Raw genomic sequence first — 57,671 nt, forward strand, 5'->3', positions numbered from 1 at the left:
ACGCTGTTTCATTTTCCGCTGCCGCTGGTGGTGGCCATGGTGTCTTCGGCCGATATCCTGAAAGCGATCATCTGCTGGTACCGCTACAAGCAGAAAAAGTGGATCTGCGTGCTGGTGGACACCCGGGAGGATGAGCCGGAGAAGGGGGAAATAACGCCGTAAAAGTATCTTTCGACAAAATGTGCAAGACATCTTGTAAAGGGGCCGGGATAGACGTATAATAATCTGAAGTTTAAAATGTACCGGCAGAATGAGACGAACATTCTGCCGGTATTTATGTAAAAATGTTCAAGGTATTGACAGGAGGAAACGATGCATCTGGAAGAACAAATGAAAAAGATCTCGCGGCGCATGGACGTTGCTCGAAAGAGGGGGAAGGCGGATCTGACCATCCGCAACGCGAGGCTCGTCAACGTATTTCTGCGGACGGAGGAGCTCAGCGACGTAGCCGTGTGCGACGGGATCGTGGCCGGCACCTATCCTGCGGGGGAAGGTCCGGAGGCGGAGAGAGAGATCGACGCGGCGGGTCTGTACATGATCCCCGGTCTGATCGACGCTCACACCCACGTGGAGATGGCCTACGTCTCGGCGGTACCCTTTGCGGAGGGGGTGCTTCCCTGGGGAACGACTACGGTGGTCATGGACCCCCACGACACGGTGAACGTGATGGGCAACGAGGGCATGGCCCTGCTGGCGGATGAGTTCTGCAAAACGCCGCTGAAAGTAGTGCTGATGACGCCTCCCTGCGTGCCGTCAGCGCCCGCGCTGGAGGACGCCGGATTTGAGGTGACGCTGGATTCTCTGAAGGAGAGCCGGAACATCCCGCTGGTGAAGGGGATTGCGGAGACCATGGATTTCGGCCGGGTGCTGGCCGCTGAACCGGAACTGCTCTCCATTCTGGCATACGGAAGGGAAAATGAGCTGCTCTTTGACGGACACGCTCCCGGAGTCACCGGCTGCGACGCCATGGCGTATTTCGGCACCGGTCCCATCCGCACCGATCACGAATCTGTGACTGTGGACGAGATGTATGAGAAGTACGGCATGGGCGTGTACGTGGTCATTCGCCGGGGCTCTCTGGCGGAACCGGCTTCAGCAGGCGAACTGGTAAAGCGCCTGACCGACACGTCCCGTCTGCTGCTGTCCACCGACGGCTGTATCAATGTGACGGATATGGTACATAGAGGTCACCTGAATTACGCGCTGCGCCAGATCGTGGCGGAGGGAGTGGATCCCATGACGGCGGTCCAGATGGCCACCATCAACGTGGCCAGAGCGCACCGCATCGACCACCGCGTGGGAGCGGTGGCGCCGGGATATGAGGCTGATCTGGTGCTGGTGGAGGACCTGAAAGACTTCAACACAAAGATGGTATTTGTGGACGGGAAAGAGATCCCCAGAGATCTGAAGCTGCCCAGAGTCACGTATCCCCAGAAGGCGCTGAACTCCATCAGTCTGCCGGAACTGACCCCGGCAGATCTGAAGGTGAGCGCTCCGGAGGGGAAGGACCGGGTCAAAGTCCGCGTCCTCACCGCCATCGACCAGACCGTAGCCACCACGCTGGATGAACTGGTCCTGCCGGTGAAAGACGGCTGTGTGGAATCCGATACGCAGCAGGACGCCCTCAAGGCTGTCACGCTGGAGCGCTACGGCAGAGGCAAAGGCAGCAGCGTGGGCTTCGTTCGGGGCTACGATCTGAAGAAAGGCGCCATCGCCGGTTCCATCGGTCAGGATACGCAGAATATGATCGCGGTGGGCGTCAGCGATGAAGATATCTGCGCCGCCGTCAACGCGGTGACGGAGATGCAGGGCGGAGTCGTACTGGTATCGGAAGGCAAAGTGATCGCAAAGATCGCCATGCCCATCTTCGGCATCATGTCAGACAAGTCCTTCGCAGATCTGGAAGAGGATTTTCAGGCGCTGCAGAAAGCCTACGAACAGCTGGGCGGAACGCTGTCCGACGCTGTGTTCACGCTGAGCCTGCTGCTGACGCTGGTGGTCATTCCGGACGGAGGTCTCTCCAACCGGGGACTGGTAGATGTGATGAAGGGCTGCTTTGTGGACGTTGTGGCAGAGTAAGGCGGGAATACCTGATCACACTTAATTACACGAAACAAAGAAGAAAAAACAGAGATTTTATGCGGAATAAAACGAATAAGGAGTGTATCTATGCCAATTACCATAACTGATATTTTATCTGCCGTGGCGGGCTGTCTGGACGCCACGACTCAGGCCATTCTGGCCATGTCCTTCGGGTTTGCCATGCTGCCTTCAGCCATCGCGTACGCCATCGGCATCGGCGGATGCGTGGCTTTTAATTCCGTGGTGCCGATCTCCTTTCAGGCGGAGACCATCACCATGGCAGGGGCGCTGGGACGGAACGTGCGGGAGAGAGTGTCCATCATCTTTCTCGGCGGCGTGGCCATGGTCTTCATCGGCGCCTTCGGTCTGCTGGAGAACATAACCAGTCTGGCGGGAGACGACGTCATCTGCGCCATGATGGCCGGCGTAGGCGTTTTTCTGGCCAAGGTGGCCCTGGATCTGGTAAAGGAGAATGTAAAGACAGGAACGGTGTCCATGGTGACGGCCATCCTGGTCTATGCGGTCACCAAGGATCTGGTCTACACCATCGTCTGCGGCGTTGTGGTCACATCCATCGCAGCGCGCTTTATCGACGGCGAGATCGAGGTGGGCGAGGTGAACAGAGAAGGGTTCAAGCTGCAGAAGCCGACGCTGAATTTTGCCGTGGTGCGGGGAGCGCTCTCCGTCATCTGCCTGACCATCGGAGGAAATATCGCCTACGGCGGCATCACTGCCGATATCGCAGGAGCCACGGCCAACGCCGATCACATTTCCATCTATTCCGGTCTGGCCGACGCTGCGTCCTCCATTTTCGGGGGCGCGCCGGTATCCGTGATCATTTCCGCCACGGCGGCTACGCCCAATCCGAAGACCTCCGCGGTGCTGCTCATGGGTATCATGATGGTGCTGCTGCTGACGGGACTTCTTCCGAAGATCGCAAGATACGTACCGGTGCAGGCGATCGCGGGCACGCTGTTCGTTCTGGGCGTCTTTGTGACCATGCCGGAAAACGCTTCTCTTGCCTTCGCGGGCAACGACGCACTCGGTTCTCTGGCCTGCGGCACTACGCTGGCTGTGACCGCTACCACCGACCCGTTCTTCGGCATTTTGGCAGGCATTCTTGTGAAGCTCCTGGCCGGTCCTCTGGGTATGGTATAGTCAGGCAGTTCGGATGATCAGCACAGCTGGCAAAGGAGAAATACAATGGAACAGAAATCTTATCCGGTCACGGTGGCCGGAGTAAAGCGGGAGCTGCCTGTGGTGGCGCTCAACGAATCGCTTTCCGTGGCGTCCTTCGTCATTCTGGGCGATTGCGAGCTGGTCTGCGCGGCGGCGAAGGAGCTCTCCGGCATGGTCCCGGAGGCCGACTGGATCGTGACGGCGGAGGCTAAGGGGATCCCGCTGGCCCACGAGCTGGCCCGCTGTTTGAATATGAAACGCTATATCGTGGCGAGAAAAAGCGTCAAGCCGTATATGAGAGATCCTCTGGAGATCAGCGTCAACTCCATCACCACGCAGAAGGAGCAGAAGCTCTGTCTGGACGGGGCCGACGCGGCTGCGGTGTGCGGAAAAAGAGTGCTTCTGGTGGACGATGTGATCTCCACAGGGGAGTCCATCGAGGCCATTTCGATGCTGGTGAAACAGGCTGGGGGCCAGGTGGTGGGAAAGGTGTCCATTCTCACCGAGGGAGACCCGGGACAGCACACCGATGTGATCGCGCTGGGAAATCTGCCGCTGTTTCACAGGTAGGAGCAGGGTGAGAGGCCGGGCTTTCCAGCCGCGGCAGTAAGAACAGGAAACAGGGGAAAAGGGGGAGCGGAGATGATACGGAGCATAGAAATGCTGGAGGGGCAGCCGTGGGTCACGGCCGGGTTCAGTACCCGGGCCCGGGTAAAGGATCAGGTGAGGGACGAGCTGGCCGCCGCCGGGCTGCTGGTGGTGCGCCCTGTTCAGGTGCACAAAGACCGGGTGGGGCTGATCACGGAAGAGATGGCGGAGGAATGCCGCCGTCAGGGAAAGAAGGAGCTGGTCCTGCCCGACACGGACGCAGTGATCACGGCCTGCGCCGGAGTGGCGCTGACCACTGTCCACGCAGACTGTCTGCCGGTGTGGATCTGCGGGGAGGACGGCGCCATGGGTCTGGCTCACGCCGGATGGCGGGGCACCTGCGCCGCCGTGGCAGCCAGGACGGCCCAGGCGCTGATGGACCTCACAGGTCAGGGGCCTGAGCGCCTTCACGCCGCCATCGGCCCGGGGATCAGCAGCTGCTGCTTTGAGACGGGGCCGGAGGTCTACGAAGCGTTCGCGGAGAGATACGATTTTATGGACGCCTGCGCCCGGCAGCAGGCGGACGGAAAATATCTCCTGGATCTGAAAGAGATCAACAGGAGACAGCTTTCGGCGCTGGGCATCAGGAGCATTCAGGTCTCGTCTCTGTGTACGATGTGCAGCCGGGATGAGAGCGGGGAGCATCTGTTTTACTCCTGGCGCAGAGACTGCGGCACAAAAGAGCGGATGACCGCCTACATCTACAGACGGCAGCTCCTTTGATCAGTGGATCTCAATAGTCGGTTTTACATCTCAGCAGGCGGAGAACTTCTCTGCCTGCTTCTTTTATAAAGGTTCCTTTTCCGGTCACGGCGTTGACCAGACCCATATTTTTCAGAAAAAGCAGGTCCCTTTTCAGCTGGCTGTCACTGGGGACCGGTTCGCCGGCGGCAGCGGTCCGGCTCAGATGTTCCGCGATGACGCGCCGGGGCCAACGGTAGGGCGGCCGGTCGAGAGTGGAGAGAATGCGCAGAAAGTAACGCAGGTCCCCGTAGTCTTCCAGACGGGCAAGCAGCTCTGCCTGCGCCTTTGGGAGAAGATCACGCCCTTCGGCGTCGGAGCCCGGAAGGACGGAGGACAAAGCAGGCGGCTTTTCCTCCGGATCGATCCCAACGGGATCCGCGTCCCCGGGAGCCTCACCATGGCCCTCCCCACGCTGCGGGCGTCCGGAGAAAGCCGGAGGCTGGGGCGGGCTGAGAATGGACTGGAGCCTCTTCTGCCAGTCCGGGTCCCAGGAGGCGAAGTTTGAGGCGTATTCTGCGGCATTGCGCAGTTCTCTCACATTTCCGTTCCAGGAATGGCGCTCCAGACAGACTTTTACCTCAGCATCCAGCGCGGCGGCCGGGACGCCGAATTCCGACTGCAGGAAGTGCAGAAACAGGGGCAGAATATCTTCCCTGCGTTCCCGCAGCGGCGGCACGTAGAGAGGGAGCACGTTCAGCCGGTAGTAGAGGTCCTGCCGGAATTGGCGGGCGGCGATGAGAGCGTCCATATCCTGATTGCTGGCGGCGATGATGCGCACGTCCACCGGGATGAATTTCGTTCCACCCACGGGGAGGATCTTGCGCTCCTGGATGACGCGGAGCAGTTTTTTCTGAAGATCCAGAGGCGCGTCGCCGATCTCATCCAGAAAGATGGTGCCCCGGTGCGCCAGCTGGAACAGACCGGGTTTCCCTCCGCGCCTGGCGCCGGTGAAGGCGCCCTCTTCGTAGCCAAAGAGTTCGGACTCGCTGAGAGTGGCGGAGATCGAAGCGAAATTTACAGCCACAAAGGGCTGAGAACCGCGGGGGGAGGCGTTGTGGATGGCCTGGGCCAGCATCTCTTTTCCGCAGCCCGAAGGGCCGTGGATGAATACGGTGGAATCTCCCAGAGCAAACTTCTCTGCTGTCTCCACCAGAGTTTTCATGTGTTCTGAGTGGTAGATGATGTGCCGGAAGGAATAGTGGGCGGTCAGCCCCTTGTCCGCCAGACTGCGGCGGTAGCTGTTCTCGATGTGCTCGATCTTTTCCACGTCGCGCAGCAGGAAGATGGTGCCTGTTTCCCTGTGAAGCCGGCTGCGGATGGGCTCGACGTAATAGCTGGAGCCGTTCAGATCCAGAAAGAAATGACCGGACAGCGGCCGGTTCTGCAGCAGCCGGTCCAGGGACGGCGACCGGCCGTCCCTGATGGCCAGAATACGCGAAGCGATGTCGTTGTGGAAGGTGATGGCGCCTTCCTCGCTGACCACCACTACCCCGTCCTGAAAGAGATTGATGATCTGCTGCAGATTGTCGGAGATCTGTTTGTTTCTGGCTCCCGTTACTGCCAGATCCCGAGTCACGCCGATGAGGGGATTCATGAACAGAGAGGAGATGGTCTCTCTCAGATCATCGTAGATCCCCAGTTCGCCGGCGATGCGGACAAAGGTGGAAATGCCCAGAGGGCGGCTGGGCAGGGAAAAGGTCTGGATGTAGTCTCCGGGAGGGATCAGGTGGGACTCGCCGAAAGTGACCGCCCAGCGGCAGTCTTTTCGGTAGGAATCGATACCGGGATAGTAGGGGTGGTAGCGCAGTCCGCTGACGCCGCAGGCGATCAGCTGCCCGATGGTCTCAGCGGTGACCCGGGGGGAAGTGTTGACGACCAGCACGTCGGATCCGGCGGGAATGTCGTACAGCCGGCTGACTTCGCAGGGATCCATCATCCGGTCGGCGATGAGGACCGGAGTGCCGGGACTGACGTAGCGCTGCATTTCGGTCTCAAGCACCTTGGAGACGATGACGATGAGAGAAGCCGACAGCGAATGGGGAGGCAGGCTGGCGTCGGCAATGACTGCGCGCAGAGCCGCATAGGGGTGAAAGACCTCGTTCAGCTGGCGGATCACGTAGTCTGCCGTACCTTGAGTCTCAGCCAGCAATATAATATCTTTCAAAAACTCATCTCCTTTCGGGCCTGTTTGGCCATCTTTGTCCGACATTATATCATTTAAATGGAATAAAGAAAAGGAAGAAGGTTAAAAATTCACAGTGGACAGCGAAAATCTCCTAAAATATTACTGGCACGCAATTTGCTAGATCAATAAGGAAAGAATGTGTTCGGCCGGCGAAAAGGAGAAGGACCTGGCCGGGGCCCGCCGGGTGAGGAAAAAGGATCCGCCGGCGCGGCGGCCCGCGGGCGGCGGTCCGGATCGCCGCAGGCTGTCACAGAGAGAGGAGATGAAAACTATGAAAGAAAAAACTGCGCGTCAGAAACGCAGACCCACCCTGATGGAGGCTCTGATCCCGATCATCGCAATGCTTGTTATCTTATTTTACGGAAAAGGGCTGAAGGGATGGGCGACAGAGCCCCTTCTGATCATCGTGGCGGCCATCGCAGGATTTATTGCTCTGCGGGTGGGCTGTACCTGGGGAGAAATGATGGATGAGATATCAAACAAGATCGCCAAGGGCATGCCGGCCATTCTCATCCTGGTGTCCGTAGGCGCTCTCATCGGGACCTGGAAAGCCTCCGGTACGATCCCGATGATGATCTACTACGGCATTCAGATCGTCAATCCGAAATTTCTGCTGGTGACGGCATTTCTGATCACGGCGCTGGTGTCTATCGTGACAGGTACGTCCTGGGGATCCGTGGGAACCATGGGCGTGGCGCTCATGGGCATCGCCTCCGGGCTCTCCGTATCGCTTCCTGCCACGGCAGGCGCAGTCATTGCCGGATCTTACTTCGGAGACAAGCTTTCGCCGCTTTCCGATACCACAAACCTGGCGCCTATCGCGGCGGGAAGTGAATTGTACTCACACATCAAACACATGCTGTGGACCACGCTTCCGGCTACCGTCGTTTCCCTGATCGTCTATGCGATCGCCGGAATGGGTACGGGAGTAGTCTCCGTGGCCAATCCGGAAACTGTCGATACGATGCTCTCCACGCTGGATACGATGTACAGCTGGAATATCCTGCTGCTGCTTCCTGCGGTGATGATCCTGGCCGGCTCTGTGCTGAAACTGCCTACGATCCCCGTCATGATGGGATCTTCCGCTCTGGCGGGAGTGATGGCGTTTTTCGTTCAGCATATTTCTCTGGAAAATATACTGAAATCCACTGTCAGCGGCTTTGACGTATCCATGGTGAATGTGGAAGGCTTCGATCCGGGAGCCGTCATCTGGGAGGTGACCCGGCTGATCAACGGCGGGGGAATGAACGGGATCATGTCCACCACGCTGCTTGTCTTCTGCGCCTTCTGCTTTGCAGGCATCATGAGCTGCGCGGGATGTCTCGACGTGGTGCTCAACGCGCTGCTCTCCGTGGTGAAGACCACCGGCGGGCTGATCGCCAGCACCGTACTCTCCTGCCTGACCATGGCGCTGACCACAGGAAATTCTTATCTTTCCATCCTGATCCCCGGAGAGATGTTCCGCGATGCTTACAGGAAACGGGGTCTGGCCGCGGTGAATCTGTCCAGAACGCTGGAGGACGCCGGTACGGTGTCCGTTCCCATCGTTCCCTGGTCCGCCGCAGGCGCGTACATGACGGCCACCCTCGGGGTCGAGACGCTGGACTATCTGCCCTGGGCCGTGCTGTGCTACGCGGGATTTATGTTTGCTCTGTTCTATGGATTTACAGGGATCGGCATTAAAAAGATGACGCCTGAGGAGATCGCGGCCGCTGAGGCGCAGGAAGCCGGGCGCAGGCCGGAATAGGCCGATGAATAAGCCGATGGATAAGGAGGCTGCACTATGCTGTTGATCAAATCGGCGGATCTCTATGCGCCGGAACATCTGGGCGTCAGGGATATCCTCATCTGCGGCGGAAAGATCGCCGCGGTGGGCACTGACCTGACCTTTGAGACAAACGCCGTCGAAACGGAAGTGGTGGACGCCGGAGGAGATCCGGTGGTCCCCGGCTATGTGGATCAGCACGTTCATGTCATCGGGGGCGGCGGCGAGGCCGGACCTTACAGCCGTACGCCGGAGGTCATGCTCTCCCACATCGTGACTGCTGGCGTGACCACTGTGGTGGGCGTGCTGGGCACGGATGGAACGACCAGGCGCCCCGAGGACCTTCTGGCAAAGGTGAGAGCGCTGGAAACAGAAGGGATCACGGCCTACATGCTGACCGGATCCTACGAGCTGCCGCCCGTGAGCCTCACGGGGGATCTGCGCCGGGACATGATACTGATCGACAAAGTGATCGGCATCGGCGAAGTGGCGGTGTCCGATCACAGGTCTTCCCAGCCGTCGCTGGACGAACTGAAGCGTCTGGTGACTCAGGCCAGAGTGGGGGGCATGCTGGCGGGCAAAGCCGGCGCCGTACAGTTTCACATGGGGGTGGGCACAGCGGGACTGTCCATGCTCTTTCGTATTCTGGAGGAGACGGAGATACCGGCCCGCCATCTGATCCCCACTCACGTAAACCGGACGGAGGCGCTGTTTGAAGAGAGTCTGGACTTTGCCAGGGCGGGAGGCTATATGGACATAACTTCCGGAATTCGGGCGGCAGAAGGCTTTGAGGGCTGCGTGGAACCCTCCCGGGCCATCCGCCTGTGTCTGGAAAGGGAGGTGCTCGCGGAGCGGATCACCATGAGCTCCGATGGGAACGGCTGCATGGCGGTGAGGGACGAAGAGGGGAGGACGGCCCTGCTGGTCACGAAGCTCCATTCTCTTCACGAGGAAGTGCGGGACGCCGTGCGGAAGGAAGGCGTTTCGCTGAGCGACGCGGTTTCCGTCTGTTCGGCAAACCCTGCCAGAGCCAACGGACTCTGGCCCGTCAAAGGTGCTGTGAGACCGGGAAGCGACGCGGATCTGCTGTTTCTGGACGATCGCTGCAACATCCGCAGCGTTATGGCCCGGGGCCGCTTTTTCGTCCGGGAGGGAAAGCTGTTGGCAAGGGGCACCTTTGAATAGTATGATGGAATAGAAAGGGCAGGAGATCCCCAGGAGATCGGGAGCGCTCTGCCCATCGGAAACAGAGAGGATGAGATCGACATATGAAACTGTTTAAAAACGCGGACGTCTACGCTCCGGAACATCTTGGGAAAAAAGACGTGCTGGTGGAAGGCAGCCGCATCGCGAGGATCGCGGACTGTATCGATCCCTGCGGGGACCCCTGCGACGTTGAGATCTTTGATCTGGAGGGAAAACGTCTGATGCCGGGCTACATTGATCTTTACGTGCACGTGACCGGCGGAGGAGGAGAACAGGGACCGGCGTCCCGCACGCCGGAAGCCAGTCTTGCGGAGCTTTTGGACTGCGGCGTCACCACGGTAGTAGGCCTTCTGGGCACGGACGGCATCAGCAGAAGTCTGGAAAACCTGCTGGCCAAGGTCCGGGCATTGAAAGAAGAGGGGATCACCTGTTATATGATGACCGGTTCCTACGGTTTCCCGCCGGAGACGCTGACAGGCAGCGTGGAGCGGGATATCGTGCTCATCGACGAGGTCATCGGTGTCAAGACAGCGCTGTCCGATCACAGAAGCTCCAATCCCCGGGGGGAGGACGTGATCCGTCTGGCCACGGCAGCCCGGCGGGCGGGACTGCTGTCCCCCTGCTGCGGCATTGTGACCATGCACATGGGCAGCGGAAAAGCGGGACTGGAACCGGTGTTTTACGCTTTGGAGAACTCTGACGTTCCGGCGAAGAATCTGCTCCCCACCCATGTGAATCTGCGGGGAAAAGCCCTGCTGGACGAGAGCATCCGCTTTGCGAAGATGGGCGGCGTCATCGATCTGACCACCGGAACGGGAATGATCTCCAGCCGGGAACTGGCGGAGCAGATCCGGTACTGCGTGGAGCAGGGGGCTCCGCTGGAACATCTCACCGTGTCCAGCGACGGCTACGGAAGCCAGCCGCGGTTCAACGAGGCGGGAGAATGCGTGGGACTGACCTACGCAGCGTCGGAGGGACTGCACGGACTCATGCGGGCTATGGCCGAAGAAAATGTGATGGACCTCGCCCAGGCGCTGACGCTGGTCACGAAAAATCCGGCTTCGGTGATCGATAAGAACGGCGTAAAAGGCTGCATCGCAGCGGGGGCCGATGCGGACCTGCTGATCTGCGACGAGAACTTCGATATCCACTGCGTAGTGGCCATGGGCCGCATTGCAGTGTGGGAGAAAGAACACATCTTAAAAGGACGCTTTGAAAAATAAGCGGGGATCTGGGCAATGGACCGGTCCTTGCCGAAAAAAAGCCGCGGGGCGGAATGATGATCATTCCGTCACGCGGCTTTTTTCGCGGGACTGTCCAGTCCCGTCTGTCTGGCTTTTCCGCAGAGCGGGAAGGCCAGGCAGGCCAGGATCGGAGTGGCGTACATATAAAACGCGTAGGGTATGTAGGAGCTGCCGCTCTCCACGTGGAGCATGGATACCGGAACAAAAGCGGCCACGCACCAGGGTACCAGACCGGCTATGATCAGCGCGCTGTTGGAAATGTCCAGCGCCATCTGCTGTACCTCGTCTTCCCTGTAGCAGTCTTTCATAATATCGTGGGTCAGCAGCGTGGAGATCGTCTGATTGCAGCCGAAAGCGCTGCTCAGAAGCCCCACCAGACAGGCGAAACCCGTGCGCCGGCGCGGCGTGGAACTTCTGCGGATCAGCTGTTCTTTCAGGGCGTCAAAGGCATGGATGTGTTCGAAGATCCCGGCCAGAGAACAGGAGATGAACAGCATGATATACGTGGTAAACATGGAGAAGATGCCTCCGCTCTCCAGCACCCCCGCCAGGGGGCCCTCTGTGTATTTTACGCCGGTGAGCATTCCTTTCATCACGAACAGCGGGTCTGCGTGCTGCGCGGTCAGACTGAGGAACAGAGCGCAGAGGATGCTGGCTCCCATAGACAGCTTCACCGGTACTTTCAGCACCGGGAGCAGGAACATGAGCGCGGCGGGGAGCAGCATGACAGGGGAGATCGTAAAGGAACTGTTCAGAAGCTCCGGCAGGGGATTTCCCGTGAATTCCAGCGGAAACCGCAGGGAAAAGGCTCCGTAAAACAGGGCGGAGAGCGCCAGAGGGATCATGGAGGTAAAGGCCATGTTCCTGACGTTTCTGACGTGGTCCGCGCCGCAGATGCCGGAAGCCAGTATGGCGGCGGAGGACATGAAGGAACCCCGGTCGCCCACGTAGATCCCGGACATGACGGCGCCTGTCACTAGAGGCAGAGGAAGTCCCGCTCCGCGGGCCAGCGTGATCAGCGCCACGCCCATGGTGCTTGCTGTTCCGAAGGAGCTTCCGATCAGGAAAGACACCAGTCCGCACATGAGGAACGTGAACAGCACAAAGAGAGAGGGCGCGATGTAGGACAGACAGTAGTACATGAGAGTGGGCATCGTTCCCGCGGTGATCCACACGCTCATAATACAGCCGATCAGCAGGAAGATCTGCAGGATCAGAAAGGACTGTCTGGCGCCCGTCCAGGACATGGCGATGATCTCCCGCAGGCTGTGTCCTCTGTGTTTTGCGATGAGAGCAAAGACGATCCAGCATGCGAGAAGAGGGTACCCGAGAAAGGTACCCTTGAGCACGGATATGAGGAGGAGAATAAAACACAGGATCAGGCCTGTCACAATGTCCAAGAGATTCATCTCCTTTTCAGTTATTTATTTTGAAACTCGTCGTTGACGGAGAGCGCCTCCACCAGCTCGATGTCTTTGTAGCGCTCCACAAAATAATTCAGAGTGAACTGATTGGCGAACAGGATCAGGGGCCGCTCGAAATGGTCGAAGACCAGCATGCAGCGGGAATCCAGACACTTTTTCACTGCATCCAGATCCGCGTTTTTCACCCAGCGGGCAATGCTGAAATCCAGATTGTGCATGCGGATATCCGCGTTGTACTCGTTTTTCAGCCGGTATTCAAAGACCTCGAATTGCAGCGCGCCCACCGCGCCGATGACGACTTCGTTGTATTCGTTGCGGTACACCTGGATGGCTCCCTCCTGGGCCAGCTGGCTGACGCCCTTCTGAAAGTGCTTGGCTTTCAGGGAATTCACCGGGCTCACCAGAGCGAAGAGCTCCGGGGGGAACGTTGGCAGCGGCTCGAAGAACAGCGGCTCCTTTCTGGTGGTCAGAGTATCGCCGATCTGATAGGTACCGGTATCGTAGATGCCGATAACGTCGCCGGCGTAGGCTTTATCCACGGTCTCCCGCTCGTTGGCCATGAGCTGGGTGGACTGGGACAGCTTGATCGGCTTTCCCGTTCGGGAAAGAGTGGCGGTCATGCCCCGCTCAAAGACCCCGGAACAGATGCGGAAAAAGGCCAGACGGTCTCTGTGAGCCGGATTCATATTGGCCTGGATCTTGAAGATAAATCCGCTGAAATCGGGATCCGTGGGATCCACGTTCCCGTCCAGCGCCTTTCGAGGTCCCGGCGCCGGGGACATATCCAGAAAGTGTTTCAGGAAAGGCGTGACGCCGAAGTCTGCCAGAGCGGAGCCGAAAAACACGGGAGACAGTTTTCCCGCCTGCACTTTCTGCAGATCGAATTCATTTCCCGCGCCGCAGACCAGTTCCATCTCAGAACGAAGGTTTTCCAGATTGTAGGAGGTGAGGATATCCTCAAGCTCCGGGCCGAACACGCCCTCGTCGGACAGCTCTATGATCTGATCGCCCTGTTTATATAAATGTACTTCATTTCTCAGGCGGTCGTAAACCCCCTGGAAGTTCAGGCCGGAGCCGATGGGCCAGGTCACGGCCACGGAGGGAAGGCCCAGCACGTCCTCCAGCTCCTGCATGGCGTCCAGCGGGTCTTTGGCGTCCCGGTCCAGCTTGTTAACAAAGGTAAAAATGGGAATGCCCCGCATGCTGCACACCTGGAACAGCTTTTTCGTCTGGGCCTCGATGCCCTTCGCTCCGTCGATGACCATGACGGCGCTGTCTACAGAGGTGAGGATGCGGTAGGTATCTTCGCCGAAATCGTTGTGGCCCGGCGTATCCATGATGGAGATCACTTTATCTCCGTACTGAAACTGCATGACCGAGGAAGTGACGGAGATGCCCCGCTGTTTCTCGATCTCCATCCAGTCGGAGGTGGCGAATTTGGCGTTTCTTCTGGCCTTTACTGTTCCGGCCTCCCGGATCGCTCCCCCGTGGAGCAGCAGCTTTTCCGTCAGCGTCGTCTTTCCCGCGTCAGGGTGAGAGATGATGCCGAAGATCCGGCGCTTCTGAATTTCATCTATCAGTGTCTGATTTGCCATAAATGTCTTCTTGTTCCTTTCTTGTAACAGTGAGCCGGCATGGCCGCCGCAGAGGGGCAGAACAGCCGGCCTTCGCCTGCCGCGCCGCTTTGCGCGGGCCTGGGCAGGTCGTTTGCGCTATGAATCATCATATCATATTTTATTCCACCAGGACATATATTTATAAAAAAGTTTCCTTAAGGTGACTATTTCAAGACAAATTGGCGCCGCTTCGGTGAGAGCGCCGGGAAACAGAGGACGGAAAGAGTAAACAGGAGGACAAACATGATAAGCACACAGGATATTAAGAATAAAGAAGTGATCAATATCTACGACGGAAAAAGTCTGGGATTCGTGGAAGATATCGAAGTGAATCTGGAACGCGGAACCATCGAGGGCATCATCGTGCCGGAGCCCCGGGGGTTCTTTTCCTTTTTCGGGAGAACGGGAGAACAGGTGATCCGGTGGCGCGACATCAAGCGCATCGGGGACGATGTGATCCTGGTGGACGTGGCCGGCGTGCTGGATCAGGATTACGAGGAGGAATATCAGAGAAACACGGGCGGTCTCGGCGGAGGATTCGGCGGCTTTGGAGGCGTGGGAAAGAGGGAGGAACGGGGCTACGAACCGGAATACCAGCCTGTAAAAAGCTTCCGCTCGGAACAGGGGGGATACCCAGAGACTGAATTCGCAGCGGAGCGGAGCTTTCAGCGGACCATGGACCTGCCTGATCGGGAAAATGATGACGATGATCCTGCGAAATAACTTGCATAAACCACAAGATATAGGTACAATCTAAGAAACAGACCCATGAAGATGCGCGGAAGGCCAGCGTATGGCCGGAGAGGGGCTGTGAAGTAGAAGAGGAGATTGTTTATGAGATGCCCATTTTGTGAAAATGACGACACCAGAGTTATCGACTCCAGACCGACAGAGGAAGGACATGCCATACGCAGACGGCGGGAATGCGACAATTGCGGAAAGCGTTTCACCACCTATGAAAAGGTGGAGGAAATGTTCTTTATGGTCGTGAAAAAGGACGGGAGCCGGGAGGCCTTTGACCGGAACAAGGTGCTCAACGGCATCATCAAGGCCTGCGAGAAGCGGCCTGTCTCCATCGCTTCCATCGAGCATATCGTCAGCGAGATCGAGCGCGGGCTGAACAATATGATGGAGAAGGAGATCGAGAGCAAGGTCATCGGCGAGGTCATCATGGAGCATCTGAAGGATCTGGACGAGGTGGCCTATGTTCGTTTTGCCTCCGTGTACCGCCAGTTCAAGGACGTGAACACCTTTGTGGCAGAGATCGAAAAGCTGCTGGGTAAAAACGCTGAAAAATAGAAATAGAGACCGTGAATGTGAACACTGCGGACTTCGCAGATGTTTTAAGCCGCCCTGCACTGATAGGATACCTCTGAAGCAGGCAGTTCAGACAGAAGAGTCTGCTGCTTCGGAGATATCACATCGCCCCGGGGCGGCTTATTCATTTATCCGGATCGGGCGGGGACGCCGCGGGTCAGAGGACGCGGACCGTCTCTTTCACACTTGAGATATGAGGAAGAAAATGATATAATTTTTAACCGGCTGATCATAGATTGGCAGGAAATTCAGAGAGATACAGAGAGATTCAGAAATATTCACAGAGATACAGATACAGAGAGATCAGCGAGTAGATAGAACGGCTGTCGGAAGAGGTGTGTGTATGAAACAAAAATTCGGCCGGAGAATCAGGAGATGTTCAGCGGTGCTGCTGGCAGTTCTGATAACGGCTCTGCCGGTGTCCGGGCTGGCGGGGGAAGAACAGAAAGTCCTGCGGGTGGCGTTTCCGCAGACCGACGGATTTTCCGAGACCGGGGAAGACGGACAGAGATACGGCCTGGTGGTGGATTATCTCAACGAGATCGCCAAGTATACCGGATGGACATATGAATATGTAGACACAGACAGCGCAGATCTGATCAGCGATTTTTTTGAAGGCAAATTCGATCTGATGGGAGGCACCTATTATTCAGAGGGCTTCGAAGCGTACTTCGCGTATCCGGATTACAACTGCGGGTACAGTAAACTGCTGCTGTTGTCCCGCAGAGATGACGACAGCATCAAGAGCTACGATCTGGACACGCTGAACGGCAAAACCATCGGCGTATACGAGAAAGCCACGGAAAATATCCGGCGGCTGAAAGCGTATCTGTCTGTCAACAATCTGGAATGTACGCTGAAATACTACAGCTATGAGCAGATCGCCGCAGCTAAAAATCTGAATCGCTTTCTGGACAGCGGCGAGGTGGACCTGACGATGGGGAACAGCTCAGATGCGGGAAAGGATTACGCCGTTGCGGTTTCAATGGATTCGCAGCCGCATTTCATCGTGACCACTCCAGGGAACCGGGAGGTCCAGGAGGGTCTGAATATGGCTTTGGAGAAAATTTACGACGCGGATCCGTATTTTGCAAAAAGTGTATACGCCAAGCATTTTCCTGAGATCGACAACAAGTTCATACAGCTCAACGAGCAGGAGAGGAAGTATATCAGCTCCAGAGGACCGGTGACAGTAGCGGTGCCGCGGGACTGGCATCCGATGTTCTGTATTGGAAGCGGCGCTCTTCACAGCGGACTGGTCCCGGACATGCTACAGGTGATATCCGAATATTCCGGTCTGGAATTTTCGTATGTGCCCTGCGATAACTACGGAGAGGCGGTGAGAAAAGTTCAGGCGGGGGAGGCCGACCTGCTGGGCTTTTTCCTGGACAGCGAGGAGGACGCTGTGAGGCGGAATCTGGCGCTCACGGCTTCCTATGTGCAGCTGGACACCACTATGGTGCGCAATAAATACTCCGGCTACCCGGCGGAAGGATTGAAAGGGGCCATGCTGGAAGGTCGCGACATGCCCGGCAATATCGTGGCCGACGAGGTAAAGTACTATTTCGACGCTGCAGAGGCGCTGGCCGATGTGAACCGCGGATCGGTAGACTTCATATACGGCGTGTCCTCCCATCTGGAATATTTGATCCAACAGAACAATTTCACCAATGTGGTCCAGGTGAATCAGGCCAACGGCAGAGTGGGCGTTGGTTTCGCGCTGTCCGCTCCCGCCGATCCCGAGCTTCTTACGATCATCAATAAAGCGATCAACAATATGACGGAGAAACAGAGGACGGCCGTCAGCGGCCGAAATGTTATCTCGATCGGAACGTCGAGGATGACGCTGTCTAATATCGTGTACGCCAATCCCATGCTGACGCTGGCGGTGGTAGCGGCATTTCTCATTCTGGTCATGATCGGAGTGGTATTCTTTGCGGGGATCCGGCTGCGCACGATGAAGATACAGCACGAACTGGAAAAGGCAGAGGCGGACAGCCATGCCAAAAGTGAATTCCTCTCCCGGATGAGCCATGAGATCCGCACGCCGATGAACGCCATCGTCGGTCTGACCGATCTGACGGAAATGATAGACGGCATGCCGGAAAAGGCCAGTGAAAACCTTGCCCGGATCAGGTCCTCCTCCCGCTATCTGCTCAGTTTGATCAGCGATATTCTGGATATGAGCCGCATCCAGAGCGATAAGATGAAGATCGCCAGCGAACCGTTTTCGATGGGAGCCATGCTCGGCGAGATCGAAAGTATGTTTCGGGCGGAGGCGGACAACAAAGAGATCCGCTTTGCCATGGAACAGAAAATTCAGGACGACGAGCTGGCGGGAGATGTGATCCGTCTCCGTCAGGTGATCACCAATCTGCTTTCCAACGCATTCAAGTTCACGCCAAGAAAGGGATCCGTACTCGTGTATGTTGAGCAGATCGCGTCCACGGACAACGGAGCCGTATTCTCGATCAGAGTCATCGACGACGGCGTGGGGATAGGGAAAGGCGATCAGCAGAGAATTTTTCAAAGTTTCGAACAGGCTGGAACCAATGCCTCCCGCAGCCAGGGGACCGGTCTGGGTCTGGCGATCAGCTGCAGCATCGTGTGCCTGATGGGCGGTAAGCTGGAGCTCAGAAGCGAACTGGGCAAGGGAAGTGAATTTTACTTTACGATCACGCTGCCGAAGAGCGAGCTGAGCGGTCAGGCGGACCGGCCCCGCACCCTGGCCGGAAGGATGCTGAGGGGGATGAACATCCTTCTGGCGGAAGACTACGAGCTGAACGCCGAGATCGTTACAGAGCTGTTGGAGATGCAGGGGGCGAAGGTGAGCCGGGCCGAGAACGGCAAGGAGGCGCTGGAGCTGTTTGAGCGCAGCTCCCCGGGTGAATTTGATATTATCCTCATGGATGTTTTGATGCCGGTGATGAACGGGTTGGAAGCTGCGCGGGAAATTCGTTCACTGCAGAGGCCGGACGCCAAGACAGTCCCCATCATCGCAGCCACAGCCAATGCATTTCGCGAAGATGAGGAGGCGGCTCTGGAAGCCGGCATGACGGGATTCATTCCCAAACCCATCGATGTGGTCCAGCTGTACGACGCGCTGTGCGCCGCCATAAAGAGCGGGAACGCGGAGGGCGGGACGCAGGATGCGGCGGAGGACGGGACGCAGAACGCGGCGAAGGATGCGACACAGGACGGGACGCAGGGCGTGGCGAAGGATGCGACACAGGACACGACGCAGGGCGTGGCGGAGGATGCGGCGAAGGACGCGACATAGGGATGACGGCGAGCGGTTCGGCCGGCGGGCAGGAGCAGCGGGGTCAGGGCCGGCGGCCAGGAAGGACCGGTCGTGGGGCAGGATAGAGCAGGCCGAGCGGCCAGACGTGTGAGCCGGTCAGTAAGAATTGGAGCAGTAAAAAGAAAAGAGTACAGAAAGGGATGAGTCGGAAATGACGAAAGAAATAATCCGCATCGCGGTGGACGGGCCTTCAGGTGCGGGGAAAAGCACCATTGCAAAAAAAGTGGCGGCCGGACTGGGGATCGATTACATTGACACGGGGGCAATGTACCGGGCCGTGGCCTACAGGCTCCTGAGAGACAGAGTGGAACTGACCGATGAGTCCGCCGTGGAGAAGCTGCTGGCTGACACGGATGTGGATCTGGCGATGGGAGAGGTCCTGCTCAACGGGGAAGCTCTGGGTGACAAAATACGCACGCCGGAGGTTTCGAAAATGGCCTCCGCGTGTTCCGCGCTGCCGGCGGTTCGGGAAAAGCTGGTTCAGCTTCAGAAGAAGATGGGACGGGAAAAAAGCGTTATCATGGACGGACGGGACATCGGTACCAATGTGCTCACCGATGCGGAATTTAAGTTTTTCCTCACTGCGTCCACGCACGAGCGTGCTGTGAGACGGTATAAAGAATTGAAGGAGAAAGGGCAGGACGTGACGCTGGAGCAGGTGGAAAGGGATATTGAAGAGCGCGACCGCAACGATTCCACCAGGGAGCTGAATCCGCTGCGAAAGGCGAAAGACGCAGTCGAGATCGATTCCACGCGGCTGTCCATCGAAGAGGTGGCTGATGTGATCCTGAACGCAGTGACAAAGGGCCGGTAATACAGAGCCATCAGGGCAGATAGGGGGATTTGAGATGTTGGAGTTTCCGGAAGTAATGACCATATCATCGCAGCTTGCGGCTGAAGCAGTGGGCAGAAAGGTGACGGCGGTGCTGCCGCCCAGCAAAGAGCACAAATTTTGCTGGTTCAACGGCAGTCCCGATCATTACGAGGCCCAGATCAGGGAAAGACGGATCACAGAAGTCAGAGGCTTCGGATTGTTTGTGGAAATTGTATTTGATAACGGCATGTATCTGTGCTTTAACGACGGGGTCAACGTCAGACTGATCCCGGCGGAGGGGACCGTGCCCAAATCGTACCAACTGCTGATCCGCCTGGAAGGCGGCGACGTCTTGGCCTTCACGGTGGCCATGTACGGCGGCATCATACTCCACGGCGGCGATTACGATAATGAGTATTATCGGAAAAGCCAGGGCGCAGTCTCGCCGCTGTCGGAAGAGTTCAGTGCGTATTATTGGAAAGTGCTGAAAGAAAGCAGACCGGGCCTGAGCATCAAGGCGTTTCTGGCTACGGAACAGAGGTTTCCGGGGATCGGAAACGGCGTGCTGCAGGAAATTCTCTTTCACGCGGGGATCCATCCAAAACGGAAGCTGGGTACATTGGATGAAGAGGAGAAGGGAAGACTGGAAAAAGCCGCCGTCGGCGTACTTCGTCAAATGGCTGAGGCGGGCGGCCGTGATACGGAAAAGAACATATATGGACAGAACGGCGGCTACCGGACCGTTATGTCGAAAAACGGTCTCTCTGCCGGTTGTCCTGCCTGCGGCGGTAAGATCGTGAAGGAGACTTATATGGGAGGCACGGTCTATTACTGTCCTGTTTGCCAGCCCTTATCAGCGGAGGGAACTAATAAGGCGTGATATTTCCACGCCGGATAGGAGGACAGGCCAAAGGCCGCCGGCCTTTGCGCCGTTTTTTTTCCAGGCGATCTGTGTTCCGGCTGGAGGGGGGAAGAAATGAAACATAAAATATATACGATTTTTATGATTGTAATCCCACTGTTTGTTGGATCTGGTGGAATTATTGAGATGATTATTTGGCTTTCAAATGGAACAATAGATATAAATCCATTGTTTTGCTTAGCAATGATTCTTGTCGGTCATTATGTGGGGATTGGAAATATATTAAAGTTGATCAATGAGTCTGAAAATAGATAAAGATAAAAGCTGATTTGTAGAGCAAATCTATATATCCTGTATGATTATCTTTTTAGAAGTTCTTATATGCCGGTATAGCCTGTATTTACAGGCTTTCCGGCACTTTTCATATCGGAAGGAATGTCCCATGATATACTGTAATGCGTTCGGGTTCATTCCGGCGTTTGCTAAATTCGTACTGAACGTATGGCGTAAGGTATGCGGCGTAATCCCGTACAACGGTTTTTTTATTTCCCGTTGGGTGGCTGTGTCATACTTTCTGTTTCATAATAATCGGTTCTCGTCATACCATATAAATAATAATCGCAATAAGTATTTACCATTTTTCCGTCCCGAATATGCCCCTCTCGCCGAAATCCTGCTTTTTCCAGTGTTTTATACGACGCGATATTTAGAACATGAACATCAGACCATAGCCGTTGTAATTCTGTTTTTTCAAAACAGAAAATTACTACGTTTCTTAAGGCTTCAGCCATAAGACCATTTCCTTGATAAATTGGAGAAAGACGGAAAGCTACTTTTGCCATGCGGTCATTTTCAATAAGATATACCCACATTTCACCTATCACTTTATCGTCCTTTTTATGAACGATCCCCCAATGGAAACTCTTTGTAGGACGCTCCTTTTTTTGAAATAGCGATTCGGGATTTAAGTCACTTTTTCCGGGACGTTTCCCCCAATATTGATACAATGATCTGTCGCCTAGCCATTCTTTCAAATTGGCAACATCATCATATTGCAAAGGACGTAATAAAAGCCTGTCCGTTTCAAGTTTCGGTTTATTCTGAACGTAATCTTGCAGTTTCATAAAGCCCCCTTAAAAATTGAATACCTGCTCCCAATTAAAGCAGCCGGCCGCTTCTGTGCTTCTCGGCCACTGGCTGCACCATGCAGGAATACCGGGTGTTTCTACTCTGTCAAAACTCGGTGTGTACGGCTTTATATCCAACACGGGAGTATTGTCATTCGCGTCAATAAAAGTAATCCGAATAATTCCCTTGTTAAAATCAATGCTGATAATTTCTGATGTTGTCAAAGCAATAGGGTTAGGGCGGACTGGCGACCTTGTGGCAAAAACGCCCATTACTGTTGGTGCATTTTTATAGGGCTACAGTCAGGTACTTTGCCGGATTACTCTCATTCCACGATCCCCTATGCACAATTTGTCGCATAGGGTTTGACATTCGATATTTACTGTTTTTTTGCAACCATTCAGCAAAAGCAATATACGCTCCTTTTATATTTGAAAAGTCACCATATACCATTGTGCAGGCCATAACGGGGACAGGCTTGATAATATGGAAACAGAATGGAGCAATATCTTTACATAGCTTACTTACAGGGACGCATAACTCAATATCCACATTTTGTTCCTTGTACACTGTGTCGTGATAAACAGAAAAAGTATGACTGGATATTTCTATCTTCTGTTCTTTGGCAAAAGCAGAAAGTTCATTCCATAAATCACCCTCGGAGTAGTATGTAGAAACAATTCTTCGTAAAGAAAGCACTTGATACTCTGGGATTGCTTTAATGGAAATGTTGTAATGAAGTTCTCCTTTGTTTTCTTTTATTTCGTTTTTAGCAATCGCAATTTTCCGTAGTTTTTCCTGCTCATTCTGTATAGTATCCATAATTTCAAATCGCTTTTGTTCAAGGGTTTCGAGAAGTAAACAATCATTCATTTCGAGTGCAAGCGCAATTTCAGAGATATTAAAACCGCTGTCACGCAAATATAATATTCTATTTAGGCGGGGTATTTGAGTTACCGAGTACATTCGGTGTCCCGTCCGTTTATCGACTTTCTTCCGGCTTTAGCAGCCCTACTTCATCATAATACCGAAGCATACGAATAGATACTTGCGTTATCTTTGAAAACTCGCCTATTTTAAACATCTTATCACCACCTGTATATAATCATACTTGAAGTTTCATACACTTCAAGTCGATTTTGCATTTCTGAAAGTTAATAATATGCTCTATTCTTATCAAATAAAGAAATCGAGAATATGGCTCTATTTTTGCTCTAAAAATTTGCTTCGAGAGAATTGGGGCTAGATAATATAGAGAATATGATGATAAATAGACACAAAAGTGTACTAAAACTAAATGGATTAAGTTATCCGCACCCGAAGCAGGAGCGGACGAGGCGGCGGTATAATTAGGGTGCGGGTTTTGGGATAAGTCCCTGGGGTGGCCATAGGTGAAAACTGCGATTTTTTTTGGATCTGGCATATAAAGAGAGGAAAAATAGGTGAGAAACGATTTTTTAATCAGTTCTCACCTATTTTTTGTCTGGATCCCGGCTATTTTCATGGTTTTTTATACGCATATATGCGAAAATCGTTTTTTTTGAGAGTTTTCGCATATGTGAGTCACCTTACAGTGACAGCTGCGTGCGCCGTCAGTGCAGGACTTTTTACAGAAGCGGCACGCCGGCGTTTAAGTTCATTTGGCGGACAGCGCCATGCCGGCCCGGCCGATTTAGTCCGTTCGGCGGGAAGCGCCACGCCGTTCCGTCCGGTTTAGCCCATTCGGCGAAAAGTCCGGCTGCGCGGCCGGCGGTCAAGCCCGTCTGGCGAAGAGCCGGGCCGCGTACCGGGCTGAAACCTACAGCTGATGCAGGAACAGTCCGCTGCCCAGTTTGGGTTCAAACCAGGTGGATTTGGGAGGCATGACCTCGCCTGCGTCGGCCACGGCCAGCAGATCTGCAATGTCTACCGGATATACGGCGAAAGCCAGCTTCATATCTTCCCGGCAGCGGCGCTCCAGTTCAGAGAGTCCGCGGATCCCGCCCACGAAGTCGATCCGCTTGTCTGTGCGGGGATCCTGGATCCCCAGTATGGGACCCAGAACATTATCCTGAAGAACGGCCACATCCAGACTGGCGATAATGTCGTCCGGAATGATCTCCGGTCTGGCAGCCACTCTGTACCACTTTTCGTCCAGAAACATGGAGAACACGTGCTTGGCTTCCGGGAACCACGGGCTTTCGGGCGCGGGAGCCACATCGAATCCCGCTGCGGTCAGCTTTTCCAGAAATTGATCGCCGGTGAGACCGTTGAGATCCTTCAGGACCCTGTTGTAGTCGAAGATCTTGAGATCCTCATCGGGGAAGATGACAGCCATATAAAAATTGAATTCTTCTTCACCCGTATAGTCGGGATGTACTTCCCGACGTTTCATTCCAACCTTGACGGCGGATGCGGAGCGGTGATGTCCGTCCGCTATGTAGAGCGCTGGGATGGAGGCGAAACAGGCTACCAGCGAGGAGATCAGGTCTTCGTCATCGATCTTCCAGAGAATGTGGGCGATGCCGTCATCTGTTTGCAGATCGTATTCCGGGGCGTGTTCCTTTGTCCAGGCGTCTACGATCTCATCCACGCCGCTGTTTCGGCGGTAAGTGAGGAAGACCGGTTCCGTGTCAGCGTTGCAGACGTCGAAGTGATTGATGCGGTCGATCTCTTTTTCTACGCGGGTAAATTCATGTTTTTTTATGATGTTATTCTGATACTCATCCACGGAAACGCAGCCCACGATACCGGTCTGCACCCGTCCGTCCATGACCTGACGGTAGATATAGAGCATGGGTCTTTCGTCCTGGATCAGCACTTTCTGTGCAAGCCAGTCGGTTATATTCTGCCGGGCTTTTTCGTAGACCGCCCTGGCATAGGGGTCAGCCTCCTCAGGGAGATCGATTTCCGAGCGGCAGATGTGCAGAAAGCTGTGGGGCTTTCCCTCCGCCATGACGGAGGCTTCTTTTCGGTTCATCACGTCATAGGGCAGAGACACGACCTCTGCGGCATATTCTTTCGCCGGTCGGACGGCTTTGAAAGGTCTTACGATTGCCATGGTATTTTCTCCGTTTCTCTTTTCAGTCAGATCGGCGCCCGCCGCTTCGCTGCCGGCGGCGCCGCCTGCGTTTTAAATACAGTCTGTTTCATGCGGTCAGATAGGCAGATAATAGATTACAGTCGGCGGACCGCTGTTTTACGTAATTATTATAGGGGAGTTTCCGCCGCTTTTCAATGGTTTCTTTTCCTCTTAATGACAACTGACCTTCGTTCTGCGGCGGCTGCCAGAATATATTTCCGGTGCGGAGGGCAGAATAAAGCGGAGTAGATCCAGAGAAGCTGTGTCTGTGGCTGTACGGCGTTGAGATTCGCCTGTGTGGACAGGGATCCGGAACGGAAACGGAAAGAGCGGCGGTTTGAGAGGTCATGAGATGATGGGAAGAAAGAAACGGAAAACGACGTGTGTGGAAGCTCCCGGCGAGAAGAGCGACAGCCGGGACGAGTACGTTCAGGACGAGTACGTTCAGGACGAGCATGTTCGGGATGAGAAGGAAGGCGTGGGGAATGAACGCATTCCTGGCGGGATCGTTCAGGCGAAAGCAGACCGTGAGGAGGTCCAGGAGAGTGGATCCAGGGCCGGCATAGGAGCGGCAGAGACAGAAGCAGAGGCGGAGAACGGCAGTGAAGAAACTGCGGAACAGTGTTTCAGGCTGCAGAGAAGGCGGCTTCGTTTTTTTTCGGTGTGCGCAACGCTGCTGCTGATCGGTCTGGCGGGGAAACTGGCGCTCATCCAGCTGGTGGATCAGGAACGGTACGCGGAGGTAGCGGCCCGGCAGCAGCAGATCGTGTTGGAGGGCATAGACAAGCGGGGGACGATCTATGATCGGAATATGCAGCCGCTGACAGGGACGAAAGAGGAGTATGTCTATCTCATCAAAAAGGATAAGATGGATCCGGAAACGAAGAAACTTCTGGCCAAGATCGACGCCCGGAAACTCTCCAGCAACAACGACCGGTACGAACTGTACTGCTGTGCGGATTATCACGGGGAAGAGAGCGAGACGCTCCAGAGGGAGAAAGAGGCGTTTATCATCCGCGCGCCGCAGCGGTACAGCGAGGATCAGACAGCCGTCCACGTGATCGGCTATGTGAACGGATTGGACGGGGAGGGCGTCAGCGGCCTGGAAAAGGATTTTGACAGCTGGCTTTCTCAGCGGGATAAGCTGGTCTACGCTGTGGCGGACGGAGCCAATTACATCATTCCCGGGCTTGGAATACAGAATTCCACAGACCGGGACTGCGGCCTGGTGACGACGCTGGACGCTGATATCCAGAGAGCGGCGGAGAAAATATTGAAGGAAGAAAAAGTGAAGGGCACTGTGGTGGTGGCGGAAGCAAGATCCGGGGAGATCCTGGCCTGTGCCAGCGAACCGTCTTTCAATCCCAACGAAGTAAAACATTATCTGAACAGCACCGGCAGCGAATTTCTCAATCTGGCGGCCCAGGGACTTTATGCGCCGGGGTCTGTCTACAAGATCGCCGTGGCGGCCGCGGCGCTGGAAAGCGGTTCCGCAGATGAAAATACGGTGTTTGAGTGTAAAGGTTACGAGGAGATCAACGGGATCCGGATCAAGTGTTCCACCGGCGGGAAAACAGGTCACGGGAGCATCACTCTTCGCCAGGCTTTTGAAAAATCCTGCAACTGCGCGTTCATTCAGCTGGGAGAGCGGACCGGCGCTCAGGCTATCTTAGAGACGTCGGAGAAGCTGGGGCTTTCCGATAAGACCCTCACCGGCGTTTCCGGGGAAAAGACCGGAAATCTTCCGCTGGAGAGCGAGGTCCAGGGAGCCGGGATCGGCAACTTGTCCATCGGTCAGGGCAAATTGCTGGTGACCCCTCTGGAAATATGCAAGATGACGCAGATCGTGGCTAACGACGGCAGGAGCGCAGATCTGAAGCTGGTCCGCGGAACGGTAGAGAACGGAGTGTTGACGCCGTTTTCAGGAAAGGCTGAAGAACAGATCCTCTCCGCGGAGACGGCGCGTACGCTGCAGTCATTCATGGTCGACACGGTGGCGAAGGGAACGGCCAACAATCTTTCCGGTCTCAGCGCAGGAGGCAAGACCGGTTCGGCGGAAGCCACGGAGGATGGGAAGGAAGTGGTACACGGCTGGTTTACGGGATTCCTGCCGGCAGAACATCCTGAATATGTAGTCACTGTATTCATCGATCAGGGCGGTTCCGGCAGAGCCTCGGCGGTGCCGGTCTTCGGAAAAGTGGCGGAAGCGATCAACGAGACTGCAGGACGCGCTCCGCAGCAGGCTTTGTCTTCATCCGATGGACGCTGATCAATTCCGATGACCTGAATGCTGCAACGCGCAGCTGGCGGAATGCCGCCTGTCGCGGCGAGCAGTCCTGGACTGATCGGCCCATTGATCCGCAGCCGCCGGCCCGGGCGGGCCGCTACACGACGATGTCTTCCGCAAAGGCCTCCTTCAGCTTAAGGATGGCCTTTTTTTCGATCCTGGAAATGTAGGAACGGGAGATCCCAAGCTCTTTGGCCACTTCGCGCTGAGTCTTGGCATTTTGCCCGGCCAGTCCGAATCGCATAATGATAACGCTTTTTTCACGGTCTGACAGGAGATCGGAAATCGCGCCGTATAGTTTTTTGACCTGCATTTTCCCGTCGATATCGTCGAGAATGGCGTCTGCGTCGGTACCCAGTATGTCGTTAAAGCTGATCTCGTTGCCGTCTTTGTCCGTGCCGATAGGGTCGTTCAGAGAGACTTCCGATTTTGTTTTCTTTGAGGTCCTGATATTCATCAGTATTTCATTCTCAATGCATTTGGCGGCATAGGTGGCCAGACGGACCGACTTGCCTGTTTTATATGTATTGACCGCTTTGATCAGTCCGATCGTTCCGATGGATATCAGATCGTCGGGATTTTTTCCGGTGTTTCCGTATTTTTTGGCGATATGTGCGACCAGTCTCAGGTTATGCTCGACCAGAACGTTTTTGGCCTCCTTGTCTCCGTCCTCGTAAAGACTGAGATAATAGGCCTCTTCTTCGTTTGTCAGGGGCTTGGGAAAAGAATTGCCCATGGAGACGTAAGAAGATAGAAGAACCAGTGGATTGGATAACAGGAGAGAGGTCAGAATCAGCGAAAAACTCATATGTGATCCCCTTTCAGATTGGATTCATTACCGTTTTAAGTATATGAACCCCCCGGTACAATAGTGCCTGTCAGCATAAAAAAGGGACACGGCAGAGGTTCTCCCGCATCCCTTCTCCTGGATGTTCAGCCGATGTGTTAGGCCTTCAGCTTGAAGGACTGACAGTCGGTGCACTGATCGACGGTCGGACATGCTTCGTGGGTTCCAACCTTGATCTTGTTCAGCGTGCAGTAGTTCTGATCGCAGGCATTAAACGCACACTGCTGGACGGTACATTCGATACATTCGTTGATCTTGCTCATAAAAAAAATCCTCCTTAAATTTTAGATTCACTTTTAGTATGGCGGAAATCGCAGATAATATAGATGGTATTTTCTCACTTTCACCTTGAATATACTATAAGGAAATGCTACAATGTAATGTACTCATGATGTAGAAAAAACGCGAAAAAAGGCGGGGCGGAGACGGCCCTTTGGAGCAGAAAAAATGGGAGAAACAAAATTGATTCTGGCCTCCGGTTCGCCGCGCAGAATACAGATCATGCGCGATCACGGCATTGAACCGGAAGTGTTTCGGCCGGAAGTGGACGAGTCGCTGCCCGAAAAGATCGGCATGGAGCAGGCCGTCATGTATCTGGCGCTGAAAAAAGCGCTGTACGCGGAGACGGCGTACGATCAGGGCGTCATCATCGCGGCGGATACGGTAGTCTTCAGAGACAGGATCATCGGCAAGCCGACGGACGAGGGAGACGCTTTTTCTATCCTGCGCGATCTGCGGGGCAGAGAGCATTTCGTGGCTACCGGGGTTGCTATGCTTGGAGCCCACACTTCGGATAGAAAAATTTTCTGTGAAGTCACAAAAGTGTTTTTTAAAGAGTATGGCGACGAGGAGATCGCCGCATATATCGCCACCGGCGAATACAGGGATAAAGCCGGAGGTTATGCGATCCAGGGCGGATTCGCGCCCTACATCGACCACATTGAAGGGGATTATGACAATGTGGTGGGCTTCCCGTGGACGAGGATCCGCAGGGAGCTTTCAGCGATGAACACGGATCTTTAAAGCACGCGGACGGGAAAGGGAAAAGTTCCTGGAAGGGAACAGAAATGGGAAAGAGGATCTATGAGAGAAAGATGCAATGGGAAAGGGCCGTCACGATAAAGGACATGCCCGGTTCGGAGCGCCCCAGAGAGAAGTTGATGAAGCACGGCGTGAAGTATCTGTCCAACGCAGAGCTGCTGGCACTGCTCATCGGTACGGGAGCCAGGGAAAAATCGGCTCTTGAGCTGGCAAAAAGCGTGCTGGCCATGGAGGAGGAAGGTATTTCTTATCTGGCGAACTGCATGCCGGAGGAACTTTGCAGGATCAAAGGCATCGGAGCGGCGAAGGCCTGCCGGCTGACGGCGGCCATAGAGATCGGAAAGCGCGTGGCCACCGCGCCGCGGGGGACGGCAGTGCAGCTGGACAGTCCCGGCGATATTGCGGATCTTTTTATGGAAGAAATGCGGTATGAGAGGAAAGAATTTTTTAAGGTTCTGCTGCTCAATACAAAGAATGAGATCATCATGATCGACAATGTGGCTGTAGGCAGCCTGGATCTGACGGTCATTCATCCGCGGGAGGTGTTTCAGAGCGCTATGCGCAAGAGCGCTTCGGCTGTGGTGCTGGTGCACAATCATCCCAGCGGCAGTCCGGCGCCCAGTCCGCAGGATCTGAAGACCACTGCTCAGCTGGTGGAAGCCGGCAAAATATTGGGAATCATAGTGCTGGACCATTTGATAATCGGAGACGGAGTATACATCAGCATGCGGGAACAGATGCTGATGTGAGACGAAATAGGACAGGAACGGGAAAGGGGAACTGGAGACATGTGTTTCAAATTTTTTTCACAGGATTTAGGCGTTGATCTGGGAACGGCGAATACATTGATTTATTCTAAGGATGCGGGCATCATACTGAATGAACCCTCTGTGGTGGCGGTGGACCAGAACGATCAGGTTCTGGCCGCCGGCAAGGAAGCCAAGGCCATGATCGGCAGAGCTCCGTCAAATATTAAGGTAGTCCGGCCTCTTCAGGAGGGCGTGATCTCTGATTTTGTCATGACGCAGGTCATGCTGAAAGAATATATCAGACGGGTCATGGAGAAACGATCTTCGCTGACGTCCATGCGCGTGGTGGTGGGAGTGCCCTCCGGCGTTACAGAAGTGGAAAAGAGGGCGGTCAACGAAGTCCTTCATCAGATGGGAGCCAAGGAGGTCTATATTCTTACCGAGCCCATGGCGGCGGCCATCGGGGCCGGCCTTGCCGTCGACGAGGCGGAAGGCTGCATGATCGCCGATATCGGCGGCGGCACCTCCGACATAGCGATCATCGCGCTGGGCGGTATCGTCACCAGCACGTCTCTGCGCTATGCCGGGGATAAGATGGACGAGGCCATCGTGGCTTATATGAGGAAAAATTTCAGCCTGCTGATCGGAGACAAGACAGCGGAGGATATCAAGAAGACCGTAGGCTGCGTCTATCCCACGGAGGAGACGGAAGGCGTCGTCACCAGCATGGAGGCGCGGGGCCGGGATATCATCAGCGGCCTGCCCAAGACGGTGACGGTCCATTCAACGGATATCATGAGCGCTCTGGAAGAGCCGGTATCCATCATTCTGGACGGCGTTAAAAACACGCTGGAGCAGGCGCCGCCGGAGCTGGCGGCCGATATTGTGAACAACGGACTGGTGCTTGCCGGAGGCGGAGCTTTCCTGCGGGGGCTGGATAAGCTGATCGAATATCATACGGGGATGCATGTGGCTATCGCGCCCAACGCGCTGGAGGCCGTGGCGGAAGGCACCGGCAAGAGTCTCTCCAATATCGAAAAAGTAAAGCGCTACGCATACGCCGATAAAAAATATTGAGAACTGAAGGGGTATTGAATTGATGAAATGGTTTCGCGCTCACACCAGGCTGACGGCTTTCATTGCCGTGGGCCTTTGTCTGCTCATCATTCTGGCGGTGTCATATGTGTACAAGGGGAGCAGCTCGCCGCTGGGCAGATTGATCAACAGCGGTCTGGCCAGGGTGCAGGAGCCGCTGGCCGGCGCGGGAAACGGAGTCGCCAAAGGGCTGAAGGGGCTGTTTTCCTTCCGCGCCGTAGCGCGGGAAAACGAGGAGCTGAAGGAACGGATCGCCCAGCTGGAGCAGGAGAATATCAAGCTGCAGTTTTCGCAGCTGGAGCTGCAGGAGCTGCGGGAGCTTTCCGACGCGCTCAATTATGTGAATGCGGAAGAGGGCTACGATCATATTTCAGCGGATGTTATCTCTCTGGACGGTTCCAACTGGTTCAACATTTTTACCATCAACAAGGGGACGGATCAGGGCGTGGTCAAGGATGGCATCGTAGTCAACGGAGACGGGCTGGTGGGCCGCGTTCTGGAGGCCGGAGGAAATTGGGCCAAGGTCATCGGCATCATCGATGAGAGCAGCAACGTGAGCTTTAAGATCTTCCGCGATCAGGACCTGAATTACCTGGGCGTTCTGGACGGAGACGGCCGCGGCGGTCTGGAGGGATACATGCTCGATCCTGACGCCAAGATCAGCGAAGGCGATCTGCTGCTGACCTCAGGCATCGGTCTGTACCCGGCGGGGATCACCGTGGGCAAGATCAGCGAGGTGGTGCAGGATACCAATTCGCTGCTGAAGCAGATCAAAATACAGCCCAGCGTCAATTTCAAGGATATTGAAAAAGTGGTGGTCATCGTGCCTGCAGGCAGTCAGGCGGGTGAGTGATATGAAGCTGAGGTATATGTTTCTGATCTTTCTGGGAGCGTTTTTGATCCAGTCAACGCTGCTCAATCAGCTGAGCCTGTTTGGCGTCACCCCGAATCTGATGCTCTGCCTGGTCATGCTGTTTTCCTTCTGGTTTGAAGGATACGGGGCGATGGGCATGGGGATCCTGTTCGGACTTTTGCAGGATCTCTGCTTCGGGAAGCTCATGGGGATCGCCGCGATCTGTTATTTTTTGCTTTCGCTGGGGATCTGGCTCACGAAGCATCTTCTCTACAGAGACAACATTTTGTCCGTTTTTTTCCTCACGCTGGTGGGAACCTGCGCCTACGAACTGATGTACTGGGCGCTCCATGTGACCATGGGGGGGACGGCTCACATTCTTTACATGCTTTCTATACTCCCGCTGCTGATCATCTACAACTGCATCGTGACCATCGGGATCCATCTGATTTTCGGACGACGGCTGGTGCGATTTCCGGGAGACCGTTATTTTTAGAGGTGACGGTATATAATATTTGGGGAGAGGGGGATCGGGATTATGAATCGTTGGATCAGATCCAGAAATAACCAGGTCATACTGGGGGTCATGGTGCTGATGGCCGTATTGGGGATACGGCTGTTTTTCCTGACCATCGTTCAGGGAGAGCGATGGACGGCCAGCGCCGCCAATCTGACCACCAAGAGCATTTATACAGTGGCGCCCAGGGGACAGATCCTGGATCGCTACGGGAGACTTTTGGCGGGCAACAGGGCCACCTTTGCCGTGCAGTTCGACGCCACGGACTTAAAAGACGATGTGATCAACCGCCAGGCACAGCAGCTCATCGCGCTGTTTGAAGCCAACGGCGATGTATACGTGGACAATCTGCCTATCAGGATCAATGCCGACGGCTCCATGTACTATACGTATCAGCAGACCATCGAGGAGTGGCTGCGCAGTGAGAATATGCCTGTGACGTTTACGGCGGAGGAGGCGTTCGCGGAGATACGCGCTCGAAACAATATCGACGAGGAACTGGACAAGTATGAAGCTCAGGCGGAGCTTCAGACAAAATACAATATCTATCCGCCGATCTCGGTGAAGAATATGCAGTATCGGGAAGATCTGGAGAAGGAAGGCTTTCTCGGCCGGTATTCCATGAAATTTTCCAAGCTGAAGGAATTTCTCACACCGGAGGAGATCGCTGTTTTGGAGGAAGCGGGAGCCAGCAATGCTTACACGCTGAATTTCGAATCCGTGAAGACGCATCTGTCGGCGGAGCGGGTCTTTCGCATCCTGCGGGAAAAGTTCGCCATAGATCCCGCGCTGTCGGATACAGAGGCCAGGAAGATCATGGTGGTGAGAAACGAGATCGCCGCGCTGGGGTATTCCAGTTATATTCCGGCGAAGATCGCCAAGGACGTCTGCGAGACCACGATCATCAATCTGGAGGAGCGCAGCAGCGATTTCATCGGGGTAGACGTGGCGGCGGAATCCCAGCGGATCTATCCCAACGGCAGCACCGCTTCGCACATTCTGGGTTATCTGGGTCAGATCAGCGAGACGGAAAAAGAAGATTACGTGACCAACAAAGGTTATCGTCCTACGGATATGATCGGTAAGACAGGCATAGAACAGAAGTTTGAAAGCGTGCTGAAGGGGACGGACGGTGTGGAGACGGTGCAGGTCAATTCTTTCGGAGAACGCACGCGTGTCATCAGCAGCGCTCCGGCGGAGAAGGGCGACGATGTGTATCTGACCATCGATCTGGAGCTCCAGAAGACGGCGGAGGACGCTCTGGAGCGGGCTCTTAAGGCCATTCAGACCGGAGGCACCTTCGTGAGCAAGTGGGGAAACCATACTTACAGCAGTTCTCAGGTCTCCGCCAACGCGCAGTCGGGCGCCGTGGTGGCGCTGGATGTGAAGACCGGCGATGTGCTGGCCATGGCCAGCTTCCCCGATTTCGATCCCAATCTTTTCGCCACGGGGATCAGCAGCGAGAACTGGAACGCGCTGCAGAGCAAGAATTCGAGGGACCTGCTTTCACCGCGGCCCCTGCTTAATCTGGCCCTGAACACCGCGGTCCAGCCCGGATCCACCTTCAAGCCGGTTACGGCTACGGCGGCTCTGGAAAGCGGCCTGGACCCGAAGCGGAAGCTGGTGGACAACGGCTATATCATGGTGGGCAACCGGGCCTACAATTGTCTGATCTGGACCAGTTCCCACAAGACCAGGACTCACGGCAGCGTGGATCTCTACCGGGCCATGGAGGTGTCCTGCAACTATTACTTTTACGATCTGGCCACCAACACGGACAATTATAAAAAGAAGTCCCTTGGGCTCTCAAAGGATATGGGCATCGAAAAGATCTCCAAATACGCGGAGCAGTACGGGCTGGGCCTGAAGACAGGGATCGAGCTGGACGAGGCCAAGGGTTCGGCGCCTTCCGCCGAAAAGAAGATGGCGGGGACAAAGGGGCTGCTGAGACAGTGGCTGACGGCGGACGCGGAACTGTACTTTACAGAAGAGACGCTGGCAGACAGAGAGCAGCTGAAAAAAAATATTTCCAACATCGCGGACTGGTGCGAAGAAAATCCCAGCAGAAGCGAGATCATCCGGAGACTGCCGGATCAGGGCATCCGCGAGGACATGGTAAACACGGTGGCTGATAAATGCAAGTTCGACTATTTCAATCAGGCGCAGTGGACCAAGGGAGACGAGCTGAACATCGCCATCGGACAGGGTGAGAACTCGTATACGCCGATCCAGATGGCCAACTATATGGCAACGCTGGCCAACCACGGCGTGCGCAATCAGGTCAGTGTGGTGAAGGCTGTGGAAGGAAAGGGCGCCATCGAGAAAGCGGCTCCGGTGAAGATGGATATCACGGACGACTCTATCTTCGACGACCTGCTGGAAGGCATGAGACGGGTGGCTCAGGAGAGCGGCGGAAGCGCCAGGGCGTATTTCGCATCCTTCCCCGTGGACGTGGCGGCCAAGACCGGTACGGCGGAAAAAGGCGGATACGTACCGCCCAAGGACGAGGTGGAATATATCAGATCCAATCTGTCCCGCATTGCTCCCGGCATGAAATGGGAGGATGTGGAGGCGGAGATGAACCGCCTGATGGCGGAGGATCCGGACACTTATTACAACAGAAACGACGCTGTAGTGGCGGCGGTGCGCCGGGTGAGCAACTACAAAATTTCCACCGAGCGGATCAACGCCTATAAGTCGGAGTACAGTCCGTTTTCGTGGTTTATCTGTACGGCGCCCATCGAGGATCCGCAGATCGCGGTGGCCGTGCTGCTGGTACAGGGAAGAACAGGCGGAAACGGCGCGGCTGTGGCTCGGGAGATCATCGCGCAGTATCTGGGACTGGATGAGACGTACACCGATTATAGTCTGGAAACGGCGCCGGTGCAGTAGCCGCGAAGAGAGCGCTGAAAGTTGGCGGCAGCCGGTGATGACAATGGGCCCGGAAGGGCCGGGAGATAGAAAAAAGCAAATACAAGGAGCTGACACATGAGTGAAGTAATACTGATTGCATCTGGGAAAGGCGGCGTGGGAAAAAGCGTATTTTCCACGAACATGGGTGCAATTCTCGCGGAGAGGGGAGCCAGAGTGGTCCTCATCGACATGAATATGGGACTGCGCAATCTCGACCTGTACCTGGGTCTGGAGAATAATGTGGTCTACGATGTGGCCGACGTGCTCTCCGGGATGTGCCGGATCAAGAAAGCGCTGATCCGGGACCGCAGATTTCCCGAGTTCTACCTCATGTCTGCCGCTCAGTATAAGGATACGGGCTATCTGACGGAGACCCATATGAAGGTGCTCTGCAGAAAGCTCAAGGATAACTTTGACTATATCATCATCGACGGACCGGCCGGAGTAGGCGAGAACATGAAGCTGGCTGCCGCGGGGGCGGATAAGGCAGTTATCATCACCGTGCCGGAATACGTGGCCCTGCGGGATGCGGATATGATGGACCGCACTCTGTCCGGGCTGGGTATCGGTGACCGGACTTACGTGGTCAATATGGTGCGGCCCGAGCTCTTTGGAAAGGGCTGGGGGCCTACGCTGTCTCAGATCGCGGAGACCATGCATATCTCCATGGCGGGCATCATACCGGAGGACGAAAATATACGCATCGCCGCCAATAACGGTTTTCCCATCGTGTGTAAGCAGGGAACGTACATCCGCAAAAACTTTGAATCCATCGTGGAGCGGATCTTACAGTCGTAAAAACAAATTTGCGGATGGGGGAAAGTCCGCGGATCCATGTTTTAGTTCAGGACTCGTAGTCTGTGTTTTGAAACGGCGTTTCAAAACGGCATATCGGAGCAGCGTTTCAGAATAATGTTTCTGAACAGTGATTCAGAACAATGTTTCTGATCAATGCTTCGGAACAATGTTTCTGAACAAGTATAGAGCCATGGCCTGAGATCACAGAGGAGGGCATGGCGGGAATCAAAAAGATTGCAGAGAGAGTGCAGAGAAGAGAGGGAACAGCTTTGATCTTAGTGCGAAACGGGAGAGTTATCGATCCGGAGACAAAACGGGATGAGGTGACGGATCTGTGCATAAAGGATGGCAGGATCCATCACATTGGACGTGACTGCGGGCGGGAAGGGTACGAGAGAATCATCGAAGCGGCGGGCAAAGTAGTCGCTCCGGGTCTGATCGACGTGCATTGTCATTTCCGCGATCCGGGCCAGACTCAAAAAGAAGACATTGAGACGGGAGCGGCCGCAGCTAAACGAGGCGGCTATACTACTGTTATCTGCATGGCCAATACCAGGCCGCCGGCGGACAATCCGGAAACGATCCGTTACGTGCTGGAAAAGGGGAGAGCCACGGGCATCCACGTGATGCAGGACGGCTGCATCACCAGGGGCATGGCAGGTACGGAACTGACCGATATGAAGGAACTGCTGGAGGCCGGCGCCGCCGGTTTTACCGACGATGGGCTTCCCATCATGAACGCAGCGCTGGCGCGGGACGCCATGCGGACAGCACGAGAGCTGAAAACCGTTCTCAGCTTTCACGAGGAGGACCCTGCGCTGATCGATAAGGCGGGCGTGAATAAAGGGAAGGTAAGCGATGAGCTGGCGTTTCCGGGGGCTTCCCGAAGCGCAGAGGACGTGCTGGTGGCAAGAGACTGCATGCTGGCCCTGGAAACAGGGGCCAGAGTGAATATACAGCATATCAGTTCCGGTGTGTCGGTGGAGATGATCCGCACGGCCAAACGGCTGGGCGCTGATGTGTGGGCTGAGGCTACCCCCCATCATTTTACTCTGACGGAGGAAGCGGTGAAGAAGTACGGAGCCAACGCAAAAATGAATCCTCCGCTGCGGACGGAGGAGGATCGTCTGGCTATCATCGAGGGGCTGAAAGACGGGACTATCGACATCATCGCCACAGACCACGCGCCTCACACGGAGGAAGAGAAAGACAGAGGGCTGATGGACGCGCCCAGCGGCATTATCGGTCTGGAGACAGCGCTGGCTTTGGGAAATACAAAGCTGGTCCGCGGGGGACATCTGACGCTTATCAAGCTGTTGGAGAAGATGACCTGTATGCCGGCCCGCATGTACCGGCTGGACCGGGGCGTGATCAGAGAGGGCGGCGGAGCAGATCTTGTGATCTTCGATCCGGAGGAGAGCTGGACCGTGACCGGAGACTTCGCCTCAAAGTCCAAAAATTCCCCCTTCATCGGCGAGACGTTGTACGGCAAAGTGAAATACACCATCTGCGGCGGCGACGTAGTCTATGAGGACGGCAGATAGCGCCGCGGCATCAGGGATCGTCCGGCTGAAGTTTCATGACCTGTTCTGCACCGGGGCGCCTGACGCCGCTGAGACCAGGCGAAATGCATAGCTATAGACGGGCCGCTGTCGATGATGAGCCGCGCCCCGTCAGGCAGACAAATAAAAAATATAAAGATATTCTCTGCCGGCAGGTAATCCTGCCGGCAGTTTTATGGTGCGTGAAAACCGCCGGCCGGCTGGTCTGTGGGGGATGGCGCATGGCGTTCTGTTTCTGGCGTTCGGTTTTTGGCTGGCGAATTCTGGGGGATTGTTCCTGGCGTCTGGTCCTTGGCGGACGGTCCTTGGCGGACGGTCCTTGGCGGACGGTCCTTGGCGGACGGTCCTTGGCGGACGGTCCTTGGCGGACGGTCCTTGGCGGACGGTCCTTGGCGGACGGTCCTTGGCGGACGGTCCTTGGCGGACGGTCCTTGGCGGATAGCCCCTGCCGGATAGCAGATTATGGGCGGGAATAGGTCAGATTTCGTTTTTTTTCTCAATTTCACCGAAACAGAGTTGTCAAATGGGTGAGAATTTATTTTTTTTAAAGTTTTCACCTATTTGGAAGCATATATTGAGCTTTGATCGCCCATTATTGCGTGAATTTCGGTGATAATCAATTTTTTTTACTCTTTTCACCTATTACGGGAGCGGTCCTCCAGTCCATAGCGCCAGGCTGCCCCGCGGTCCACCGGCTCCCGGGATCTGCCGAACCCGAAGACAGACTGAACCCGGAGCCAGACTGCTCTGCAGCCCGCCGGCCCATAGCGCCAGGCTGCTCCGCGATCCACCGCGTTACTCGTGTCCCCCGATGCGGCGTGAGCGGGCCCATGGCGCCGACCTCCCCACAGACCCAGACAGGCAGTCTGCATGGTCAGTAGTCTGCGCCGGGCCGGCGCAGGTGGTGAGCGGGCAGGCGCAGATGATTTTACATACCCGTATACGGCCCGGCGGTTCGCGGAAATAAGGATGCAAAAGCGATGAGATGGGGGATGAGGGTAGGGAATGAAAGGCGGGCAGAAAAGAACGCGGATAGAAAAAAAGAAGATCCCCGACAAAAAGTCGGGGATCAAATTCAGGCATGAAAAGGCGGGGTGGGGGAAAGTTTTTCTCCGGCAATTTAGAAGTTGATGACTTTACTGCGGATGCCCACGTTCAGGACCAGACCCAGCGCGATCATGTTGGTGACGACAGAGCTGCCCCCTGAACTGATGAAGGGCAGCGTAATGCCCGTTACAGGCATCAGGCCCATAGTCATGCCGATGTTTTCGAAGATCTGAAAGGCGAACATGGCAAAGATACCGAAGACGATGAGAGAACCGTAGGTATCCTTGGCGTTGGACGCGATTTTCAGGATGCGGTACAGGAAGATGGCATAGAGCAGGATGATGAAGAGGCCTCCGATCAGTCCCAGCTCCTCCACGATGACAGCGAAGATGAAGTCTGATTCCGCCACGGGAAGGAAGTTCAGTTCTTTCTGCGTGCCCTGAAACAATCCCTTGCCCCAGAAGCCGCCGGAACCGATGGCCACCTTGGAGTGCCATACCTGATAGTTTCCGGCCAGGCCCAGGTTGTTGGGGTGGAGAAAGGCGTCGATCCGTTCCTTTTGATGGGATGCCATGAAGCGATACATAATAGGCGTGGCCAGCAGGGCCCCGCCCAGCACCTTGCCGTAAAGACGGCCGTCCACTCCGGCGACGAAGATCATCAGGCCGGCGATCACACAGAAGACCAGAGCGTTGCCCAGGTCTTTCTGAAGGATGATGAGCAGGACGAAAGGCGCCATGTAAAGGCCGGCTTTGATAAGGGCCTTAAAAGAATATAGATTTTCCCGGTTTTTGGACAGATAGTTGGCGAAGATCAGGACGAAGCTGATCTTGACCACCTCTGCGGGCTGCAGGAACACGACTTTCAGATCCAGCCAGCCCCGGGCTCCGTATTGGACTACGCCCAGCCCCGGTACGTAGACGCAGAGCAGAAAAAGGATCGAAAAAATATACAGAGCTTTCTCGAAGTTTTCAAAGTACTTGTAATCCATGAAGACCACCAGCCCCATGACGAGAAAGCCGATCACGTAGGCGGCTGCCTGTACGATGATGGCCCGGTTTATGACAAAGCTGCCTTCGTAGGCCGTGCTGCCGATCATGATAATGCTGATCACCGCAAAGCACAGGGGCAGAAAAAGCAGTGTGCGGTCCAGGTTTTTGAGGAGATTCCAGAAATATGACATTCGTTTTGCCTTTCATATTGTATCTTTAATTTGAATTTTCCGTAATTTGCATGTGGACGCCGGATCGGGCAGAGCCGCGTAGGATAGGCGTTTCTCCCCGCTTTCGGCGCTGGCCGGCGTGCAATACTGTATCTTGACATGAGTCCGTAATTCATTATAATATATAGTGTGTGATTATATCAATATTTAATTAATGTAATGCTATATTTAGTATCAGAGGGTTTACAAAATAAACGCTTTAATGCGGGGCGTTTTATCCGGGAAAATTTATGCAGAGAAGGAGGTGCATTGTTATCGAAAACATTATTATACCCGTTATCATTGGAATTGTTGCCTTAGCCCTTGGGTTACTGGTTGGATATATATTGCGGAAGAATCTGGCTGAAAAGACCATTGGAAGTGCAGAGCAGAAAGCAAAGAACATGATCCTCGACGCTGAGAACAGGTCGGAAACCATCAAGAAGGAAATCACGCTGGAGGCGAAGGAGGAAGCTCATCGCCTGAGAAGCGAGGTGGATCGCGAGATCCGTGAGAGAAGAGCAGAAATCCAAAGATCAGAGAAACGGTTGATCCAGAAAGAAGAAGCGATCGACCGCAAGACAGAGAACTTGGAAAGAAAAGAAGAAGGCATTACAAAAAAAGAACAAGTATTAAAGGATAAAGAACACGAACTGGACGGCTTCATTGAGAAGCAGATCGCTGAACTGGAACGCATTTCCGGTTACACTGTGGACGAAGCCAAGGAGCTCCTGCTCTCCAATGTGGAGAAGGAGGTCCGCTACGAGGCATCCGTTATGATCAAGGATATCGAGTCCAAAGCCAAAGAGGAGGGGGACAAGAAAGCCAAGGAGATCATCACGGGCGCGATCCAGAGATGCGCGGCGGATCACGTTGCGGAGAGCACCGTGTCCGTTGTACCGCTGCCCAACGACGAGATGAAGGGACGGATCATCGGCAGAGAAGGAAGAAACATCCGGGCCATCGAGACGCTGACCGGAATCGACCTGATTATCGACGATACCCCGGAAGCCGTCATTCTGTCGGGCTTCGACCCGGTGCGCAGGGAGATCGCAAGAATCTCTCTGGAAAAACTCATCGTGGACGGGCGGATCCATCCGGCCAGGATCGAGGAGATGGTGGAAAAAGCGGAGAGAGAAGTGAACAACATCATCAAGGAGGAAGGCGAAGCCGCCACCTTCGAGGTGGGAATCCACAATCTCCATCCGGAACTGATCAAGCTTCTTGGAAGACTGAAGTATCGGACGAGCTACGGCCAGAACGTACTGAAGCATTCCGTGGAAGTCGCCCATCTTGCGGGCCTGATGGCCGGCGAACTGGGACTGGACGTAAAACTTGCAAAGCGCGCAGGTCTGCTGCACGACATCGGCAAGGCCCTGGATCACGAAGTGGAGGGGACCCACGTGGATATCGGCATCGACATCCTGAGAAAGTACAAGGAGTCTGAAGCCGTCATCAACGGTATGGCAGCCCATCACGGGGATTATGAGCCCAAGAGCATGGAAGCGGTGCTCATTGCCGCCGCCGACGCGCTGTCCGCAGCGAGACCGGGGGCGAGAAGAGAGACGCTGGACACTTATATCAAGCGGCTGCAGCGGCTTGAGGAGATCGCAAACACGACGCCCGGCGTGGAGAAATCCTTCGCTATTCAGGCGGGACGCGAGATCCGTATCATCGCCAAGCCGGATGAGGTATCCGACGACGCGATCGTTTTCCTGGCCAGAGAGATCAGCAAGAAGATCGAGAGCGAGCTGGAATATCCCGGCCAGATCAAGATCAACGTCATCCGCGAGACCAGAGCTACCGATTACGCGAAATAACGTCAGGCAAAGAACGGTTTCCTACATATGAAACCGGCTGCAGGGCCGGGGATCCGGACTTTACTGAAAAAATGGACAAGCCCCGCCGAATCTGGAAACAGATCGGCGGGGCTTGCTGCGTCCTGGGGCGAATGAGGCGAAGACAGAGCTCAGTGTTTATGGTACAATGTGCATACCCCGCGATTGGCGAGCCAAAGGCGAAGGCAGAGCGGCGGTATGACAGGTGCCCAGAACACTTAGCGATTGGCGAGCCGAAGGCGAAGACAGAGCTTAGTGTTTATGGTACAATGTGCATACCCCGCGATTGGCGAGCCAAAGGCGAAGGCAGAGCGGCGGTATGACAGGTGCCCAGAACACTTAGCGATTGGCGAGCTGAAGGCGAAGACAGAGCTTAGTGTTTATGGTACAATAAAAGCGGGTCCCCCTGAAATCAGAACCCAGAGGCACGACGACGCACCGGTAAGGGAGGAAGGCTATGCTCAGACGATATGTTGAACAGATATTAAGTTTGTACAATTATGTTGACGGATTGTTGGTGACGGACAAAGACGGCTATATTGAATATTACCTGACCTACCGGCCGGAGATCAGCACTCTGAAGGAGAAGGATATCCTGGGGAAACACGTACTGGACGTATATCCGGATCTGGATGAAGAGAGCAGCAGCATTATGCGGGTCCTCCGAAACGGGAAGCCTATTTTTAATGAATACCAGCTGCTGCGGACGTACAAAGGTCAGACGCTGCATGTGATCAACACCACCATGCCCATCAAGGTAGACGATGAGATCATCGGGGCGATCGACGTTTCCCGATACATCGATTCCTCCTACGAGAGACAGAATATTACCCTCTCTTTCAGACAGGGCGCCGAGATGAAAAAGCTTTACACGGTGGATGATATTATTACCAATTCCAAGAGCCTGGAGGTCATCAAGTCCAGAATACCGGTGATCGCGGAGACGGATTCCTCTGTTTTGATCTACGGGGAAACGGGGACGGGAAAGGAGCTGGTGGCCCAGTCCATCCACACCTCAAGCAAGCGCAGCGGCAGGCGGTTCGTTTCACAGAACTGCGCGGCGATCCCGGGGAATCTGCTGGAGAGCATCCTGTTCGGAACGACGAAGGGCAGCTATACGGGAGCGGAAAATAAGCCGGGACTGTTTGAGATCGCCAACGGCGGAACGCTGTTTCTGGACGAGATCAATTCCATGGAGCTGAATGTGCAGTCCAAGCTGTTGAAGGCCATCGAGGAGAAGCAGGTGACCAGGCTGGGAAGCTACGAGCCTGTCACCATCGACATCAAGGTGATCTCAGCGGTGAATGCGAACCCGATCCAGTGTATCGCCGAGAAGAAGATCAGAGAAGATCTGTTTTACCGTCTGAGCGTGGTGCAGGTCAATATCCCGCCCCTCAGGGAGCGGGAGGACGACATTTCCTTCCTGACCGAGCACTTTATACAGAGCTATAATGAAAAGATGAACCGGGATATTATCAATATCGACGAGGAGGTCGAGGATATCTTCAAAAAGCACAAATGGCCGGGAAATGTGCGGGAACTGAAGAATGTGATCGAGGGTGCGTTCAACGTAGCTTCAAGCAGATTTATCCAGAAAAAAGATCTTCCGGAGTATCTGGCGGAGCCGTTTAAGACGCAGGGGATCGAAGATAGTCTTCTGATGGCGGAGGAAAGCATGCTGAACGGGGGGCTGTCCCTGGACGATACTATGGACGCTTTTGAGAAGCGGATCATCCAAAAGGCGCTGGATTCCACCAGAAATCTGGCGGAGGCGGCCCGGCTGCTGGGGATATCAAGGCAGTCGCTGAATTATAAGATCACAAAGTATGGTCTTCACAAGTAAGGAAATGAAAACATCATAAAAAGAGGACCGGCAGTTCCTGAAATAAGGAACGGCGGCGCTTTTGCCGGCGCCTGGTCCAATCAAAAAAACTTTACGGATCGAGTAAAAATCCCTTTACGTTCGTAAAGTTTTTTTTACATATGGTCGAAAAATGGGGGGCATCCATTTGGCATAATATTTGCAATTTATCACAAGTAGATTTTATTCGCTATTGTGTACGATTTGCAAGGAGGAGATAAAGTTGGCAGAAATAAGAGACATTGACGCGCTGGCCGGAGAAAGATGGTTTCCCTATGAATCGTCGATCACCGACGATATGACCAAGCTGTGGGGCGACTGGGGCGTATGCTCGGAAGTCGATACTCTGAGGGCGGTTCTGATGCGTCGGCCGGGAGAAGAGATCGAGAATTTTGACTGGCAGGCCATGCGCTTTAAGGCGCCTATTGATCCTGAAAAGTTCAGAGCGCAGCACGACGCGCTCACGGATATCTACAGGGCTCACGGAGTGCAGGTCCACTACATCGAAGAACAGCGGGGAGATCGCCCGAACGCTTTGTTCTGCAGGGATCTGGTATTCATGACTCCAGAGGGAGCCATCGTGACGCGGCCGGCCATGGACGCCAGACGCGGAGAAGAGCGCTACGCAGCGAAGAAGCTGGCTGATCTGGGCGTTCCCATCATCCGCACGATCTGCGGCGGCGCCACCTTCGAGGGAGCCATGGGTCTTTGGATCGACCGCCATACTGTAGTTCTGGCTTCCGGCGTGCGCACAAACCGGGAAGGCTACGAGATGGTCGAAGCGGAGCTGAAGCGCATGGGCGTCACCGATGTTCTGCACATGCAGATCCCCTATGGACACGCGCATATCGACGGCCTTCTGAATATGGCAAGTCACGATGTAGCGATGATCCACGCGTCTCAGGTACCCTACGATATCTGCGATGCGCTGAAGAAGAAGGGGATCAAGCTCCTGGAGTGCCCGTCCCGCGTAGAAGCGAAAGAGGGACTGGCGATCAATTACGTCGCCATTGAACCTGGACTGATCGTTATGCCTGCGGGAAATCCCAGAAGCCAGGAACTCCTGGAGAAAAACGGGATCCGCGTCATTACGGTGGACTTTGATGAGGTCTTAAAAGGATTCGGTGCGATCCACTGCTGCACCGCGTTCTTAAAGAGGGGCTGATTTCGCAACTGAATCGGCACTGTTAGATAAAAAAGGAGGAGAATATGAAAAAGAACATGAAAAAGCTTTTGGCACTTGTCCTTGTTCTTGCCATGGCGCTGACGGTATTCGCCGGCTGCGGAGGCGGTGATTCCGGATCCGGAAGCGGCGGCACCGCCGATGATTCGACGCTGCGCATCCGTCTGCGCACGGCGCTTCAGAGCGCCGACTGGCAGCAGTGCGCGGTGTTCGAGAGCTCGCAGATCATCTGGGTTCAGGTCTTTGAAGGGCTTTACGGCATGGACGAGGCCCACGGCGGATATTACAATCTGCTGGCCAAGAACATCGATGTCAGTGAAGACGGGCTGACCTATACGGTGGATCTGGTGGACGCCACCTTCCAGAACGGGGACCCGCTGACGGCTGAGGACGTGGCCTACAGCTATGGAGTTGCCATGGAAAACCCCAGATTCGATTACGTTACTTCCATGATCAACAACGTAAAGGCTGTGGACGACAAGACCGTGGTCATTACGCTGGATTACCCGTACTCCGCGATCTCTCATACCTTCTGGACCATCAAAGTCTACAGCAAGAGAGAGTATGAGGAAGCGAAGGCAAACGGCGTAGAGTTCGGAACCGTGCCGCACACTGCAGGAACCGGTCCTTACATCATCACCGAATACGACGTATCTGCAGGATTGAAATTGAAGGCTTATGAAAACTACTGGAAGGGAGCTCCGGATATCAAGAACGTGGAATACCGTCTGATCACCGAGGATTCCGCAGCAGTCATCGCCTACGAAAACGGCGAGCTGGATTATCTGACCAACGTTCCGCTCTCCGACTGGGATAATATTAAGAAAGCGGCGGGAGACAACTGTGAGCTGATCAAGAACAACGACGTTCTGTTCGTGGGAATCAACTGGGCGTCGCCGACCAACAACAACATTCTGGGCAACCAGAAGGTACGCGAAGCCATCTTCTACGCGGTGAACAAGGCCAATATCATCAAGGCCGCCACCAGCGATTACGGAACCCCGGCTTACGAGTACATGCCTTCCGAGTACGTAGCGACTTCTCCGAAGGTGTCCGACGGAAAATTCAAGACCTTTGACTACGACAAGGACGCCTGTCATCAGGCGCTTCTGGACGCAGGCTACACAGAGGACGAGATCAAAGCCGGCATCGATGTGGGAACCATTCTGACCTATGGAACCGAGACTTCCGAGAAGGGCAAGGCCGCTGTAGTACTGCAGGCCTGTCTGGCGGAGAACGGCATGAAAGCACAGGTAGAACTGGGCGAATCTGCTCCGATCACCGCGCGCATGTACGATCAGGATTATGATATCGCGATCTACTATGACAGCGGAAACTACGACTACAACAATATCAGACAGCAGCTTCACTCCGAATCGAAGGGTATGTACATCATCCGCTACAAGGCGGACAACAGCCCCTTCAACTGGCAGCGTATGGAAGAGCTGATCACCATGGGCGTGTCCACGGCTGACGAGAAAGAGCGGTACGATATCTATACCGAGCTCTGGAATATGACCATGGAGACGGCGACGATCCTGCCGCTGTACCACAGCGCTCTGGGCGTGGCCTGGTCCGACAGAATCGACATAGGCGACGTCAACCCATCCTTCTATCACATTACAGATTTTAGCTGGACCGAATAAAATCGAAGGGATGAAAATTCCGATATCCTGGTTCCGCCCCCGGCCGCCGAGCACGCACACACCCTCGCCGGCCGGGGGCAGGGTATCGGAATCTTTCATATAAATTGGAGGGTAACAATGCATAAATATGTTATCAAAAGAATCTTGTTCCTCATTCCAACCATTATCGGCGTCACTCTGATCATCTATTTCGTCATGAACCTCACGCCGGGCGACCCCGGCAGAGCGATCCTGGGCACAGGAGTGCCGCAGGAAGCCATCGACGCGTACAATCACAACCTTGGATATGACCTGCCCTTTTTTCAGAAGTTCCTGAATTACCTGTATAATATGTTCATCAATCATGATTTTGGGATTTCCTATGTGACGAAACAGTCCGTCTTTGCGGAGATCTGGCCGCGTTATATGGTGACGCTGAAGCTGGCATTTATCGGCGTGGTGATCTCAGCTCTGCTGGGGATCCCCCTGGGCATCTATTCCGCGGTGAAACAGTATTCTCTGATGGATACGATACCATCTCTGGTGTCATTCTTCCTGGCCGCAGTCCCTACCTTTGTACTGGGACTTGTGCTGCTGTACTTCTTCTCATTAAAGCTCAACTGGCTGCCCTCCTACGGCCTGGAAAGCTGGAAAGGCTATATTATGCCGGCCCTGGCGATCTCGATACCAACGGCGGCGCAAAACTTCCGATTTACCAAGTCCTCCATGCTGGAGGCCATACGACAGGATTACGTCCGCACCGCGCGGGCCAAGGGCGCGCCGGAGAGCGCGGTGATCTGGAAGCACGTTCTGAAGAACGCCCTGCTTCCCGTTATCACTCAGATCGGCATGAGCCTGGGCATGCTCCTCTGCGGGGCTGTGGTAGCCGAACAGCTCTTCTCGGTACAGGGGATCGGAAGTCTCATCGTGGAGCGTATTACTTTTAAGGACGAGCCCATCATCATCGCAGGGACCATCCTGATTTCCATCTGCTTTACGGTAGTCATGCTCATCGTGGATATCATTTACGCCTTTATCGATCCGCGGATCCGTGCCAAATATACGAAAGCCAGGGGGTAAGACATGTTCAAGAAGAATAAGGTGAATGCGGAGACCCTGGACGGGTATGTGAGCCAGGGAAAATGGAAAGAGATCTGGAGACGTTACAAAAAGAGCAAAGGAGCGATGATCGGCCTGATCATGATGGCCGCCATGGCGGCGGTGCTGATTCTGGCGCCCCTGTTCGTATCCTATGAAAGCGCTACCACGCAGGATTTTTCGCTGATGCTGGCGACGCCCTCTGCGGAGCACATCTTTGGAAACGACGGCTACGGCAGAGACATTTTTGCCCGTATCATTTACGGCGGAAGGACGTCGGTGGCCATCGCCCTGATCGCCACGGTAACGTCCTGTATCGTGGGAAGTATGCTGGGCGCTGTCGCCGGATATTTCGGAGGCAGGACGGACAGCCTGATCATGCGCTCCCTGGACATTTTTATGTCGGTGCCGGACATTTTGTTCACCATGGCCGTGGTGTACGCGCTGGGGGCCAACTTTGTCAATCTGATCGTCGCGCTGACTCTCGCTTATTTTACAAACTATGTGAGACTTGTGCGGTCCGAAGTGCTGACGCTTTCTGAGCAGGACTACGTGGAGGCGTCCAGAGCCGGCGGCGCCAACGGACTTCGGATCATTCTCTCACACATCATCCCCAACGCGGTGGGCGTTATCATCGTCAACACCACGCTGAATATTGCCAAGATCATCCTGTATGAAGCTACGCTGAGCTTTTTGGGACTGGGCATGCCGGCGCCGCAGCCTGAGTGGGGACAGATGCTGTCGGAGGCCCGGGAGTATATGAGAAATACGCCGCACCTGATGTTTTTCCCAGCCGCAGCGATCATCATCACCGCCTGTTCTGTCAATCTGGTGGGTGACGGACTGCGAGACGCGCTGGATCCACACTTGAAATCATAATAAGCGCAGGAGAGGGAGGAACCATTATGGGCGAAAAGGACGAAAAGCTGATCCTGGACATCCAGGATCTGAAAGTCATATATAAGACGGACATCGAAACGGTGGAGGCGGTAAACGGAATCAGCCTCAAAATTGAAAAAGGAAAAACGCTGGGGCTCGTGGGCGAGACAGGGGCGGGGAAGACCACCACGGCTCTGTCCATACTCAGACTGCTGCCCCAGGCCACCGGGCGGATCTTAAGCGGTAAGATCTGTTTTGACGGAGAGGATCTGCTCACGAAAACCGAGGACGAGATGCGCGCGGTCCGCGGGAACCTGATCTCCATGGTGTTTCAGGATCCCATGTCTTCCCTGAATCCGGTGTACACGGTGGGACAGCAGATCGGCGAGGCCATCAAGCTGCACAATCATGACCTGTCCCATGAGGAAGTCGAAGGGCGGATCGACGAAATGCTTCAGCTGGTCGGCATCATGCCTTCGCGAAAAGCGGAGTACCCCCATCAGTTTTCCGGTGGAATGAAGCAGAGAGTGGTGATCGCCATGGCGCTCTGCTGCGAGCCGGAGCTTCTCATCGCCGACGAGCCTACAACGGCTCTGGACGTTACCATACAGGCCCAGGTCCTGGCCATGATACGGGAGCTGAGAGAAAGACTGGGTACGTCTATGCTGATGATCACCCACGATCTGGGGATCGTGGCGCAGATCTGCGACGAAGTGTGCGTGATGTATGCCGGAAAGATCGTGGAGTCCGGCACGGTGGAGGACCTGTTCCGGGGAGAGAAGCATCATCCCTATACGGTGGGCCTCTTTGATTCGATTCCCAATATTTCATCCCGGGCGACCAGACTGAAACCGATTCCGGGTCTGATGCCCGATCCCACGAACCTGCCTGTGGGATGTGAATTCGCGCCCCGGTGCGAACACTGCATGGAGATCTGCAAAAAGGAGAAACCGCAAGTATATTCAGAGGGCACACATAAATTTTATTGCCATTTGTTTGACAGCGAGAATCTAAAAACAGGAGGCAGTGAAAATGAAAGCAAATGAAAATAATATCCCCGCCAGGACCCCTTTGATCGAGACGCGGGATTTAAAAAAATATTTTAAGGTGAACGGCGGAAGGATGCTGCACGCCGTGGATTCCATCAACCTGAAGCTGTATTCCGGCGAGACGCTGGGCGTGGTGGGCGAATCGGGCTGCGGAAAGTCCACTCTGGGCCGCACGCTTCTGAAGCTCATCGAACCTACGGGCGGGCAGATCCTCTACGACGGACAGGACATTACGAAGCTGAACACGAGGAAGATGCGTCCGCTGCGCAAAGAGATGCAGATCATATTTCAGGATCCCTATTCCTGCATCGACCCCAGAAAGTCGGTGGTGGATACGATCTCTGAGTACATGCAGATCCACAAAGTATTTCCGAACCACCAGCAGACCATGAACCGCGCCATTGAGCTGATGGACCTGGTGGGTCTTGCCCGGCGCTACGCCAACTCCTACCCCCATGAGCTGGACGGCGGGAGACGGCAGCGCATCGGCATTGCACGGGCCCTGTCCCTGAACCCCAGGTTTATCGTCTGCGACGAACCTGTGTCCGCTCTGGACGTATCCATTCAGGCCCAGATCCTGAATCTTCTGATGGACCTGCAGGACGAGCTGGATCTGGCATATATGTTCGTCACCCACGATCTGTCTGTGGTCAAGCACATCTCCAATCACATCATGGTAATGTATCTGGGGACCTGCGTGGAGCTGGCGGAATCGGAGGAGCTGTTCCGAAATCCGCTGCATCCGTATACCAAGGCGCTGCTGGCCGCCATCCCTGAACCCAATCTGGACAGCCGGGACAAAGAGTTTCAGATCATCAGGGGCGAGGTATCGAGTCCCATCGATCCCAAGCCGGGCTGCCGTTTCGCGGCCCGCTGCGAACACTGCATGCCCCAGTGCACCCAGGAGAATCCGAAGTTTACGGAGACCAGTCCGGGACACTATACAGCCTGTTTTCTGGTGAACGGAAATAATCCCGGCGGACAGACCAGTGATACGGGCGGAGAGACGGGCGGCAGGTAGAAAGGACGGGAGGCCGTGCCCATCCCTGAAGATGAATTAATATGACGCTGTACGACGCTCGGAGGCGCCGGTCCACAGAAGACCGGCGCCTTTTCCATGCGGTCAGGGAAAAGATCCGGCGGACGGTCCGGGGAGCTCCCCGATCCAGTTCGCCGGAGTTTCCCCGACGCCGCAGGAGGTCGCAGAAGAATTGCGGTAAATCTTGCGGTTTGTCCAAATTGTAGGTATAATAAAGATTCAGGTACGTCAATGTTTAAAATCGAGGAGGTCAGCTATGCTGCGACTGCGTCCCTACAACCGCCGTGATGCGGAGACTATAGTCCGATGGATCAAGGATGAAGTCACCTTCCGCAAGTGGAGTGCGGATCAGTATGAAAAATATCCCGTGGCGGCGGAGGATATCAACCGGTATTACGCCGAACACGAGGAAGCCGGAAACTTCTTCGAGATGACGGCTTTTGATGAAAGCGGACCTGCAGGCCACATGATCATGCGGTTTACGGACGAGGAGCAGATGGTCCTCCGCTTCGGATTCGTCATCGTGGACGACAGCAGAAGGGGCATGGGCTATGGCCGGGAAATGCTCACGCTGGCGCTGGAGTATGCCTTCGGGATATTGAAGGTAAAAAAAGTGACCCTGGGCGTATTCGAAAACAATGAAAATGCGCATCGGTGCTATACGGCTCTGGGATTCAGGGAAGCGCAGGAGACGGAGACGGTCTCCTATTCCATTCTGGGCGAAGAGTGGAACTGTATCGAACTGGAAATGGAGCGGAGCCGGTACATAGAATGCCGCCCGTGGTTGATCGAGCCGCAGACGTCGGCGGATCCGGCGCAGCGGTTTTATGAGAAAGAATAGAAGAGGAATGCGACAATATGTTTGTATATCTGGACAACAGTTCTACCACCAGACAGCACGACTGCGTGACTGATCTCATGGTGAAAATGATGAGGGAGGACTTTGGAAACCCCTCGTCTCTGCACCGCATGGGCGTCACGGCGGAGAAGGCGCTGAAATCTGCAAGGAAACAGACCGCGCTGTCTCTGGGAGTGGGGGAAAACGAGATCTATTTTACGTCCGGGGGCACGGAGGGAGACAACACAGCTGTCTTCGGGGCCTGGGAGGCGGGAAAGCGCGCGGGGAAAAAGATCCTGACCTCCGCGGTGGAGCATCCCGCCGTTCTGGAGGCCTGCCGCCGGCTGGAGCGCCTGGGCGCGCAGGTAGTGTACCTGGGCGTGGACAGAGAAGGAAGGATCGATCTGCAGCAGCTGAAGGATGAGCTGACGGAGGATGTGATCCTCATCACGGTCATGCATGTGAACAATGAACTGGGCACGGTGCAGCCGCTGGAAGAGATCGGAAAGCTGAAGCGGGAAGCGGAAAAGCGCTGGGGAACCAGGATCCTCTTCCACACCGATGCGGTGCAGTCCTACGGCAAAGGGCCGGTTGAGACGGACCGCTGGGGGGTGGACATGCTTTCTGTCAGCGGCCATAAGATCCACGGTCCGAAGGGGATCGGGGCGCTCTATATCCGCAGCGGAGTCCACATGCCGTCCCTTGTATGGGGAGGGGGCCAGGAAAAAGGGTTTCGTTCCGGTACGGAAAACATGCCGGCCATCGCCGGGCTGGGGCTTGCGGCGGAGATCACGGCCGAAGGCCGGGAGGAAAGGATCGCCAGGCTGCGGGAGCTGAAAGCCCGTCTGCTTTCCGGCATCGAAGACAGCCTGCCGGACGTGAGAGTCAACAGCCCCCTGGGAGAAGACTGCAGTCCCTCTATTCTGAATGTGAGTTTTTCCGGCTGCCGGGGCGAGGTTCTCCTGCACATGCTGGAACAGAAGGACATCTACGTGTCCACCGGCTCGGCGTGTTCCTCTCACAAGAAGGGAAGCCACGTATTGTCCGCAGTCCGCCTTCCCGATGAAGCAATCGAGGGCGCGGTGCGCTTCAGCCTGTCGGAATACAACACGGAGGAGCAGATCGATTTTGCGGTAAAGGAGCTTGCTGCAGCGGTGGAGAGCCAGCGGAAGCTCCGCAGTGCATTCGGAAAAAAGAAGCGTTAAGACGGAAGACTCGTCTGCGGGGCAGGGACGCCGCAGGGTAAGAATACGGGGAATCACACATAAGGAAGGATGTCAAATTCGATGACAGAAGAGAGAAACACTTACATCGTCCGCTGCGGAGAAGTGGCGCTGAAGGGGCAGAATAAGCCGTATTTTGAGCGCATGCTGGTGGAGCGGATCAAAAAAGTACTGAAAAAATTTGAGGGGATCGAAGTGAAGCGGGTGGAGGGCTTGATCTTCGTCAAGACGCCGGCTGATCTTTCAAAAGATCTGGTGCTGAAAAACGTGGGCCGGGTTTTTGGCGTGGATTCCATCAGTCCGGCGGTGGAGATCGATATTTCTGAGGGGGACGCGGAAGCGATCCTGGACCGGATCGGACGTGCCGCTGTGGAGTATATGCAGAAGCTCATCGAGGAAAAGGGCGTGAAGACCTTCAAAATAGATGCGAAGCGGGCCAACAAACAGTTTCCTGTGGAGTCGCCGCAGATCGGGCGGATCATCGGAGCGAAGGTGCTCATCGGATGTAAAGTGCTGTCCGTGGACGTTCACCATCCGGACTGCGTTCTCTTCGTGTCGGTGAGAAGAGGTCTCGCCTATGTCTACGAGCAGAAGGTGGCCGGTTTCGGCGGCCTGCCTCTGGGCACCAACGGCAAGGGGCTCGTGCTGCTTTCCGGAGGGATCGACAGCCCGGTGGCCGCGTTTATGATGGCCAAGCGCGGCATGTGGATCGACGCCGTGCATTTCCATTCCTATCCCTACACCAGCGACCGGGCCTGGGAAAAAGTGCAGGATCTGGCGAAGATCGTTTCCCAGTACTGCGGCCGCATCCGGATCCACAGCATCAATCTGCTCCCTATACAGGAGGAGATCGTCAGAAACTGTCCTGAGGAAGAGACGACGATCCTGGTGCGGCGATTCATGATGAAGATCGCGGAGCGGGTGGCCAAGGAGACGGACTGTCTCATGCTCATCACCGGTGAAAACCTGGGTCAGGTGGCCAGCCAGACCGCCGAGGCGCTGGTGGTCACCGACGCGGCTGTGCAGATGCCGGTCATGCGGCCGCTCATCGCGATGGACAAGGTGGATATCATGAAGATCGCCAGAGAGATCGACACCTACGAGACGTCGATCCTGCCCTATGAGGACTGCTGCACCGTATTTCTGCCCAAGCATCCGGCCACAAAGCCGAAGCTGCAGCGGATCCTGGAATCAGAGAGCAGGCTGGACTGCGAAACCCTGATCGGGGCGGCGCTGGAAAACAGAGAAACGGTCACCATCTATCCTGAGGACTAGGCTCGACAAAAGAACAGAAATTCCCCCTTTATCTCTTAAGGACAAGACTGCCCCGCAGCGGTATAATCTTTAGAGAAGGGGGTATTTTTATGAGGATTTTGAATGAGATGACGGATGATATACTGATCGCCCGGCTGGAAGGAGAGCTGGATCACCACTCTGCGGCAGAGGTGCGCTCTGCTATCGACGAAACACTGGATGCGTTCTGCGGAAGGCATCTGATTTTTTGTTTTGAAAAAGTAAGTTTTATGGACAGCGCCGGCATAGGCGTGGTCATGGGACGATATAATAAAGTGAGGGAAAACGGCGGTATGGTTTTTGTCACGGACTGCAGCGAGTATGTAGAGCGGATCCTTTCCATGGCGGGAATATTTACCATAGCGGGTTACTGCCGGACCGCAGAGGAGGCGATCGCACAGTGCAGAAAGATCACCAGAGAAGAAGAGCAGACTGAGATACAGAAAGGATAAGGAGGCGCAGTATGGAATATTTGAACGAGATGAAGCTGGAATTTTTGAGTAGATCGGAAAACGAAGCCTTTGCAAGAGCTGCCGTCGCCGCGTTTGCCGCCCAGCTGGATCCCACGGTGGAGGAGTTGACAGAGATCAAAACGGCCGTGTCGGAAGCGGTGAGCAATGCGGTCATCCACGGCTACGGCCACGAGACCGGACGGGTGACGGTGGAGGTGAAGCTGACGAAGGACCGCAAGGTGATCTTTTCCGTCACGGACGACGGCGTGGGCATCGAAAACATCGAGCAGGCCAGAGAGCCGCTTTACACGTCCAAGGCCGACGAAGAGCGGTCGGGGATGGGCTTTACGGTCATGGAGAGCTTTACGGACCGCATGGAGGTTACTTCCGCACCCGGAGAGGGGACCCGGGTGGTCATGATGAAACAGCTGGATTCGGCCTATGAGTTATAGCGCGGCGCTGAGAAAAGAAGATACATATGATCTGATCGCCAGAGCCAGGGCGGGAGAAGAAGACGCCAAGGAACTTCTGGTCAGTCAGAATACGGGTCTGGTCAAAAGCATCGCTCTGAAGTTTACTTCGGCGGGCTATGAGCTGGACGATCTCATGCAGATCGGATTTATCGGACTGCTGAAGGCGGTGGAGCGGTTTGACACCGGCTACAACGTGATGTTTTCCACCTACGCGGTGCCCATGATACTGGGAGAGATCAAGCGGTATCTGCGGGACGACGGAAGGATCAAGGTGGGAAGACAGGTCAAGCAGGACATACGGCTCATGAAGCGGACTCAGGAAGAATTTTGCCAGCGGGAGGGCCGACACCCCAAGGTCAGCGAGCTGGCGGCGCTTATGAAAACGGATGTGGAGCACGTGGTGTCGCTGATGGAGGCGGCGGACGCGCTGGGAAATCCGGAAAGTCTGGACGATCCGGAACGGACGGCCCAGCACAGCAGCGGAAACTATAAAGAGGAGGAGGACCGGCAGGTGGACATGATCCATCTGAAGGCCGTCATCGGCAGACTGGGGGAGCGGGAGCGCCAGATCATTGTGCTGCGCTACTTCCAGGATATGACTCAGCAGCAGATCGCGGACCGCCTGGGCATATCCCAGGTACAGGTTTCCCGTCTGGAAAAGAAGGTCCTTTCGTCTCTGAGAGAAGAAATGATCCCATGATTGTCGATCCGTGACGAAATAAAGGAGAAAAGCGAAAAAAAACAAAGAAAAATGCAACTACATCTTGCAAAGTGGCGCAAAATGTAGTTTACTAATATTGTGTGCTGTTAATAATATAACAATTTGTTGGCGGCCGCTCAACCTGTCACAAAGGTGAACCTGTTAAATCATAATAAGGAGGCATAAACATGAACTTTCAATTAACGAAAGAACAAGAGTTTGTAAGAAAGATGGTAAGAGAGTTTGCTGTTAATGAAGTGGAACCTCTTGCCGCTGATGTCGACGCCGAGCACAGATTCCCGACGGAAACCGTTGAGAAAATGGCAAGGTACGGCCTCATGGGCATCCCGTTCCCGAAAGAGTACGGCGGCGCGGGCAGCGACCATATTTCTTACGCGATCGCAGTGGAAGAGCTGTCAAGAGTATGCGCTACCACGGGTGTTATCGTGTCCGCGCACACCTCTCTGTGCTGCTGGCCGATCTTCAACTATGGTACAGAAGAGCAGAAAGCAAAATATCTTCCCGATCTGCTGGCAGGAAAGACACTGGGCGCTTTCGGTCTGACCGAGCCCAACGCAGGAACCGACGCCAGCGGTCAGCAGACAAAAGCGGTCGACATGGGAGATCACTGGCTGCTGAACGGAAGCAAGGTGTTCATCACAAACGGTGGTTATGCCGATGTATTTGTAGTAATGGCGATGACGGATAAGTCCAAGGGCAACCACGGCATCAGCGCCTTCATCGTAGAGAAGGGATTCCCGGGATTCTCCATCGGAAAGACCGAGGACAAGTTGGGAATCTGCGGATCCTCCACCACTGAGCTGATCTTCGAGGACTGCGTGGTTCCGAAGGAAAATCTGCTGGGCGAGGTCGGAAAGGGCTTCAAAGTCGCCATGTCCACGCTGGACGGCGGACGTATCGGTATCGCTTCCCAGGCTCTGGGCATCGCGCAGGGCGCGCTGGATGTAACGGTAGACTACATGAAGGCCAGAAAGCAGTTTGGAAGAAGCATTTCCAAATTCCAGGCTCTGCAGTTCGAAATGGCTGATCTGAAAACGAGAATTGAAGCCTCCAGACTTCTGGTTTACAGTGCAGCCAACAAGAAGGATAAGCACCTCCCCTATGGCCCTGACGCTGCTATGGCGAAATTGTTTGCTGCTGAGACGGCGATGCACGTTACCACCAAGTGCGTACAGTTCCACGGCGGATACGGCTACACGAAGGATTATCCGGTAGAGCGTATGATGAGAGATGCCAAGATTACCGAGATCTACGAAGGTACTTCTGAAGTTCAGAAGATGGTAATCGCGGGCGCTCTGTTTAAATAAGTGAGAGGGAGGAAATTAGAATGAGAATTATTGTTTGCGCAAAGCAAGTTCCTGATACAAGTGAAGTTAAGATCGATCCGGTAAAGCACACCATCATCAGAGAAGGTGTTCCCAGCATTCTGAATCCGGACGACGCCAATGCACTGGAAGAAGCCCTGAAGATCAAAGACCAGTATCCCGATACGGTCATCTCCGTCGTCACCATGGGACCTCCGCAGGCGAAAGATATGCTGATCGAGTGTCTGGCGATGGGAGCCGACGAGGGCGTACTGCTGTCTGACAGAGCCGTAGGCGGTTCCGACACATGGGCCACCTCCAACGCGCTGTCCGCAGCGATCAAAAAGATGGGTCACTACGACCTGATCTTCGCCGGACGTCAGGCTATCGACGGAGACACCGCGCAGGTCGGTCCGCAGATCGCTGAAAAGCTGAACTTACCCCAGGTTACATATGTAACCGAGTTCGCTATCGACGACAACATGAAGGATATTACCGTCAAGAGATCTCTGGAAGACGGATATGAAGAAATCAAGATCCAGACCCCCTGTATGCTGACCGCGATCAAAGAACTGAACGCGCCCAGATACATGAGCGTCAGCGGTATCGTTCACGCCTGCAGCTCCGAGGCCGACATCAAGGTCTGGAACGCCAAGGATGTGGAAGTAGATCTGGATACCGTAGGTCTGGACGCTTCTCCGACAAACGTATATCGTTCCTTTACTCCGGCGCCGAAGGGCAAGGGAATCATCATTGAAGCCGACGGCGTAAAAGAACAGGCGAAGGAACTTCTGATCAACCTGAAGTCCAAGCACGTGATCTAGTGAAGAAGGAGGAGTAATAAAATGGCAATCATTGTTAATAAAGAAACCTGCAGGGGATGTCAAATTTGTGTCAACAAATTTGAGTGCCCGTTTGATGCGATCGAGTTCAACAGCGCCGAGAAGAAGGCGTTTATCAATGAGAAATGTACAGCCTGCAACGCCTGCCTGAAGGTCTGCCCGTTCAACGCCTTTGAGAAGACCGGCAGCGACGAGGAAGTAGATCTGTCCGCTTACAAAGACGTTTGGGTATTTGCTGAGCAGAGAGACGGCAAGCTGATGAACGTGGCGAAAGAGCTGATCGGCGAAGGTCACAGACTGTCCAGAGAGATCAGTGAAGATACCAGCGTCTGCAAGGTCTGCGCTGTTCTCGTGGGAGACGGCATCGACGGCCTGGCCAAAGAGTGCTTCGAGTATGGAGCCGACGCGGTCTACCTGCTGGAAGATCCGCTGCTGAAGAACTTCACCACCGACGGCTACACAAAGGT

51 protein-coding genes and 1 pseudogene (2 of these 52 only partly in view) are annotated in these 57,671 nt (G+C 54.9%); 40 read left to right on the plus strand and 12 right to left on the minus strand.

The genetic code is table 11. From position 1 onward, the window contains the following. The 5 genes from E0E37_RS12940 to pgeF form a co-directional block, all read left to right on the plus strand. Nucleotides 1–162, plus strand: partial view of an MATE family efflux transporter gene (locus tag E0E37_RS12940; RefSeq protein WP_216858908.1) — the 3' end only. The gene continues 1,239 nt to the left of window position 1, outside the view; only the last 162 of its 1,401 coding nucleotides appear in the window; its start codon lies off the left edge, out of view; it ends in the stop codon at nucleotides 160–162. Nucleotides 163–312: 150 nt separating this feature from the next. After that, entirely contained in the window at nucleotides 313–2,079 is a 1,767-nt protein-coding gene (locus tag E0E37_RS12945; RefSeq protein ID WP_130863437.1) for an adenine deaminase C-terminal domain-containing protein, read from the plus strand. A gap of 90 nt (nucleotides 2,080–2,169) precedes the next feature. After that, on the plus strand, nucleotides 2,170–3,240 hold the full coding sequence (locus E0E37_RS12950) for an NCS2 family permease (protein WP_130863438.1): 1,071 nt from the start codon (nucleotides 2,170–2,172) through the stop codon (nucleotides 3,238–3,240). A gap of 45 nt (nucleotides 3,241–3,285) precedes the next feature. Next, nucleotides 3,286–3,831: a phosphoribosyltransferase family protein gene (locus E0E37_RS12955; RefSeq protein ID WP_130863439.1), complete on the plus strand. Its 546-nt coding sequence runs from the start codon at nucleotides 3,286–3,288 to the stop codon at nucleotides 3,829–3,831. A 72-nt stretch (nucleotides 3,832–3,903) separates the two neighbouring features. Beyond that, on the plus strand, nucleotides 3,904–4,632 hold the full coding sequence (gene pgeF / locus E0E37_RS12960) for a peptidoglycan editing factor PgeF (protein ID WP_130863440.1): 729 nt from the start codon (nucleotides 3,904–3,906) through the stop codon (nucleotides 4,630–4,632). 10 nt (nucleotides 4,633–4,642) lie between these two features. Here the strand turns inward: pgeF and E0E37_RS12965 are convergent, their stop codons facing one another. After that, the gene (locus tag E0E37_RS12965) at nucleotides 4,643–6,817 is read right to left on the minus strand and encodes a sigma-54 interaction domain-containing protein (protein ID WP_165445354.1); all 2,175 of its coding nucleotides are present in this window, start codon (nucleotides 6,815–6,817) and stop codon (nucleotides 4,643–4,645) included. 292 nt (nucleotides 6,818–7,109) lie between these two features. On the opposite strand from E0E37_RS12965, the gene nhaC reads away from it, so the two are divergent. The 3 genes from nhaC to iadA (E0E37_RS12980) all read left to right on the plus strand — a co-directional run bounded on the left by nhaC (nucleotide 7,110) and on the right by iadA (E0E37_RS12980) (nucleotide 11,032). After that, nucleotides 7,110–8,585 carry a Na+/H+ antiporter NhaC gene (gene nhaC / locus E0E37_RS12970; protein WP_130863442.1) on the plus strand — a complete coding sequence of 492 codons (1,476 nt, stop codon included), beginning with the start codon at nucleotides 7,110–7,112 and terminating at the stop codon, nucleotides 8,583–8,585. A 36-nt stretch (nucleotides 8,586–8,621) separates the two neighbouring features. Beyond that, a complete protein-coding gene (iadA, locus tag E0E37_RS12975) occupies nucleotides 8,622–9,788 on the plus strand; it encodes a beta-aspartyl-peptidase (RefSeq protein ID WP_130863443.1) in 1,167 nt (388 codons plus the stop codon). A gap of 83 nt (nucleotides 9,789–9,871) precedes the next feature. Then, a complete protein-coding gene (gene iadA, locus E0E37_RS12980; protein WP_130863444.1) occupies nucleotides 9,872–11,032 on the plus strand; it encodes a beta-aspartyl-peptidase in 1,161 nt (386 codons plus the stop codon). Between the two features lie 68 nt (nucleotides 11,033–11,100). Here iadA (E0E37_RS12980) and E0E37_RS12985 read toward each other — a convergent pair whose 3' ends face one another. Together E0E37_RS12985 and E0E37_RS12990 are read right to left on the minus strand one after the other, a co-directional pair. After that, the gene (locus E0E37_RS12985; protein WP_246019786.1) at nucleotides 11,101–12,444 is read right to left on the minus strand and encodes a Na+/H+ antiporter NhaC family protein; all 1,344 of its coding nucleotides are present in this window, start codon (nucleotides 12,442–12,444) and stop codon (nucleotides 11,101–11,103) included. Between the two features lie 29 nt (nucleotides 12,445–12,473). Further along, nucleotides 12,474–14,072, minus strand: coding sequence for a peptide chain release factor 3 (locus E0E37_RS12990; RefSeq protein ID WP_130863446.1), 1,599 nt, complete (start codon nucleotides 14,070–14,072; stop codon nucleotides 12,474–12,476). 264 nt (nucleotides 14,073–14,336) lie between these two features. Between E0E37_RS12990 and E0E37_RS12995 the strand changes: the two genes are divergently transcribed. The 6 genes from E0E37_RS12995 to E0E37_RS13020 all read left to right on the plus strand — a co-directional run bounded on the left by E0E37_RS12995 (nucleotide 14,337) and on the right by E0E37_RS13020 (nucleotide 20,702). Further along, on the plus strand, nucleotides 14,337–14,816 hold the full coding sequence (locus E0E37_RS12995) for a YlmC/YmxH family sporulation protein (RefSeq protein ID WP_130863447.1): 480 nt from the start codon (nucleotides 14,337–14,339) through the stop codon (nucleotides 14,814–14,816). A gap of 111 nt (nucleotides 14,817–14,927) precedes the next feature. Continuing rightward, a complete protein-coding gene (gene nrdR / locus E0E37_RS13000; RefSeq protein WP_130863448.1) occupies nucleotides 14,928–15,392 on the plus strand; it encodes a transcriptional regulator NrdR in 465 nt (154 codons plus the stop codon). A gap of 361 nt (nucleotides 15,393–15,753) precedes the next feature. Continuing rightward, complete coding sequence (locus tag E0E37_RS13005; RefSeq protein WP_130863449.1) at nucleotides 15,754–18,690, plus strand: ATP-binding protein; 2,937 nt, start codon at nucleotides 15,754–15,756, stop codon at nucleotides 18,688–18,690. Between the two features lie 172 nt (nucleotides 18,691–18,862). Further along, a complete protein-coding gene (gene cmk, locus E0E37_RS13010; RefSeq protein ID WP_130863450.1) occupies nucleotides 18,863–19,525 on the plus strand; it encodes a (d)CMP kinase in 663 nt (220 codons plus the stop codon). A gap of 34 nt (nucleotides 19,526–19,559) precedes the next feature. Next, a complete protein-coding gene (locus E0E37_RS13015; protein WP_130863451.1) occupies nucleotides 19,560–20,405 on the plus strand; it encodes a DNA-formamidopyrimidine glycosylase family protein in 846 nt (281 codons plus the stop codon). 96 nt (nucleotides 20,406–20,501) lie between these two features. Then, nucleotides 20,502–20,702, plus strand: coding sequence for a hypothetical protein (locus E0E37_RS13020; protein WP_130863452.1), 201 nt, complete (start codon nucleotides 20,502–20,504; stop codon nucleotides 20,700–20,702). Between the two features lie 117 nt (nucleotides 20,703–20,819). Here E0E37_RS13020 and E0E37_RS13025 read toward each other — a convergent pair. From E0E37_RS13025 to E0E37_RS13045, 6 genes and pseudogenes are all read right to left on the minus strand, one after another. After that, nucleotides 20,820–20,930, minus strand: a pseudogene (locus E0E37_RS13025) (tyrosine-type recombinase/integrase); the annotation flags it as partial. Next, nucleotides 20,930–21,511, minus strand: a complete 582-nt coding sequence (locus tag E0E37_RS13030; protein WP_130863453.1) for a GNAT family N-acetyltransferase — start codon at nucleotides 21,509–21,511, stop codon at nucleotides 20,930–20,932. The pseudogene E0E37_RS13025 and the gene E0E37_RS13030, both read right to left, overlap by 1 nt. Before the next feature lie 9 nt (nucleotides 21,512–21,520). Further along, nucleotides 21,521–21,787, minus strand: a complete 267-nt coding sequence (locus E0E37_RS13035; RefSeq protein WP_330548581.1) for a TrmO family methyltransferase domain-containing protein — start codon at nucleotides 21,785–21,787, stop codon at nucleotides 21,521–21,523. Between the two features lie 16 nt (nucleotides 21,788–21,803). Next, nucleotides 21,804–22,436 carry an effector binding domain-containing protein gene (locus tag E0E37_RS13040; RefSeq protein ID WP_330548582.1) on the minus strand — a complete coding sequence of 211 codons (633 nt, stop codon included), beginning with the start codon at nucleotides 22,434–22,436 and terminating at the stop codon, nucleotides 21,804–21,806. A gap of 61 nt (nucleotides 22,437–22,497) precedes the next feature. Further along, nucleotides 22,498–22,599 carry a MerR family DNA-binding transcriptional regulator gene (locus E0E37_RS19130; RefSeq protein ID WP_330548583.1) on the minus strand — a complete coding sequence of 34 codons (102 nt, stop codon included), beginning with the start codon at nucleotides 22,597–22,599 and terminating at the stop codon, nucleotides 22,498–22,500. 714 nt (nucleotides 22,600–23,313) lie between these two features. Continuing rightward, nucleotides 23,314–24,555 carry a DUF1015 domain-containing protein gene (locus E0E37_RS13045; protein WP_130863454.1) on the minus strand — a complete coding sequence of 414 codons (1,242 nt, stop codon included), beginning with the start codon at nucleotides 24,553–24,555 and terminating at the stop codon, nucleotides 23,314–23,316. A gap of 373 nt (nucleotides 24,556–24,928) precedes the next feature. Between E0E37_RS13045 and E0E37_RS13050 the strand changes: the two genes are divergently transcribed. Continuing rightward, nucleotides 24,929–26,845 (plus strand): peptidoglycan D,D-transpeptidase FtsI family protein, encoded by a 1,917-nt coding sequence (locus E0E37_RS13050; RefSeq protein WP_130863455.1) that lies wholly within the window; start codon nucleotides 24,929–24,931, stop codon nucleotides 26,843–26,845. Between the two features lie 115 nt (nucleotides 26,846–26,960). On the opposite strand, the gene sigK is transcribed toward E0E37_RS13050, so the two are convergent. Both sigK and E0E37_RS13060 read right to left on the minus strand, forming a co-directional pair. Beyond that, a complete protein-coding gene (sigK, locus tag E0E37_RS13055; protein WP_130863456.1) occupies nucleotides 26,961–27,671 on the minus strand; it encodes an RNA polymerase sporulation sigma factor SigK in 711 nt (236 codons plus the stop codon). Nucleotides 27,672–27,808: 137 nt separating this feature from the next. Next, nucleotides 27,809–27,973 carry a DUF1540 domain-containing protein gene (locus E0E37_RS13060; protein WP_130863457.1) on the minus strand — a complete coding sequence of 55 codons (165 nt, stop codon included), beginning with the start codon at nucleotides 27,971–27,973 and terminating at the stop codon, nucleotides 27,809–27,811. Nucleotides 27,974–28,157: 184 nt separating this feature from the next. Here E0E37_RS13060 and E0E37_RS13065 point away from each other — a divergent pair, with 184 nt between their 5' ends. The 8 genes from E0E37_RS13065 (at nucleotide 28,158) to E0E37_RS13100 (ending at nucleotide 37,220) form a co-directional block, all read left to right on the plus strand. After that, nucleotides 28,158–28,733 carry a Maf family protein gene (locus tag E0E37_RS13065; protein WP_130863458.1) on the plus strand — a complete coding sequence of 192 codons (576 nt, stop codon included), beginning with the start codon at nucleotides 28,158–28,160 and terminating at the stop codon, nucleotides 28,731–28,733. A gap of 44 nt (nucleotides 28,734–28,777) precedes the next feature. Next, nucleotides 28,778–29,500 (plus strand): RadC family protein, encoded by a 723-nt coding sequence (radC, locus tag E0E37_RS13070; protein WP_246019732.1) that lies wholly within the window; start codon nucleotides 28,778–28,780, stop codon nucleotides 29,498–29,500. A 39-nt stretch (nucleotides 29,501–29,539) separates the two neighbouring features. After that, complete coding sequence (gene mreB / locus E0E37_RS13075; protein WP_130863459.1) at nucleotides 29,540–30,577, plus strand: rod shape-determining protein; 1,038 nt, start codon at nucleotides 29,540–29,542, stop codon at nucleotides 30,575–30,577. 22 nt (nucleotides 30,578–30,599) lie between these two features. After that, a complete protein-coding gene (mreC, locus tag E0E37_RS13080; protein WP_130863460.1) occupies nucleotides 30,600–31,448 on the plus strand; it encodes a rod shape-determining protein MreC in 849 nt (282 codons plus the stop codon). Nucleotide 31,449: 1 nt separating this feature from the next. Further along, entirely contained in the window at nucleotides 31,450–31,944 is a 495-nt protein-coding gene (gene mreD / locus E0E37_RS13085) for a rod shape-determining protein MreD (protein WP_130863461.1), read from the plus strand. A gap of 42 nt (nucleotides 31,945–31,986) precedes the next feature. Continuing rightward, nucleotides 31,987–34,857, plus strand: coding sequence for a penicillin-binding transpeptidase domain-containing protein (locus tag E0E37_RS13090; protein ID WP_130863462.1), 2,871 nt, complete (start codon nucleotides 31,987–31,989; stop codon nucleotides 34,855–34,857). A 96-nt stretch (nucleotides 34,858–34,953) separates the two neighbouring features. Then, complete coding sequence (minD, locus tag E0E37_RS13095) at nucleotides 34,954–35,676, plus strand: septum site-determining protein MinD (RefSeq protein ID WP_130863463.1); 723 nt, start codon at nucleotides 34,954–34,956, stop codon at nucleotides 35,674–35,676. A gap of 215 nt (nucleotides 35,677–35,891) precedes the next feature. Next, on the plus strand, nucleotides 35,892–37,220 hold the full coding sequence (locus E0E37_RS13100; RefSeq protein WP_130863464.1) for a dihydroorotase: 1,329 nt from the start codon (nucleotides 35,892–35,894) through the stop codon (nucleotides 37,218–37,220). 1,138 nt (nucleotides 37,221–38,358) lie between these two features. Here E0E37_RS13100 and E0E37_RS13110 read toward each other — a convergent pair. Continuing rightward, a complete protein-coding gene (locus E0E37_RS13110) occupies nucleotides 38,359–39,468 on the minus strand; it encodes an FtsW/RodA/SpoVE family cell cycle protein (protein WP_130863466.1) in 1,110 nt (369 codons plus the stop codon). 269 nt (nucleotides 39,469–39,737) lie between these two features. Here E0E37_RS13110 and rny point away from each other — a divergent pair, with 269 nt between their 5' ends. The 17 genes from rny to E0E37_RS13195 all read left to right on the plus strand — a co-directional run. Next, nucleotides 39,738–41,306 carry a ribonuclease Y gene (rny, locus tag E0E37_RS13115; protein WP_130863467.1) on the plus strand — a complete coding sequence of 523 codons (1,569 nt, stop codon included), beginning with the start codon at nucleotides 39,738–39,740 and terminating at the stop codon, nucleotides 41,304–41,306. Between the two features lie 475 nt (nucleotides 41,307–41,781). Next, nucleotides 41,782–43,167, plus strand: a complete 1,386-nt coding sequence (locus E0E37_RS13120) for a sigma-54 interaction domain-containing protein (protein ID WP_130863468.1) — start codon at nucleotides 41,782–41,784, stop codon at nucleotides 43,165–43,167. A gap of 241 nt (nucleotides 43,168–43,408) precedes the next feature. Further along, entirely contained in the window at nucleotides 43,409–44,350 is a 942-nt protein-coding gene (locus E0E37_RS13125; RefSeq protein ID WP_207302966.1) for a dimethylarginine dimethylaminohydrolase family protein, read from the plus strand. A gap of 44 nt (nucleotides 44,351–44,394) precedes the next feature. Beyond that, the gene (locus E0E37_RS13130; protein WP_130863469.1) at nucleotides 44,395–46,014 is read left to right on the plus strand and encodes an ABC transporter substrate-binding protein; all 1,620 of its coding nucleotides are present in this window, start codon (nucleotides 44,395–44,397) and stop codon (nucleotides 46,012–46,014) included. Between the two features lie 117 nt (nucleotides 46,015–46,131). After that, a complete protein-coding gene (locus tag E0E37_RS13135) occupies nucleotides 46,132–47,073 on the plus strand; it encodes an ABC transporter permease (protein ID WP_130863470.1) in 942 nt (313 codons plus the stop codon). Nucleotides 47,074–47,076: 3 nt separating this feature from the next. Then, nucleotides 47,077–47,970 (plus strand): ABC transporter permease, encoded by an 894-nt coding sequence (locus tag E0E37_RS13140; RefSeq protein ID WP_130863471.1) that lies wholly within the window; start codon nucleotides 47,077–47,079, stop codon nucleotides 47,968–47,970. Between the two features lie 26 nt (nucleotides 47,971–47,996). Then, nucleotides 47,997–49,016, plus strand: coding sequence for an ABC transporter ATP-binding protein (locus tag E0E37_RS13145; RefSeq protein WP_130863472.1), 1,020 nt, complete (start codon nucleotides 47,997–47,999; stop codon nucleotides 49,014–49,016). After that, nucleotides 49,003–50,040: an ABC transporter ATP-binding protein gene (locus E0E37_RS13150; RefSeq protein WP_130863473.1), complete on the plus strand. Its 1,038-nt coding sequence runs from the start codon at nucleotides 49,003–49,005 to the stop codon at nucleotides 50,038–50,040. Before E0E37_RS13145 ends, E0E37_RS13150 begins: the two co-directional genes overlap by 14 nt. Before the next feature lie 274 nt (nucleotides 50,041–50,314). Beyond that, nucleotides 50,315–50,899 (plus strand): GNAT family N-acetyltransferase, encoded by a 585-nt coding sequence (locus E0E37_RS13155; protein WP_130863474.1) that lies wholly within the window; start codon nucleotides 50,315–50,317, stop codon nucleotides 50,897–50,899. A gap of 17 nt (nucleotides 50,900–50,916) precedes the next feature. Continuing rightward, the gene (locus tag E0E37_RS13160; protein WP_130863475.1) at nucleotides 50,917–52,101 is read left to right on the plus strand and encodes a cysteine desulfurase family protein; all 1,185 of its coding nucleotides are present in this window, start codon (nucleotides 50,917–50,919) and stop codon (nucleotides 52,099–52,101) included. Nucleotides 52,102–52,182: 81 nt separating this feature from the next. After that, nucleotides 52,183–53,394 (plus strand): tRNA uracil 4-sulfurtransferase ThiI, encoded by a 1,212-nt coding sequence (thiI, locus tag E0E37_RS13165; RefSeq protein ID WP_130863476.1) that lies wholly within the window; start codon nucleotides 52,183–52,185, stop codon nucleotides 53,392–53,394. 89 nt (nucleotides 53,395–53,483) lie between these two features. Next, nucleotides 53,484–53,864 carry an STAS domain-containing protein gene (locus tag E0E37_RS13170; protein WP_130863477.1) on the plus strand — a complete coding sequence of 127 codons (381 nt, stop codon included), beginning with the start codon at nucleotides 53,484–53,486 and terminating at the stop codon, nucleotides 53,862–53,864. Nucleotides 53,865–53,875: 11 nt separating this feature from the next. Continuing rightward, a complete protein-coding gene (spoIIAB, locus tag E0E37_RS13175) occupies nucleotides 53,876–54,316 on the plus strand; it encodes an anti-sigma F factor (protein WP_130863478.1) in 441 nt (146 codons plus the stop codon). Then, nucleotides 54,306–55,037, plus strand: coding sequence for a sigma-70 family RNA polymerase sigma factor (locus E0E37_RS13180; RefSeq protein ID WP_130863479.1), 732 nt, complete (start codon nucleotides 54,306–54,308; stop codon nucleotides 55,035–55,037). The genes spoIIAB and E0E37_RS13180 overlap by 11 nt, the downstream gene beginning before the upstream one ends. A 188-nt stretch (nucleotides 55,038–55,225) precedes the next feature. Further along, nucleotides 55,226–56,365, plus strand: coding sequence for an acyl-CoA dehydrogenase (locus E0E37_RS13185; RefSeq protein WP_130863480.1), 1,140 nt, complete (start codon nucleotides 55,226–55,228; stop codon nucleotides 56,363–56,365). Nucleotides 56,366–56,385: 20 nt separating this feature from the next. Further along, nucleotides 56,386–57,186 (plus strand): electron transfer flavoprotein subunit beta, encoded by an 801-nt coding sequence (etfB, locus tag E0E37_RS13190; RefSeq protein WP_130863481.1) that lies wholly within the window; start codon nucleotides 56,386–56,388, stop codon nucleotides 57,184–57,186. Between the two features lie 21 nt (nucleotides 57,187–57,207). Further along, a protein-coding gene (locus E0E37_RS13195) for an electron transfer flavoprotein subunit alpha/FixB family protein (protein ID WP_130863482.1) crosses the window boundary here: on the plus strand, nucleotides 57,208–57,671 show its 5' end (the start). 844 nt of this gene lie beyond the right edge of the window; the window shows 464 of its 1,308 coding nt (coding positions 1–464); its start codon is at nucleotides 57,208–57,210; the stop codon falls past the right edge of the window.

This window comes from Bacilliculturomica massiliensis, assembly GCF_900605495.1.
Taxonomy (GTDB): domain Bacteria; phylum Bacillota; class Clostridia; order Peptostreptococcales; family Anaerovoracaceae; genus Bacilliculturomica; species Bacilliculturomica massiliensis.

Coding starts and splice junctions, on each gene's coding strand:
- radC (WP_246019732.1), top strand. CDS start 28,778: ATGGGAAAGAGGATCTATGAGAGAAAGATGCAATGGGAAAGGGCCGTC.
- mreB (WP_130863459.1), top strand. CDS start 29,540: ATGTGTTTCAAATTTTTTTCACAGGATTTAGGCGTTGATCTGGGAACG.
- E0E37_RS12955 (WP_130863439.1), top strand. CDS start 3,286: ATGGAACAGAAATCTTATCCGGTCACGGTGGCCGGAGTAAAGCGGGAG.
- cmk (WP_130863450.1), top strand. CDS start 18,863: ATGACGAAAGAAATAATCCGCATCGCGGTGGACGGGCCTTCAGGTGCG.
- E0E37_RS13015 (WP_130863451.1), top strand. CDS start 19,560: ATGTTGGAGTTTCCGGAAGTAATGACCATATCATCGCAGCTTGCGGCT.
- E0E37_RS13100 (WP_130863464.1), top strand. CDS start 35,892: ATGGCGGGAATCAAAAAGATTGCAGAGAGAGTGCAGAGAAGAGAGGGA.
- E0E37_RS12950 (WP_130863438.1), top strand. CDS start 2,170: ATGCCAATTACCATAACTGATATTTTATCTGCCGTGGCGGGCTGTCTG.
- E0E37_RS13020 (WP_130863452.1), top strand. CDS start 20,502: ATGAAACATAAAATATATACGATTTTTATGATTGTAATCCCACTGTTT.
- E0E37_RS13065 (WP_130863458.1), top strand. CDS start 28,158: ATGGGAGAAACAAAATTGATTCTGGCCTCCGGTTCGCCGCGCAGAATA.
- E0E37_RS12995 (WP_130863447.1), top strand. CDS start 14,337: ATGATAAGCACACAGGATATTAAGAATAAAGAAGTGATCAATATCTAC.
- pgeF (WP_130863440.1), top strand. CDS start 3,904: ATGATACGGAGCATAGAAATGCTGGAGGGGCAGCCGTGGGTCACGGCC.
- minD (WP_130863463.1), top strand. CDS start 34,954: ATGAGTGAAGTAATACTGATTGCATCTGGGAAAGGCGGCGTGGGAAAA.
- E0E37_RS13185 (WP_130863480.1), top strand. CDS start 55,226: ATGAACTTTCAATTAACGAAAGAACAAGAGTTTGTAAGAAAGATGGTA.
- E0E37_RS13110 (WP_130863466.1), bottom strand. CDS start 39,468: ATGTCATATTTCTGGAATCTCCTCAAAAACCTGGACCGCACACTGCTT.
- E0E37_RS13050 (WP_130863455.1), top strand. CDS start 24,929: ATGATGGGAAGAAAGAAACGGAAAACGACGTGTGTGGAAGCTCCCGGC.
- E0E37_RS13045 (WP_130863454.1), bottom strand. CDS start 24,555: ATGGCAATCGTAAGACCTTTCAAAGCCGTCCGACCGGCGAAAGAATAT.
- iadA (WP_130863443.1), top strand. CDS start 8,622: ATGCTGTTGATCAAATCGGCGGATCTCTATGCGCCGGAACATCTGGGC.
- E0E37_RS13145 (WP_130863472.1), top strand. CDS start 47,997: ATGGGCGAAAAGGACGAAAAGCTGATCCTGGACATCCAGGATCTGAAA.
- thiI (WP_130863476.1), top strand. CDS start 52,183: ATGACAGAAGAGAGAAACACTTACATCGTCCGCTGCGGAGAAGTGGCG.
- E0E37_RS13150 (WP_130863473.1), top strand. CDS start 49,003: ATGAAAGCAAATGAAAATAATATCCCCGCCAGGACCCCTTTGATCGAG.
- etfB (WP_130863481.1), top strand. CDS start 56,386: ATGAGAATTATTGTTTGCGCAAAGCAAGTTCCTGATACAAGTGAAGTT.
- E0E37_RS13155 (WP_130863474.1), top strand. CDS start 50,315: ATGCTGCGACTGCGTCCCTACAACCGCCGTGATGCGGAGACTATAGTC.
- E0E37_RS13035 (WP_330548581.1), bottom strand. CDS start 21,787: ATGGGCGTTTTTGCCACAAGGTCGCCAGTCCGCCCTAACCCTATTGCT.
- E0E37_RS13135 (WP_130863470.1), top strand. CDS start 46,132: ATGCATAAATATGTTATCAAAAGAATCTTGTTCCTCATTCCAACCATT.
- iadA (WP_130863444.1), top strand. CDS start 9,872: ATGAAACTGTTTAAAAACGCGGACGTCTACGCTCCGGAACATCTTGGG.
- E0E37_RS13140 (WP_130863471.1), top strand. CDS start 47,077: ATGTTCAAGAAGAATAAGGTGAATGCGGAGACCCTGGACGGGTATGTG.
- E0E37_RS13120 (WP_130863468.1), top strand. CDS start 41,782: ATGCTCAGACGATATGTTGAACAGATATTAAGTTTGTACAATTATGTT.
- E0E37_RS13180 (WP_130863479.1), top strand. CDS start 54,306: ATGAGTTATAGCGCGGCGCTGAGAAAAGAAGATACATATGATCTGATC.
- rny (WP_130863467.1), top strand. CDS start 39,738: ATGCAGAGAAGGAGGTGCATTGTTATCGAAAACATTATTATACCCGTT.
- E0E37_RS13005 (WP_130863449.1), top strand. CDS start 15,754: ATGAAACAAAAATTCGGCCGGAGAATCAGGAGATGTTCAGCGGTGCTG.
- E0E37_RS13030 (WP_130863453.1), bottom strand. CDS start 21,511: ATGAAACTGCAAGATTACGTTCAGAATAAACCGAAACTTGAAACGGAC.
- E0E37_RS13060 (WP_130863457.1), bottom strand. CDS start 27,973: ATGAGCAAGATCAACGAATGTATCGAATGTACCGTCCAGCAGTGTGCG.
- E0E37_RS12945 (WP_130863437.1), top strand. CDS start 313: ATGCATCTGGAAGAACAAATGAAAAAGATCTCGCGGCGCATGGACGTT.
- mreC (WP_130863460.1), top strand. CDS start 30,600: ATGAAATGGTTTCGCGCTCACACCAGGCTGACGGCTTTCATTGCCGTG.
- sigK (WP_130863456.1), bottom strand. CDS start 27,671: ATGAGTTTTTCGCTGATTCTGACCTCTCTCCTGTTATCCAATCCACTG.
- nrdR (WP_130863448.1), top strand. CDS start 14,928: ATGAGATGCCCATTTTGTGAAAATGACGACACCAGAGTTATCGACTCC.
- E0E37_RS12990 (WP_130863446.1), bottom strand. CDS start 14,072: ATGGCAAATCAGACACTGATAGATGAAATTCAGAAGCGCCGGATCTTC.
- E0E37_RS13170 (WP_130863477.1), top strand. CDS start 53,484: ATGAGGATTTTGAATGAGATGACGGATGATATACTGATCGCCCGGCTG.
- nhaC (WP_130863442.1), top strand. CDS start 7,110: ATGAAAGAAAAAACTGCGCGTCAGAAACGCAGACCCACCCTGATGGAG.
- mreD (WP_130863461.1), top strand. CDS start 31,450: ATGAAGCTGAGGTATATGTTTCTGATCTTTCTGGGAGCGTTTTTGATC.
- E0E37_RS19130 (WP_330548583.1), bottom strand. CDS start 22,599: ATGTTTAAAATAGGCGAGTTTTCAAAGATAACGCAAGTATCTATTCGT.
- E0E37_RS13090 (WP_130863462.1), top strand. CDS start 31,987: ATGAATCGTTGGATCAGATCCAGAAATAACCAGGTCATACTGGGGGTC.
- spoIIAB (WP_130863478.1), top strand. CDS start 53,876: ATGGAATATTTGAACGAGATGAAGCTGGAATTTTTGAGTAGATCGGAA.
- E0E37_RS13160 (WP_130863475.1), top strand. CDS start 50,917: ATGTTTGTATATCTGGACAACAGTTCTACCACCAGACAGCACGACTGC.
- E0E37_RS13130 (WP_130863469.1), top strand. CDS start 44,395: ATGAAAAAGAACATGAAAAAGCTTTTGGCACTTGTCCTTGTTCTTGCC.